This window comes from Bacillus sp. FSL R12-0074 (assembly GCF_038005725.1).
GTDB classification, from domain to species: Bacteria; Bacillota; Bacilli; order Bacillales; family Bacillaceae_G; genus Bacillus_A; species Bacillus_A mycoides.
The window spans coordinates 173,015-230,685 of record NZ_JBBOTR010000002.1 but is presented as its reverse complement, the minus strand read 5'-3'; the positions used below and the strand labels follow the sequence as shown (position 1 = coordinate 230,685).

Annotated in this window: 54 protein-coding genes and 5 pseudogenes (1 of these 59 cut by a window edge); 25 read left to right on the top strand and 34 right to left on the bottom strand. The window is 33.3% G+C overall.

Annotated elements, in window-relative coordinates; genetic code table 11:
* From NSS97_RS28960 to NSS97_RS28935, 6 genes are all read right to left on the bottom strand, one after another.
* On the bottom strand, positions 1-502 hold the 5' portion of the coding sequence (locus tag NSS97_RS28960) for a glycosyltransferase family 2 protein (protein WP_002205033.1). The gene continues 278 nt to the left of window position 1, outside the view; only the first 502 of its 780 coding nucleotides appear in the window; it begins with the start codon at positions 500-502; its stop codon lies off the left edge, out of view.
* Positions 468-1,226 carry a DUF5591 domain-containing protein gene (locus NSS97_RS28955; protein ID WP_341115022.1) on the bottom strand — a complete coding sequence of 253 codons (759 nt, stop codon included), beginning with the start codon at positions 1,224-1,226 and terminating at the stop codon, positions 468-470. The genes NSS97_RS28960 and NSS97_RS28955 overlap by 35 nt, the downstream gene beginning before the upstream one ends.
* 13 nt (positions 1,227-1,239) lie before the next feature.
* Complete coding sequence (locus NSS97_RS28950; protein ID WP_341115020.1) at positions 1,240-2,907, bottom strand: carbamoyltransferase family protein; 1,668 nt, start codon at positions 2,905-2,907, stop codon at positions 1,240-1,242.
* Positions 2,908-2,927: 20 nt separating this feature from the next.
* A complete protein-coding gene (locus tag NSS97_RS28945) occupies positions 2,928-3,962 on the bottom strand; it encodes a bis-aminopropyl spermidine synthase family protein (protein ID WP_341115018.1) in 1,035 nt (344 codons plus the stop codon).
* A gap of 1,229 nt (positions 3,963-5,191) precedes the next feature.
* The gene (locus NSS97_RS28940; protein WP_016127824.1) at positions 5,192-5,899 is read right to left on the bottom strand and encodes an IS6 family transposase; all 708 of its coding nucleotides are present in this window, start codon (positions 5,897-5,899) and stop codon (positions 5,192-5,194) included.
* Positions 5,900-5,954: 55 nt separating this feature from the next.
* Positions 5,955-6,080 (bottom strand): hypothetical protein, encoded by a 126-nt coding sequence (locus tag NSS97_RS28935; protein WP_341115015.1) that lies wholly within the window; start codon positions 6,078-6,080, stop codon positions 5,955-5,957.
* 209 nt (positions 6,081-6,289) lie between these two features.
* Here NSS97_RS28935 and NSS97_RS28930 point away from each other — a divergent pair, with 209 nt between their 5' ends.
* A complete protein-coding gene (locus tag NSS97_RS28930) occupies positions 6,290-6,850 on the top strand; it encodes a recombinase family protein (RefSeq protein ID WP_088004675.1) in 561 nt (186 codons plus the stop codon).
* 348 nt (positions 6,851-7,198) lie between these two features.
* Here the strand turns inward: NSS97_RS28930 and NSS97_RS28925 are convergent, their stop codons facing one another.
* The 4 genes from NSS97_RS28925 to NSS97_RS28910 form a co-directional block, all read right to left on the bottom strand.
* Positions 7,199-9,010 carry an insecticidal delta-endotoxin Cry8Ea1 family protein gene (locus NSS97_RS28925; RefSeq protein WP_341115012.1) on the bottom strand — a complete coding sequence of 604 codons (1,812 nt, stop codon included), beginning with the start codon at positions 9,008-9,010 and terminating at the stop codon, positions 7,199-7,201.
* A 373-nt stretch (positions 9,011-9,383) separates the two neighbouring features.
* Positions 9,384-9,572 carry an RNA chaperone Hfq gene (gene hfq, locus NSS97_RS28920; RefSeq protein ID WP_341115010.1) on the bottom strand — a complete coding sequence of 63 codons (189 nt, stop codon included), beginning with the start codon at positions 9,570-9,572 and terminating at the stop codon, positions 9,384-9,386.
* A 39-nt stretch (positions 9,573-9,611) separates the two neighbouring features.
* Positions 9,612-9,935, bottom strand: a complete 324-nt coding sequence (locus NSS97_RS28915) for a transposase (RefSeq protein ID WP_341115008.1) — start codon at positions 9,933-9,935, stop codon at positions 9,612-9,614.
* A gap of 296 nt (positions 9,936-10,231) precedes the next feature.
* A complete protein-coding gene (locus NSS97_RS28910) occupies positions 10,232-11,665 on the bottom strand; it encodes an IS4 family transposase (RefSeq protein ID WP_340853738.1) in 1,434 nt (477 codons plus the stop codon).
* A gap of 188 nt (positions 11,666-11,853) precedes the next feature.
* Between NSS97_RS28910 and NSS97_RS28905 the strand changes: the two genes are divergently transcribed.
* From NSS97_RS28905 to NSS97_RS28860, 10 genes are all read left to right on the top strand, one after another.
* Positions 11,854-12,252, top strand: coding sequence for a BlaI/MecI/CopY family transcriptional regulator (locus tag NSS97_RS28905; RefSeq protein WP_340853736.1), 399 nt, complete (start codon positions 11,854-11,856; stop codon positions 12,250-12,252).
* 2 nt (positions 12,253-12,254) lie between these two features.
* A complete protein-coding gene (locus tag NSS97_RS28900; protein WP_044438729.1) occupies positions 12,255-14,195 on the top strand; it encodes a M56 family metallopeptidase in 1,941 nt (646 codons plus the stop codon).
* A 527-nt stretch (positions 14,196-14,722) separates the two neighbouring features.
* Complete coding sequence (locus NSS97_RS28895) at positions 14,723-15,712, top strand: beta-ketoacyl-ACP synthase III (RefSeq protein ID WP_044438638.1); 990 nt, start codon at positions 14,723-14,725, stop codon at positions 15,710-15,712.
* On the top strand, positions 15,702-16,865 hold the full coding sequence (locus NSS97_RS28890) for an ATP-grasp domain-containing protein (protein ID WP_044438640.1): 1,164 nt from the start codon (positions 15,702-15,704) through the stop codon (positions 16,863-16,865). The genes NSS97_RS28895 and NSS97_RS28890 overlap by 11 nt, the downstream gene beginning before the upstream one ends.
* Positions 16,862-17,848, top strand: coding sequence for an NAD-dependent epimerase/dehydratase family protein (locus NSS97_RS28885; protein ID WP_341115003.1), 987 nt, complete (start codon positions 16,862-16,864; stop codon positions 17,846-17,848). The genes NSS97_RS28890 and NSS97_RS28885 overlap by 4 nt, the downstream gene beginning before the upstream one ends.
* Positions 17,845-18,696, top strand: coding sequence for an MBL fold metallo-hydrolase (locus NSS97_RS28880; protein WP_044438644.1), 852 nt, complete (start codon positions 17,845-17,847; stop codon positions 18,694-18,696). Before NSS97_RS28885 ends, NSS97_RS28880 begins: the two co-directional genes overlap by 4 nt.
* Positions 18,689-20,026 (top strand): F390 synthetase-related protein, encoded by a 1,338-nt coding sequence (locus tag NSS97_RS28875; protein ID WP_341115000.1) that lies wholly within the window; start codon positions 18,689-18,691, stop codon positions 20,024-20,026. Before NSS97_RS28880 ends, NSS97_RS28875 begins: the two co-directional genes overlap by 8 nt.
* Positions 20,023-21,168, top strand: a complete 1,146-nt coding sequence (locus NSS97_RS28870; RefSeq protein WP_341114998.1) for a hypothetical protein — start codon at positions 20,023-20,025, stop codon at positions 21,166-21,168. The genes NSS97_RS28875 and NSS97_RS28870 overlap by 4 nt, the downstream gene beginning before the upstream one ends.
* A gap of 500 nt (positions 21,169-21,668) precedes the next feature.
* A complete protein-coding gene (locus NSS97_RS28865) occupies positions 21,669-22,493 on the top strand; it encodes a VanW family protein (RefSeq protein ID WP_341114996.1) in 825 nt (274 codons plus the stop codon).
* A gap of 1,466 nt (positions 22,494-23,959) precedes the next feature.
* A complete protein-coding gene (locus tag NSS97_RS28860; RefSeq protein ID WP_107888387.1) occupies positions 23,960-25,357 on the top strand; it encodes a M60 family metallopeptidase in 1,398 nt (465 codons plus the stop codon).
* 1,037 nt (positions 25,358-26,394) lie between these two features.
* On the opposite strand, the gene NSS97_RS28855 is transcribed toward NSS97_RS28860, so the two are convergent.
* Complete coding sequence (locus NSS97_RS28855; RefSeq protein WP_107888052.1) at positions 26,395-27,498, bottom strand: serine hydrolase; 1,104 nt, start codon at positions 27,496-27,498, stop codon at positions 26,395-26,397.
* 285 nt (positions 27,499-27,783) lie between these two features.
* Positions 27,784-27,987 carry a hypothetical protein gene (locus NSS97_RS28850; RefSeq protein WP_000479691.1) on the bottom strand — a complete coding sequence of 68 codons (204 nt, stop codon included), beginning with the start codon at positions 27,985-27,987 and terminating at the stop codon, positions 27,784-27,786.
* Between the two features lie 766 nt (positions 27,988-28,753).
* Between NSS97_RS28850 and NSS97_RS28845 the strand changes: the two genes are divergently transcribed.
* Complete coding sequence (locus tag NSS97_RS28845; protein ID WP_000521113.1) at positions 28,754-28,978, top strand: hypothetical protein; 225 nt, start codon at positions 28,754-28,756, stop codon at positions 28,976-28,978.
* A gap of 804 nt (positions 28,979-29,782) precedes the next feature.
* Positions 29,783-31,219 (top strand): IS4 family transposase, encoded by a 1,437-nt coding sequence (locus NSS97_RS28840; RefSeq protein ID WP_341114992.1) that lies wholly within the window; start codon positions 29,783-29,785, stop codon positions 31,217-31,219.
* 258 nt (positions 31,220-31,477) lie between these two features.
* Here NSS97_RS28840 and NSS97_RS28835 read toward each other — a convergent pair whose 3' ends face one another.
* Positions 31,478-31,864, bottom strand: coding sequence for a PH domain-containing protein (locus NSS97_RS28835; protein WP_107888054.1), 387 nt, complete (start codon positions 31,862-31,864; stop codon positions 31,478-31,480).
* Positions 31,865-32,042: 178 nt separating this feature from the next.
* A complete protein-coding gene (locus NSS97_RS28830; protein WP_107888055.1) occupies positions 32,043-32,270 on the bottom strand; it encodes a hypothetical protein in 228 nt (75 codons plus the stop codon).
* Positions 32,271-32,704: 434 nt separating this feature from the next.
* Between NSS97_RS28830 and NSS97_RS28825 the strand changes: the two genes are divergently transcribed.
* Entirely contained in the window at positions 32,705-33,004 is a 300-nt protein-coding gene (locus NSS97_RS28825) for a hypothetical protein (RefSeq protein WP_033729035.1), read from the top strand.
* Positions 33,005-33,620: 616 nt separating this feature from the next.
* Here the strand turns inward: NSS97_RS28825 and NSS97_RS28820 are convergent.
* The 11 genes and pseudogenes from NSS97_RS28820 to NSS97_RS28770 all read right to left on the bottom strand — a co-directional run.
* Positions 33,621-33,915, bottom strand: a pseudogene (locus NSS97_RS28820) (hypothetical protein).
* A 72-nt stretch (positions 33,916-33,987) separates the two neighbouring features.
* On the bottom strand, positions 33,988-34,203 hold the full coding sequence (locus NSS97_RS28815) for a DUF3955 domain-containing protein (protein WP_165927697.1): 216 nt from the start codon (positions 34,201-34,203) through the stop codon (positions 33,988-33,990).
* A gap of 23 nt (positions 34,204-34,226) precedes the next feature.
* Positions 34,227-34,439 (bottom strand): DUF3955 domain-containing protein, encoded by a 213-nt coding sequence (locus NSS97_RS28810; protein ID WP_107888057.1) that lies wholly within the window; start codon positions 34,437-34,439, stop codon positions 34,227-34,229.
* A gap of 6 nt (positions 34,440-34,445) precedes the next feature.
* Entirely contained in the window at positions 34,446-34,658 is a 213-nt protein-coding gene (locus tag NSS97_RS28805) for a helix-turn-helix domain-containing protein (protein ID WP_341115031.1), read from the bottom strand.
* Positions 34,659-34,668: 10 nt separating this feature from the next.
* Positions 34,669-34,950 carry a DUF2975 domain-containing protein gene (locus NSS97_RS28800; protein ID WP_107888058.1) on the bottom strand — a complete coding sequence of 94 codons (282 nt, stop codon included), beginning with the start codon at positions 34,948-34,950 and terminating at the stop codon, positions 34,669-34,671.
* 5 nt (positions 34,951-34,955) lie between these two features.
* A complete protein-coding gene (locus tag NSS97_RS28795) occupies positions 34,956-35,087 on the bottom strand; it encodes a hypothetical protein (protein WP_341114979.1) in 132 nt (43 codons plus the stop codon).
* Positions 35,088-35,101: 14 nt separating this feature from the next.
* Positions 35,102-35,878, bottom strand: coding sequence for an ABC transporter permease (locus NSS97_RS28790; protein WP_107888059.1), 777 nt, complete (start codon positions 35,876-35,878; stop codon positions 35,102-35,104).
* A complete protein-coding gene (locus NSS97_RS28785) occupies positions 35,875-36,774 on the bottom strand; it encodes an ATP-binding cassette domain-containing protein (protein ID WP_107888060.1) in 900 nt (299 codons plus the stop codon). The genes NSS97_RS28790 and NSS97_RS28785 overlap by 4 nt, the downstream gene beginning before the upstream one ends.
* Before the next feature lie 679 nt (positions 36,775-37,453).
* Positions 37,454-37,846: pseudogene (locus NSS97_RS28780) on the bottom strand (IS4 family transposase); the annotation flags it as partial.
* Positions 37,847-37,992: 146 nt separating this feature from the next.
* Entirely contained in the window at positions 37,993-39,297 is a 1,305-nt protein-coding gene (ltrA, locus tag NSS97_RS28775; protein WP_341114977.1) for a group II intron reverse transcriptase/maturase, read from the bottom strand.
* 513 nt (positions 39,298-39,810) lie between these two features.
* A pseudogene (locus NSS97_RS28770) lies at positions 39,811-40,860 on the bottom strand (IS4 family transposase); the annotation flags it as partial.
* A gap of 210 nt (positions 40,861-41,070) precedes the next feature.
* Here NSS97_RS28770 and NSS97_RS28765 point away from each other — a divergent pair.
* Together NSS97_RS28765 and NSS97_RS28760 are read left to right on the top strand one after the other, a co-directional pair.
* Positions 41,071-41,643, top strand: coding sequence for a histidine phosphatase family protein (locus tag NSS97_RS28765; RefSeq protein ID WP_107888385.1), 573 nt, complete (start codon positions 41,071-41,073; stop codon positions 41,641-41,643).
* A gap of 185 nt (positions 41,644-41,828) precedes the next feature.
* The gene (locus NSS97_RS28760; RefSeq protein WP_131929462.1) at positions 41,829-42,212 is read left to right on the top strand and encodes a hypothetical protein; all 384 of its coding nucleotides are present in this window, start codon (positions 41,829-41,831) and stop codon (positions 42,210-42,212) included.
* 335 nt (positions 42,213-42,547) lie between these two features.
* Here NSS97_RS28760 and NSS97_RS28755 read toward each other — a convergent pair.
* Positions 42,548-42,714: pseudogene (locus NSS97_RS28755) on the bottom strand (IS4 family transposase); the annotation flags it as partial.
* 177 nt (positions 42,715-42,891) lie between these two features.
* Between NSS97_RS28755 and NSS97_RS28750 the strand changes: the two are divergent.
* On the top strand, positions 42,892-43,968 hold the full coding sequence (locus NSS97_RS28750) for a Ger(x)C family spore germination protein (protein WP_107888383.1): 1,077 nt from the start codon (positions 42,892-42,894) through the stop codon (positions 43,966-43,968).
* 183 nt (positions 43,969-44,151) lie between these two features.
* Here the strand turns inward: NSS97_RS28750 and NSS97_RS28745 are convergent.
* Positions 44,152-45,393: pseudogene (locus tag NSS97_RS28745) on the bottom strand (IS4 family transposase); the annotation flags it as partial.
* Positions 45,394-45,672: 279 nt separating this feature from the next.
* Between NSS97_RS28745 and NSS97_RS28740 the strand changes: the two are divergent.
* Complete coding sequence (locus NSS97_RS28740; protein ID WP_107888051.1) at positions 45,673-45,984, top strand: hypothetical protein; 312 nt, start codon at positions 45,673-45,675, stop codon at positions 45,982-45,984.
* A 292-nt stretch (positions 45,985-46,276) separates the two neighbouring features.
* Here the strand turns inward: NSS97_RS28740 and NSS97_RS28735 are convergent, their stop codons facing one another.
* Positions 46,277-46,690 carry a GNAT family N-acetyltransferase gene (locus NSS97_RS28735; RefSeq protein ID WP_341114972.1) on the bottom strand — a complete coding sequence of 138 codons (414 nt, stop codon included), beginning with the start codon at positions 46,688-46,690 and terminating at the stop codon, positions 46,277-46,279.
* Between the two features lie 21 nt (positions 46,691-46,711).
* Positions 46,712-47,749 carry a serine hydrolase domain-containing protein gene (locus NSS97_RS28730; RefSeq protein ID WP_341114969.1) on the bottom strand — a complete coding sequence of 346 codons (1,038 nt, stop codon included), beginning with the start codon at positions 47,747-47,749 and terminating at the stop codon, positions 46,712-46,714.
* A 498-nt stretch (positions 47,750-48,247) separates the two neighbouring features.
* Here NSS97_RS28730 and NSS97_RS28725 point away from each other — a divergent pair, with 498 nt between their 5' ends.
* The 4 genes from NSS97_RS28725 (at position 48,248) to NSS97_RS28710 (ending at position 51,364) form a co-directional block, all read left to right on the top strand.
* Positions 48,248-48,583 carry a transposase gene (locus NSS97_RS28725; RefSeq protein WP_341114967.1) on the top strand — a complete coding sequence of 112 codons (336 nt, stop codon included), beginning with the start codon at positions 48,248-48,250 and terminating at the stop codon, positions 48,581-48,583.
* A 22-nt stretch (positions 48,584-48,605) separates the two neighbouring features.
* Positions 48,606-48,794, top strand: a complete 189-nt coding sequence (gene hfq, locus NSS97_RS28720) for an RNA chaperone Hfq (RefSeq protein WP_341114966.1) — start codon at positions 48,606-48,608, stop codon at positions 48,792-48,794.
* Positions 48,795-49,100: 306 nt separating this feature from the next.
* Positions 49,101-49,727: an SMI1/KNR4 family protein gene (locus NSS97_RS28715; RefSeq protein WP_341114964.1), complete on the top strand. Its 627-nt coding sequence runs from the start codon at positions 49,101-49,103 to the stop codon at positions 49,725-49,727.
* 206 nt (positions 49,728-49,933) lie between these two features.
* A complete protein-coding gene (locus tag NSS97_RS28710) occupies positions 49,934-51,364 on the top strand; it encodes an IS4 family transposase (RefSeq protein ID WP_002184625.1) in 1,431 nt (476 codons plus the stop codon).
* A 299-nt stretch (positions 51,365-51,663) separates the two neighbouring features.
* Here NSS97_RS28710 and NSS97_RS28705 read toward each other — a convergent pair whose 3' ends face one another.
* Both NSS97_RS28705 and NSS97_RS28700 read right to left on the bottom strand, forming a co-directional pair.
* Positions 51,664-52,044, bottom strand: coding sequence for a hypothetical protein (locus NSS97_RS28705; protein ID WP_002188104.1), 381 nt, complete (start codon positions 52,042-52,044; stop codon positions 51,664-51,666).
* A gap of 38 nt (positions 52,045-52,082) precedes the next feature.
* Positions 52,083-52,556 (bottom strand): helix-turn-helix transcriptional regulator, encoded by a 474-nt coding sequence (locus tag NSS97_RS28700; protein WP_002188105.1) that lies wholly within the window; start codon positions 52,554-52,556, stop codon positions 52,083-52,085.
* Positions 52,557-53,058: 502 nt separating this feature from the next.
* Between NSS97_RS28700 and NSS97_RS28695 the strand changes: the two genes are divergently transcribed.
* The 3 genes from NSS97_RS28695 (at position 53,059) to NSS97_RS28685 (ending at position 55,266) form a co-directional block, all read left to right on the top strand.
* On the top strand, positions 53,059-53,631 hold the full coding sequence (locus NSS97_RS28695; protein ID WP_341114961.1) for a recombinase family protein: 573 nt from the start codon (positions 53,059-53,061) through the stop codon (positions 53,629-53,631).
* Between the two features lie 80 nt (positions 53,632-53,711).
* Positions 53,712-54,245, top strand: coding sequence for a sigma-70 family RNA polymerase sigma factor (locus NSS97_RS28690; protein WP_341114959.1), 534 nt, complete (start codon positions 53,712-53,714; stop codon positions 54,243-54,245).
* Positions 54,238-55,266, top strand: a complete 1,029-nt coding sequence (locus NSS97_RS28685; protein ID WP_341114957.1) for a DUF4179 domain-containing protein — start codon at positions 54,238-54,240, stop codon at positions 55,264-55,266. Before NSS97_RS28690 ends, NSS97_RS28685 begins: the two co-directional genes overlap by 8 nt.
* A 530-nt stretch (positions 55,267-55,796) precedes the next feature.
* Here NSS97_RS28685 and NSS97_RS28680 read toward each other — a convergent pair.
* The 3 genes from NSS97_RS28680 to NSS97_RS28670 form a co-directional block, all read right to left on the bottom strand.
* On the bottom strand, positions 55,797-56,264 hold the full coding sequence (locus NSS97_RS28680; RefSeq protein ID WP_071745893.1) for a hypothetical protein: 468 nt from the start codon (positions 56,262-56,264) through the stop codon (positions 55,797-55,799).
* A gap of 458 nt (positions 56,265-56,722) precedes the next feature.
* On the bottom strand, positions 56,723-56,923 hold the full coding sequence (locus NSS97_RS28675) for a helix-turn-helix transcriptional regulator (RefSeq protein WP_001128818.1): 201 nt from the start codon (positions 56,921-56,923) through the stop codon (positions 56,723-56,725).
* A complete protein-coding gene (locus NSS97_RS28670) occupies positions 56,913-57,272 on the bottom strand; it encodes a DUF3796 domain-containing protein (protein WP_000791545.1) in 360 nt (119 codons plus the stop codon). Before NSS97_RS28670 ends, NSS97_RS28675 begins: the two co-directional genes overlap by 11 nt.
* Between the last annotated feature and the right edge of the window lie 399 nt (positions 57,273-57,671).

The following is a 57,671-nucleotide window of genomic DNA, read 5'->3' as shown; positions in this document are numbered from 1 at the left end:
GAACTCTAATATCAAAATCATAATCCTCTGTCCAAGATAAATTCTCATCAAAATAATATCCATTTACCTTCGCTAAGATTCCTTTATTAAATGCCAATGGAGGTGAATATGCATTTTTTTTGCAAGTATGTATATGTCTTGCACGTGCAATGATTTTTCCAATTTTGCTGTTAAAGGAAAACATCACCCTTCCTTTAGCCAAAGATCCTGCATCTAATAATTTGAATAATTTATTGATGGTACCTGGCATAAAAACACAATCTGAATCCATAATTAACACATTATCTTTACTAGAAATTTCAATTCCATAATTATAAGCTTTTGCTAAATTAGGTGTAGGTAATTCCCCAATTACTGCATTGCTAGAATAGGCGATTTTTTTTACTTCTTCTGTTGCACCATTTAAGACAACGACAACCTCTACATTTTCATCAATACTTTTTAAACACTTTCCCAATCTGATATCGTTATAAGCTGGTATTACAATTGATAGATTCAACATATCTACTCACCTTATTTAAAGAATTATCCATACTACTCAAAACTTCATCTAAACAATAAAATTCTCCTGAATCCTTTAACTCGACTAATTTACCTTTATTATTTCTATATGTTTCTATATCTGGGGTTAAAAGAAAAGCAATTCCTAGATCCTTACAAATATCTTTAATTGCAGGAGCCATTGAATATTTTTTTACCGGTATACCATATTGTACTACTACATCGTATGAATTTGATTCTAGGTATCTCCTAATTCTTTGTATCAATTTAGCCCTATATTCTTTCATTAATTCTTCATAAATTACTGAATCCTCAATATCTTCCATCCAATCGTACGCACAAAAAGTAGGATTCATTTGGTATTCATATGGTATAATTCCCGCATTTGATAGAATAATTGGATGAACCATTGGGTATTTATTTGTAACTTCTCTAATTTTTTTACCAATATATGAAAAGTCATATGGTTTAGCCCAAGAACAAACTTGTAAAAAAGCAATTCTTTTCCCCTGAGGCTTTTCGTAATAATCCCCACAAAAATAGTCCTGCCATGTATTGAACTCTTCATGATGAATATACTTTGAGCAAGCTCCTCGTTTAAAAACTGTTTCCTCTTTTATTAAATCTAATAGTATATATTCTGGGTAGTAAGGATAACTTTTTTTATTAAGTACCAAATCCTTTATCCTTTCATCCTGTAGATTAGAATAATTTCTATTTCTCAAAATCTCTCCTCCTTTATTTAAGAATCAAAAATGAACCTAATAAAAGGGCATCCATCTCTGATCCATAAAATGACCTAATAGCATCACTTGGGTTACATATAATTGGTTCTTTTCCTACATTAAACGATGTATTCATAACTGCAGGAATTCCTGTTTTCTGGTAAAAGTTATAGATTGTTTCATAATAATCAGAATTCATATCCCTCGTAACTACTTGAGCCCTTGTTGATCCATCAACATGAACTATTGCTGGAACTAAATGATGTACCTCTTTTTTAACAGTAGAATTTAACAGCATATAAGGGTTATTTATTTTTTCTTCTAATACTACAGAAGCGTTTTCATCTATGATGCTAGGAGCCAATGGTCTCCATTGCTCTCTTTTCTTAATGGTATTTACTTTATTTAACATATCCCTACTCTGAGGGTTAGCTATTATGCTTCTATTTCCTAAAGCTCTAGGACCGAATTCCATCTTTCCAGAAAATCTTCCTATTATCTTATTCTGAATTAATAACTCGGAGCATTTATCATATTTATTAGAACCTAATTCTATATATGATAGATTATATTTTTTTAATATATTTAAGATACTAGAATCAGGAAATTCCGGACCAGAATATACATGATCTTCAGTGAACATAGGCGTTATACCATTTTCGGCAAGAAACCATGTAGCTGCTCCAATACTTACCCCACTATCTGAAGCACCTGGTTGAATGTACAAACTATCCACTTCTGGTAAATCAGCTATAATTCTATTCGCTATACAATTTAATGCTACTCCTCCCGAAAGACACAAATTATCTATTCCAGTTAGATTAATAGCTTTTTTTACAAGCTTAACAATTGCTCTTTCCAAGGCTGCCTGACCTGAGGCTGCAATATTTTTATATTCCATTACTGATGAATTCATTAATAGTATTGAATCTATTGGATTATATTCATATTTAATATAATTAGGAGCTATCTTTGTTATACTATTAATAACTTTTATCCAATCTTTTAATACCGAAAAATATTTACCATTCATACTAACTGTATTTTCATTTGGTTTCAAAGGGTTTTCCAGTATATCAGGAAATTCAAATATTTCTTCCCCATATGAAGATAGGCCCATTAACTTCCCTTCATTATGCCTCCCTAAACCTGAAAATACAGTTAATGCTTCATAAAAAATACCTAAAGAATGTTCCAACGGGTATTTTTCTAGTACTTCTATTATATTACCTTTTCCTTTTGCTATCGTTATTGACTCTTCTTCTCCACTTCCATCAATAACTATTATGGTAGCTTCGTTAAATCCCGAACTAAAGAACGCACCAGAAGCATGTGCCAAATGATGAGAACACATATGAATTTGAGGATCTTTATCTCTCTTAAAAATTCTCTTCGGAAAAATCTTTTCAAGACATTCATCTTTGTTAAGCTTCTTTGAATACTTCTCAAAATATAATTGTTCTACATCCCAGCCCATAACAATATGATCTACTTCATTTGGAGTAATTTCAGCTTCCTTTAAACAATAAGCTATTGAATTATATGGAATTTTATCTAATGCCTTTTTTTGACGAATAAATCTTTCTTCTTCAGCTGCAGCTATTAATTTACCATTATAAAATAAACACGCACTTGCATCATGAACATCAAAGTCCCACCCATTGACTCCTAAAACATACATTATTTTACCTCGCAGTTATTTTATATTTTTCTTCTAATCTCATAATATTCTTGCGGAAAAAGGGTTGGTTTATCTATTAATCGTACAAAAACTAACATATCTGTTTGAATATACAAATCATTAAATGTATCTTTAGAAAAACCAATGCCATCTAAGTCCTTTTTTATTAATTCTTCATCAATGTAAGGCTCTTCCGCCACTTTATAAGAACTTAAATCGTGAATAATTTCTTTTAAATAAAAACCTAAAGATGTCAAGAAATTCTGCAAATAAACCGCCCTATTACCTAATCTTTTAACACTTATATTTAAAAAAATTAAATCACCCTTTTGACCTTTTAATAATTCATTAGCTCTATTTAACCACAAATCTAACCCTCTACCATCATCTATAGGGTCACAATGTATTGCATCATACTTATTCCTTAAATCTTCCATAACTTCATTTCTAACATCAAAATTATAAAACTCAATATCATTGTTTGCATGTTTAAAATATTCAATCAGTTCTTCGTCAATATCTCCTACACCTATTTCTCTGTTTTTATATTGTTTAAGGGCCAAACTTGTATAATCATCATCTCCGCAAAAAAAGATATTTTTATTAGATGATAACTCTTGATTTATTATTTCAGCTCTCCTCAACGAACTATCCCAAGTAGCTTTAAATTGAGCATATTTTTTTTTGTTTATTTTATTCTCATATCCTGTATTAGGAAAAGGGGTTGGTTCATATAAAATACCACTTGTTAACTCTTGTGAAAACCTTATTTTATTTTCTATAATTTCAACTAAATTTCTTTCTCTTAATACTTTTAATAATCTTAAAGCCAAACTTAAAGTCCCAGTTATTTTGACTAGATCATCTAAAGTATCTACAGTATTAATGGACTTCCAAATTATAAATTCGAATTGTTTCTCACTAATTTCATACCATTTTTTCCAAAAATTCAAAAGTACCCCTCTGTTTTTTAATTTTGGTACTTTATCTAACTCTTCTTCATAGTCTAATTCAATAAATCTTTCATATAATAAAATAATCTTATTTTCTTTCATACTGTATACCCTACCTTAAAAAAAGTTACATATACAGTTAAACTGCATATGTAACCTCCTTATTTTAAAACTTAACCTAATGTCTTGCCTGCACGAATTAGTAAATCCTCTTCATCTAATTCAAGATCTTCAAGCTCTAGCATTTCTTCATGAATATATTCCTTTTCCATTTCACATTCCCCCTTATATAGATAATTGTGTAATTCAAATATTTGCAACAGAGCTGCACCACCAATATTAGCATAAAAGTAGAATTTTCTGATTAATAAATAAATTATATTTGTAGATAAAATTTATTCAGAAAATTAAGTAAATTTTTCCTAATAAAACAATACTAGGAATAATTATGGGTATTTATATTATTTTAATTTTTATATTAGGATTTTCAAAAAACCTAGTATAGAGCCTTTTTTTAGAAATTTTTGTCGATTTTCCTTTTTATAAATTTTTCAAAAAATGTTTATTTTCGGGGTTTATTAAGGGATGTCTAATTTGTGGGGGCACGGCATTTTTAGGAGAAAAGAAGGCGGAATAATGTAGTTAGTGTTTTAAATGTGTTTTCTCCAAACTGTCCTAGGGGTAGGGCGGCTTTTTATTTTGTTTTGATTCCTTTTCCCCAGCATTTATAGATAGGGATAATTGGCATTAATTCGATGATGTCAACATTCCATTCTGGCGGTTCATCTTAAAAACGACTATCCACTTCATAATGTTCAAATCTACATAAGTACTTGTTTCCTTCTAAATCATTGCAATATGTTGGTTCGAGACATGGAAACATCTCAATTCCCCTTTCTTGATGCTTTCGAGCATCGGAATATCCAGGAACCCATTTGCTAGGTGGGGGATATTATCGGATCGCTGAATATTCCGAAAAGAAAAAGTTTATCTTTGTTCACATATTCGTAACATCCTTATATAAAGTTTTTTAAAATTATATGTTAAACTTACTATAGTCCAAGAAATTCTTATACACTCGACAACTCGATGATCTTAGTACTGCCCTGCATCCCCTGCAGGGCTTCCCTCATTTAGCTATAGTTATATACTTGTATGGGTTCTGGTGCAAAAACTTCAAGATAATTGCAATTAATCTCTAAATCTTGGACATACTGATACTATTACTCTAAAAAAGGTGCGTGATCAGTATGGAAAAGCGAAATTTATTGGTTCTGGTGCAAAAATATTAGTTAGAAACCTAGAGTAGCAATTTCCTCTACATTTCTAGCCTATGAAGCTAAACCAAACAGTTTATGAATAAATTGTTTTTGATTTTGGACAGACTTGTCCAGTAAAACAAGTTGTCCTTTTTTCATCATATGCATGGCTTCAACACCACTCAATATAGAAATTGCTGTTTTAAACGACTTTAACCCTAACATAGAACGAACTCGCCTTTTAATAAACCGGTGGTCTTGTTCCACTATATTATTGAGATATTTAGCTTGCCTTAGTTGCATGCCTTCAGGCATATGTTTCTCTTCTTTCAACTCTTGAATCGCTACAGGATAAGCAGGGTTCTTATCTACTGTTATCACGCGAGGTTTAGAAACATACGAAAAAGCCAAGGCTTTCTTGAAAAAACGCTTGGCTGCTTGTTTATCTCTTGATTTACTTAGATAAAAATCAATTGTATAACCCTCTGAATCAACTGCACGATATAAATACATCCATTGACCTTTTACTTGAATATAGGTTTCATCGACTCTCCACGAGTCATTTGTTGATTTAAGATGATGTCGTACTTTCTCTTCTAATTGAGGTCCATATTGATGAACCCAGCGCATAATTGTTGTGTGAGCAATTGATAATCCTCTTTCCTCCATCATTTCCACCAGGTTACGGAAGCTCAAATTGTACCGTAGGTACCACCTTACTGTTAATAAGATGAGTTCAGGCTGATAATGCTTCCATTTAAATAAATTTTCTTTTTCCATACTGATCACGCACCTTTTTTAGAGTCATACTATCAGTATGTCCAAGTTTAGGAGATTACTTGCAAGAGTCTTGCGATTTTTGCACCAGAACCTTTAAAACTTCGGCTGCTTCTGTAAACGTTGGTGCATAGGTAGAAAATAATAAAAATAATGTTACTATAAGTCCTATGATTTTCTTCATACTCGCATCTCCTTATAAATTCTTTAAAACCTCTTAATTATATATTTACATTTATTGCTATTAAAGTAATAAATGTAAATATGTATAATTGTATATTCGAATTCTCAATAGAGTGTACCCTATTGATAAGAAATCCTTTTCTTGATATTATTAGTCTCATAGACTCTCAATAACACTTATCAAAAATACATACAAAAAGAGGGGTAAAAATGGTCTATGGATACGCTCGTGTAAGTGCACAAGATCAAAATCTAGATACACAGATTGAACAGCTCATGAAATATGGAGTAGATGAAATTATTAAAGAGAAAATAAGTGGAGTAACAAAACAAAAGCCAGAGTTAGACACTATACTGTCAAAACTAATTACTGGGGATACTTTGGTCGTAACTAGAATGGATCGTTTAGGTCGAAATACCATTCAGCTATTACAGTTAGTAGAACAACTTCGAGAAAAGGATGTTCACTTTGCGATTTTAAATTTAGGAATAGATACGAGAACGCCAACAGGAAAATTCTTTTTAACTGTCATGGCTGCCTTTAGTGAACTTGATCGAGAAATGATTAAAGAAAAGCAACGTGCGGGAATAAAGCTAGCGAAACAAAAAGGAGTATATAGAGGAAGATTGAAGAAATATACGGATAAACACCCAGGTATGAATCATGCGATTGAATTACGGGAGCACACCACTAAAACAGTGAAAGAAATATGCCAAATTACAGGTGTGAGTCAGGCCGCCCTGTATCGTAGATTAAAAGAACTTGATTAAAGTTCTTTTTTAATTTGTAATTAAATCCCAGAGTGGCCCCTCATACCCAGAATCGTTTCCGTACCCCTACATGATACAACTGATTTTTATTAGTTTTCTTTTTTCTTAGTTTTGTAAAACTCATTTTATCGTCTTCATATATATTACTTTCTAAAAATCCTAAAATAAAAATAAAACGAATACCCACATAATTTATTTCAGCCAATTTTTAAGCATTCGCAAAAGTATACCTTTGCGAACATAATAAAAAGAAGAAACCATAAAGGATTCTTCTTGTATAATGATTTAAATAGAGAATTTTCAGGTGTGGCGTGCTATTCTTTGAATGGCTTTTTTCTCAATATTTTTTTATGGAATTAAAATTTTATATTCCGATTCTGGAATTATCATAATTTGTGAAATTCTCATATCAGAATCATTCTTTTTTCTAAGTACTAACCATGTAGGATTTGAATCAAGACTTCCATCGAGCTCAAAAGTAAATCCATTGCTCACATGGTCTGTCCAACCATAAAAATTAGGATTATAAAAATCACCTATGATTTTGTAAGGATTTGGTGGGAGAAACCCCGCTCTATTTATTTCTACATTGATGGTCCCATGTCCAAAAGTCCTCAATAACAATACATATTTTTTGTTGAAATCCACTCCTTCCATACTTATTTGATATCTAATACTATTTGAGCCAGCCGCCCCGAAAATTTGTAATCCGCCATCTGTTCCTTGGTCCAACAATTCCTCTAAATAGACCGGGGATTCATCATTCATAGAATTATACTGTAAAGCTGGTATTGTATAAGATCCTTTTGCTGGAAGTACATGTAGAGCTGTTTTGAAAAATTCTTTTGTATTGTCTGGTGCAAAACCTAAAATCAAATTGCCGCTATATTCCTGGAGATTAGGTTGCATGTCCAACTCGAGTTTACTGCCTAAATTTAAATTTAAATTTGCTGGAAAACCTGCGTTTGGAATAGCTGATATAGTTCGAATATAGTATCCATCATGCGAGATAAAATTGTTTGGAGGTGGAATCACACCTGGTGGTATTACTTCTGTATCTCCAATTTTAATTCTCCAAGTGCTAGAAAGTGGGCTGTAATTGATATTTGCACTCTTAGGTGGATCTAGATCTGGATCAGGGCTATGGTAAGTTCTAAAATCAGAATAACCGTTTATTGGCGTTTTAGAATATCCCATCCATCCCGTTTGGGTTTCCGATTTGATATATTTGGGTAAAACACCGTATAGTGGAGTATATGGTCTCGTGCCAGAGCGCACATAAGAATGAAACGTAACACTCTTTAATAAACCACCGACAATACCATTCATCAATTTATATTGTTCTCTCCATTCATGTGAAGATACTTGAGTCGTGCCTCCCACGAAATGCCATAAGGATCTCGATACAGATGGAGTAATTCCTTCATAACGCATTAAAGACCATAAATAAACTAAATCCATTGCATACTGATTCATTGTATTTTTATATTCAATACGGTTTTTAATGTCTCCTCTATTGCCTACAGTAGCAAATCCCCTGCTGTACAGTGTACCTGCTCTGGTCGTATAATCTGAAGTGAGCCTATAAAATTCATTACGATAATATTTGACATCATCGCTAGTTAATCCCCAACGAGCCCCCATTAATATGCCATCTTTTAATAGAGTTAAATGTAAAGTACATATTTGTGCAAACAAAGGTAATGAAACTCCTTCATAGCCCTCGATTTCAAATTGTGGTAGTCTTTGAATCAACGACAGGTTGAAGTGTACAAAGATATCTCGTGCAGTTGCTCTAGCTTCTTCGATCTCTATAGATTCATTTTTTTCATGTGATGCAATTGTTTTTGTTGCTGCCGAAAGTTGGTCAGCAAGTTGAATAAATCCTACGTATTCTTTTTCTAATATCTTCCTTCTTTCTTCAGTAAGTCTTTTATTTAACAATTTTTCAACTTCTGCAAGTATCTGTTCCATAGTATAAGGTTGTGACCCCGGGAAAATTAAACCTTTTAGAGCATTTAATCCTTCACCTAAAATCCATCCACCAATAGCAGAACCTACCCATGATACAATTGGAGCCACTATAGGTACTCTTGGAGTTGGTGATGATACTTGATTATTAGGATTCATGTTAGGACTTTCGTTCTTATTTGAAGTCATATGTGTCAAACACTCCTTTTCCTTTTGAGTATAATCTCAACACAGGCGCCTCTTAATCTGTAAGTCGTTCACATACTCTATAAGGGATTTGTATTTTTGGAAGTTATTTCTAACACCACTTCATATTTTACTCTTTTTTTCTAAAACGCTTATTGAGAAAATATTAAATTCACTGTTAGCGCTTGTTACTTTGTGTTTACTCCTATGCCCGCCGATCTTATCTTTTTTATTTGTGGATTTTTAATAAAAAAAAGGAATCCTTATAACAAGGATTCTGCAACAGGAAATAACAAAAATATATATAATAAAAAGAAATACTTATATTATAGTAATAATGAAATATTGAGAAATATTTACATAAATCCAGTATATATTACGTAGCAAGTGTAGAGATTGCTTGTTTGTAGATTAGTTGTTGTTTACCATAAACCATCATTAGAACAGTAAATTTATCTGTTGCAAGAATCTGCCCACGTACTGGAACGCCATTCTTTAAAAATACAGTAACTTCCCCTTTTTTCTCTTTCAATTGTTCATACATATCTTCTTGTAAATTAAACATGAAATGCGCCCCCTGGTTTGTTTGTATTTACTTTTCTTCTCATACCTGCTGCTTTTCATTGTTGGATATTTCTGATTCCCATTCACTTTCTATTTTTCTAAACCATTTTCCTATTTTGCTTAGATAATATCTTTTTACTTCACCATAAGGAATCCAAATTTCCCGTTCCTGTATTTGATTCATCACTTCATGAAGAATTTCGTCATGTTCATACTTTCTAGGTCTTCTATAATATGTTTTTACAAACTGTGTATATTCTCTACGTAACCAATTAGAAATATGTTCTTTTTGTTTTTGCTTGAGATGTGACCATCTTTTATTTGTTTGAAGGATTATTCCATTTACTTTTATGTGGTTTTTCATCGACACTCATCTCCTTTTATTAGCAAAACGAATATATAACTATCGTATCACATTTAAATTGAAATACTGCTTTAGGGACATATTTCGCAAGAAATCTATTCAAAATATAGATGAAGAGACCATTCTTGGGGTACGGAAACGATTCATGGAATGAGGGGTCACTCTACATGCCCATCAAGCTAAGGTTGGGTATTCGATGAACTTCCGTTCTTGTTGCCTACATGCTTGATATTTTGTTTATTTGTTTTTAAAAATACGCATTCCAAATACACCTTGATAAGGTGTATTTTTAAAGATTATGCAGTTTTCTGCTTTAGATTAGATACAGTGTACTGATAAATGACGCCTAAAATATCAAAGACTGTCTTTTTCTCATATCGATGGGATTTCCGTCCGTTTTTCTGTAAGAGGGCAAACAGACGAAGGAAAATTTTTGATACTTCTTGGGTGTCTTTTTGTATAGCTTCATATACTAAGTACAGATGATCTTGAATCATATAAATTGCTTTATATTCACTTAATTCTTTTTGTTTTTTCTGTAGTAACAGCTGTCGCATTTTGAACATAGTGGAAGAACAAAGAAAAATAGCGATTAACTGTCCATAAAGATGACATTCTAGACGCTCTCGCTTAATATTGTGACAATGATTGATACCAAAAAGAGATTTCCATGTTTTAAATACAATCTCTATTTGCCAACGTAGTGAGTAGATATCATGAACCTGTTCCATCGGAACAATTTCCCATGGTATGTTGGTAATATAAACGTTGATTTCTGTTAATCGTTTACTTTTTTCAGAGTATGTAACTCCTTTTTTCTTTTCAACATAGGTTTGCTGTTTCCTACGTTTATGAGTTTGAGTCGATGTCAGTCTGTATATCACAACTCGTGAGGGTAATTTTTGTTGCCCAATATAGGCATTCCGAATTTCATAAGTATCTCCTGGTTTTATCTGATGCATAATATCTTCAAGGTTAAGTAAAACATATAGGGATTGCTTTTTTACTGTCCCATCCCGAAAGAATTCTGGAGAATCATTTTTTACATATACTCTATTATTTAATTTCAACCGTGAAACATAGAATACACCTCGTTGATCCATCTGGTCTAAATCTTTTAGAGAAAAGTATCCTAAATCTCGAATACATAAATCTCCTGGGCGTAAGGAATCTAAACAATCTGTACCAAAGGTTTTATCATTATTTTTACCTGGTTCCATTTGAAAATTGAGGAATTTTCCACTATGTAAATCATACTCTAGCTGAATTTTAATACCGGCTGTTTGTGCACATCCTCCTGAACCAGGATAAATAGTAGCCAAATGATTAGGGACTTGAAAAATAGTAGCATCTAAAATACGTATACGTTGAAAATAAGAAGTATATTGGTTTTGGATTTGAGACGAATCGTTTAGTTGGCTTTTGACTAAAAGAGAAAATATACGCTGTAGAAATAAAATAGCGCATCGGTTAAAACGTTGATTAAGTCCTTCTGGACTCATGAGTGTAGCTGTATTTGCATAAAGTTGACTACATAATCGAGTGAGGGAATCACTTGCTACATGTTGACTAATCCAGATACATAAAGCAGCCAAATCTCGTGCGCCATACTTACTTTTACGTTTTACAAAACCTGTCTCTTGTGCAAGTTGTTGAAGAATATGTGGAGATAGATATCGCTGTAGTTCTTCAGCGAACAAATGAAACTCTTCTTGAATCGAAAGACTCATAAAAAACGCCATCCTTTCTATATATTTCTACAAAAAGAATAGCGTATTTTCATTATTTTTTTGGGTAAAATTCTAAAGTTTTATGGAAATGTATTTAAAAAACCAAAATATGGTTGACAATCAAGGATTACATTTGTAATATTTAATTATAGATTACAAATGTAATACAAGGAGTGGAATTTTATACAATGAAAGAATTACCTAAAATATCGGAAGCTGAATTGGAAATCATGAAGGTTCTTTGGTCAAAATTTCCCCAAACAGCGAATGAAGTGATTGAAGCGTTAGAGGCAACAATGGACTGGAAACCGAAAACGATTCGAACGCTTATTAATCGATTAGTCCAAAAAGAAGCTGTTTCTTACCAGCAAGATAAAGGGCGTATGTATGCATATTATCCTTTAGTGTCGCAAGATAGATATCTACAAGTAGAAACAAAATCCCTCCTCAAACGTTTCTATGGTGCGGCATTTAAACCTTTACTTGTGAATTTCTTAAAGGAAGAAAAACTATCTTCAGAAGACATTAACGAACTCAAACGTATTCTGGATGAGAAGTCTGAGGAAAATCAGAGGAAGGATAGATAATGATGATAGATATGTTTGTAAACGTCTATCTACCTCGATTTTTTGATTGGGTGATAGAAACATCCATTATGGCAAGTATATTAGTCGGCTTAATCTTATGTGTCAAAATCTTGCTTAGAAATAAGATAACTCCGCGATGGCAGTACATGTTATGGATGATTTTAATTGTAAGACTTCTATTACCATGGTCACCAGATAGTTCCTACAGTATTTATTCTCTTCTTTCATATAGCTCTGGCGTGTCTGAGATTTTTCAAAAGGATACTACTCCAGCTATACAACAAAAAAGCGTGTTAGAAGATAAAACGAATCATTCAGTAACTACAAAAGGAGATAGTCACAAATCTAACTCCGTAAATGTAATGAAAGAGAGTGACCAAATAGATAGTAATAAAAAGAAAGAAGATACTACACTTTCCGTTTATAAAGTTACGTTATATATTTGGCTTTTTGGAGTTGCTATTCTAGCAACGATAACTTGTATTACGAATAGACGATTATATTCTTACATAAAAAAGCAACCCAATATTACGGATGAAAAAATTGTTGGGATTTTTGAAAACTGTAAACAATCTATGGGAATTAAGAAGCAAATTCCATTACGGTTGGCTGGGAAAATCTCAAGTCCGACTGTTTTTGGGCTTTTTCGCCCGAGAGTATTATTATCAAGCAGACATATGAAAATATTGAATGAGCAACAACTGCAATATATTTTTTACCATGAGCTATCTCATATGAAACGAAGAGATATAGCTGTAAATTGGGTTATGTATAGTTTAATCATTTTAAATTGGTTTAATCCGATTCTTTGGTATGCCTATTCATGTATGCGAGAAGATCAAGAACTTGCATGTGATGCATTTGCGCTCACTTTTATAGAATCAGAGGAACAAATTGCATATGGACATACAATTATTACTCTTTTAGAACAGTATTCAAGTTATTATCAAGCACCGAATCTAGCCAATTTAAGTAGAAATAAACGTATGCTAAAAAGGAGAATTCTTATGATTAAGAAATTCCAGAAAAAATCCTATCGCTGGTCCGCGCTTGGAATTATTGCTATAGTTGCTGTTGCATCTATTTCCTTATTCAATGCACGTGCAGTAGAAGGAGATGAAAGGCAGAAGGGACAAGTGGTAGAAAAAAAGCAGAAATCTAAAGATGCTTTTCAAAATGCTGTAGATATGCTGTTTGGTACAGAAGAAAATGCGAGAAAAGAATATCATTATTCAGCAAGAGTATATGAACAAAAGACGGATTATTTATATTTAGCTGAAAAGGCTTTAACAAAAGATGAGTTCGAACAGTACATAAAATTATACAAAGAAATTATTAATATACAGAAAAAAGGTGCTCCTAGAGATTCTGACCCCGAGTCAATATTTTTTAGAGGGGAACGTTTAACAAAAGCTGATCTTGAAACATTATATGCACTTTATGATCAGTCAAAACCACTTGATGACAAAGTATTCGAATCTTTAAATTACACGGTAAAGGAAGCGCAGCAACATGTTGATTTTCAAATTAAGAAGCCAACTTATACAATTGAAGGGTACAATCTTAAGGATGAAAAGGTAAATTATTTTATTAAGAGAAGGCCTGAATTAATTATTGAATTAGAATATACGAACGGAAAAGGGAACTATACAACTTATCAATCACAAATATTTGGAGAAAGTAAAGATCCGTTCCATGCTTTGTTTGTTGTAGAAGAAAATATTGAACAGTACGAATTAGAAGGAAATCAAATATTCTACGCTACTCATAACTCGGATAGTAATTTACAAGGTATGAAGATGATTGTTCCTGCAAAAGGAAAGAACAGTGCATATCAGATAGTCATCATAAATCATAGTTTAGACAATCCGGGGGAAGCAGTGTTCGATAGTAATGTGAATAAAGCGGAACTGGAAAAAATAATGCTTTCAATGCTGAAATAATAAAGAAGTGTTTTGAAGATTTATATCCTTAGAACATCTTTTAGTTATATTAAACAAATACAAGGAGAAAAAGATATGAATCCGAATAAATATAACACCCTAGCATTACTTTGTATGATGTTGTAATAGTTTATATGTTAGTAACTGAGTCAATACATTGGAAGTTTTTTTATGTAATTATTAAACAGGAATTGCTGGTGAAAGATAAGTTCATTACTTGCATGTCCATTCTATGATTGTGCATATTTTAATTATTTTATGAAAAACTAATAAAAATTTCCATATAATTGTTATAATATGACTAGATTGATATAAAAGTTTTTTCTATATTATATATTTGAAGGGTCCTCATGCAAAAAGAGCAAATTCTCTACTTGAGAACTTGCTCTTTTTTTTACAGAGAAACATTACTAGAGGGCTCTAAGGGAGTACTTGAATTTCATGAGAGAATTTCTGTATGTATCCATAATAATATGCAGGTATAACAGAATTTTAAAATTTATAAAAAGATTAAGAGGCGATAGAGAATGAAAAGATATATTAGAATAAAAGGAATTGGCACATATCTTCCAAAACGCAAAGTAGATTCTTTTGAAATAGATCGTATGCTAGATGTGCCAGAAGGCTGGACATTAAAAAAAGCTGGGGTAAAAACACGATACTATGTTGATGGTGAAACATCTTCTTATATGGGTGCTGAAGCTGCAAAAAAAGCTGTAGAAGATGCTCAGCTAACGTGGGATGATATCGATTGTATCATCTGCGGAAGCGGAACGATTCAACAGGCAATTCCTTCTACTGCATCACTTATTCAAGAACAGCTTGAACTACAGCACTCTGGTATTCCATGTTTTGATATCAACTCAACATGCCTAAGTTTCATAACAGCATTTGATACAATTTCTTACGCAATTGAATGCGGGAGATACAAAAATGTTGTTATCATTTCTTCTGAAATTTCTTCTGTGGGATTAAATTGGGGACAAAATGAAAGCAGCATTTTATTCGGTGACGGTGCGGCAGCTGTTGTCATAACAAAAGGCGATCATACATCTTCTATTATTGCTTCCCATATGGAAACATATAGCTCTGGTGCACATTTATCAGAAATTCGTGGCGGTGGAACGATGATTCATCCTAGGGAGTATAGCGAAGAACGAAAAGAAGACTTCTTGTTCGATATGAATGGAAGAGCTATTTTTAAACTATCTTCTAAGTATCTGTTGAAGTTTATCGAAAAATTACTTATGGATACTGGTTATTCTCTAGCCGATATTGATTTAATTATTCCTCACCAAGCAAGTGGACCAGCTATGAGACTAATTCGTAAAAAATTAGGGGTTGATGAAGAGCGCTTTATGACCATTTTTGAAGACTACGGTAATATGATTTCCGCATCTATTCCAGTTGCCCTTTTCGAAGCGATTAAGCAAAAGAAAGTGCAACGCGGAAGTAAAATATTATTACTAGGTACTTCTGCGGGACTTTCTATCGGGGGCATCCTTCTTGAATACTAAGAAAACAGTATTAATTACAGGGGCACGTGCACCAGCAACTCTGCATTTATGTAGACTGTTTCATAACGCCGGACATACCGTTATTATTGCAGATAGTATTCCTTATCCATTAAGCAAAGTTTCAATAAGTACGGATTATTTTTATGAAATTCCTTCTCCAAAGTTGAAAACAAATGAAAGTATCCGTGCGCTACTATCAATTATTCAACGTCACAATGTGGATTTGCTTATTCCTACTTGTGAAGAAATATTTTATATATCTAAATATAGAGAAGAGTTAAGCTCATTTTGTCATGTATTAGTAGATGATTTTCAAAAACTTTCATTACTCCATAATAAGTGGGAATTTATTCAGTTAGTAGCGAATTTAAGGTGGCAAGTACCTGCGACATATAGAATAAATAATGAAGAAGCGATAAGGTCAATGATGCACAAAACACCAGCTAATACTCCTTTTGTATTAAAGCCGATTTTCTCCCGTTTTTCTGATAAAGTGGAATTTATTACTAAAGAGGCTACTATAAAAGAAGTCCTGGTAGATAAGTCGAATTATATTATGCAAGAGTTTATACAAGGAACGCAGCATTGTTCCTACAGTATCGCACAATCTGGGGAAGTGTTAGCTCACTCTACTTATAAAACGGAATTCACGGCAGGCTTAGGCGCTACCATTGCGTTTAAACATATTAATCATCCTAAAATTGACCAGTTTGTTAGACATATTGTAAAAGAGCTAGATTTCTCAGGACAAATTGCCTTTGATTTTATTGTTACAGAGAATGGAGATGCTATTCCAATTGAATGTAATCCACGTACTACAAGTGGATTACATTTATTTGATGAGGAAATATTGCCCGCTTTTTTTAATGAAAAAGTAAACAATACACGAATTCCAAAACTAAATTCTGAGTGTGCAATTCGGTTAGCAATGCTTTTATATGGGTTTCCTTACTTAAAAAGTAAACAAAAACGTAAGCGATGGTTAAAAGTTTTATGCTCCTATCCAGATATCATTTATCGTCACAATGATAGGAAACCATTTTTTTATCAGTTTTTTAGCATGTATAAATTATGGCGTGAAAGTTATAAACATGAACGGACTATTTTAGAGCAAACAACATATGACATATCGTGGGATGGTGAAGATTTATGAAAATGCTAGTAACTGGTGGAACGGGTTTTCTAGGACAAAAACTCGCCTTTCGATTGAAGAATATGGGCTATGAAGTAACGGCAACGGGGAGAAATAAAACAATCGGTAAGTTATTAGAACAAAATGGAATCGAGTTTGTCCATTGTCCTCTTGAAGACAGGGATCGTGCGCTACAAGTTTGTAAAGATAAAGATTATATCTTTCATAGCGGCGCACTTTCTTCTCCTTGGGGCAAATATGAAGATTTTTATAATGCGAATGTGTTAGGAACGAAACATATTATCGAGGCAAGTCAAAAGTACGGTATAAAACGCCTTATCCACGTATCAACACCAAGTATTTATTTCTATTATGATGAGCGACAAAATGTAGTAGAAAACGCGAAACTTCCTGGTACATTTGTAAATCATTATGCGACAACGAAGTACATGGCTGAACAAGCTATTGATCAAGCTTTCACGAATGGTTTACCTGTTATCACAATACGCCCGCGCGCTTTATTCGGACCAGGAGATAACGCTATTCTTCCGCGTCTTATTAAAGTATGTGAAAAAGGTGCCTTACCGAGAATTGGTACAGAAAATGTTCTTGTTGATATTACATATGTTGAGAATGTTGTAGATGCTTTACTTCTTTGTATGCATTCCCAAAAACATACATTAGGACAAAAGTACAATATAACAAATGACGAACGTGTAAATTTATATGAGGTCATAGAAAATGTAATGAAGCGTCTTGATAAGGAAGTAAAATATAAAAAAATTCCCTACAAAACTGCTTTTACACTAGCTGCTATACTAGAAGGAATCTCAAAAACTATTTTATTCGGAAAAGAACCTATTCTCACAAAATATACTGTTAGTGTCCTTTCAAAAAGCCAGACATTAAATATTGATAAAGCTAAAGAAGAACTAGGATATGCTCCAAAAATCAGTATAGAAGAAGGAATTACAAAATTTGTAGACTGGTGGAAAATACAATGAAAATCAAATCTTTAAAGCTATATGATACAGGATATTGCACACATCCAGAAAAAATTGCATACTCCAAGGGCAGTTGGAAACAAATATGTTTTCCTGCTACAGTAGGGTTACTCCAGCATCCAGTATTAGGATATATTTTATTTGATACTGGATATGCGGGACATTTTAAGGAGGCGACAAAAAAATTCCCTTACTCTGTATATGCAAAACTTACGCCTGTTCATTTCACGGAAGAGCAATCTATTAAACAGCAACTTCTTCTTGATGGTATTCAGCCAGAAGAAATTAAATATATTATTCTTTCTCATTTTCATGGCGATCATACAGCTGGTTTACCTGACTTTCCAAAAGCGAAAATACTAACCTTCGCAAAAGCTTATGAGGATATTAAAAAGAGAAGTAAATTTGGTGCTCTATTAAAAGGGTGTCTAAAAGATACACTGCCGATGGATTTAGAAAAAAGGATGTCATTCATTGATCAAACTCCATCCCTTAACTTACCTTCTACATATGGAAAGTTTGAAGAGGGGTATGATGTATTTGATGATGGCTCATTATTTGCTGTTGACTTAACAGGACATGCAACGGGACAATTCGGTTTATTCGTCCATTTACAGAGTGAAAAAATTGTCTTTCTTTGTGCAGACGCAGTGTGGCTAAGTAAAACTTATCAAAACCTTGTATTTCCTAGTAAGATTGCGAACCTTTTAACTAGCGATCCAAAGTCTTACCGAAAGAATATTGAGAAGTTACACCATTTATCACAAACATCACCTGAGATTGAAATTGTACCAACTCATTGTGAACATACATGGGATAAAATTAAAGCAGGGGTGTACTATGAATAAACTACGGATTCTCAAGCGATACTTGAAAACAAAATATGGCTTGAGATTTTCAAATCGCAAACAGTTGGAACAGTTTCATAAACAACAAATAGAAAAACAACTTTTGTTCACGATAGAGGCGTCTCCTTTTTATCGCCAGTTATATACGCCGTTTTTAAATGAAATTCAAAAGGGGAATTTGTCTGCACTCCCCATTATTGATAAAGAAGTAATGATGGAACATTTTGATACATTAAATACAGTCCATATTTCAAAGGAAGAAGCGTTTCATGTAGCATTTGAAGCAGAAAAGACCCGGAATTTCTCGCCAACCATTCGTAATATAACTATCGGTTTATCCTCAGGAACTAGTGGGAATCGTGGAGTTTTTCTCGTTTCCGAGGAAGAACAAACGTTGTGGGCTGGCTCGATTATTGGAAAGGTGCTTCCTTCTAGCATTCTACATAAACACACGATTGCTTTTTTCTTACGTGCAAATAGCAATTTATACGAAGCGACAAAAAATAAGCGAATCTCATTTCATTTTTTTGATTTACTAGACTCGTTTCAGCAGCATATCACGCGATTAAATGAAATACAGCCATCTATTTTAATTGCACCTCCGTCTATGTTACGGAAAATCGCTTACTGGCAGCAAGAAGGACTGATTACGATTTGTCCCCAAAAAATTATCTCTGTAGCAGAAGTGCTTGAAGATATTGATAGAGACTTTATTCGTGCAACTTTTAAGCAAACAGTACACCAAGTTTACCAATGTACAGAAGGTTTTCTTGCTACCACCTGCAAGCAGGGGACAATACACATTAATGAAGATCTCATTCATATTGAAAAAGAATACTTAGATCAAGAGAAAGGGATATTCGTTCCCATTATTACTGATTTCATGAGGAAAACACAGCCTATTATACGCTATCGTCTCAATGACATATTAATTGAGAAAAAAACGCCGTGCAGCTGTGGTTCACCTTTCTTAGCATTAGAACGAATTGATGGTCGATGTGACGATATATTTATTGGAATAAGTGAATTGGATAATAAAGAAATATCTATTTTTCCAGATTTCATTAGAAGAGCAATTTTGTTTGCATCTAGTGACATTCAAGAATTTAAAGTAATACAGCATAGCGTAGACAAAATTGAAATTAAACTTAAAGCACTACCTGAAAATCTCGAATTATGTCAATCAAAGGTAATGCAAGAATTACATACACTGTGGGCTACTAAAAAGTGTGCGATACCACAGTTCTTCTTTTCACATTACGATATTCAAGTATATGATAAAAAATTAAAAAGAATAGAAAGTCTTGTAAGGCGTGGTGAACATAAATGATTCAGTTACATGATGTTCATTCCTTGCATAGTATTGATTGGGAATCAAAAAAAGATGGGGCATATGTGCGAGATAGTTTCCTGCCTCTTTTTCAAAAGGGCGTTACAGCATTTATTGAAAATGTTAACACGGAGCTCTTTCTATTAGAAATCGATGATCTCATCTTGCCAGTTACTCTTAATAATGCAGAGTTCGAAAATTCATATGTATGTTCTCCTTATACACATTACATATCTTATGCATTAGAAGAGCTATGGGAGTTGAAAAAACCATGGCTAGAGAAGCTATTAACCTATCCGATTCATCTTATGGGAAGTTGGCTACGACGAACGAATATTAATAAAGTAATTGTCGTAAATAATTGGATGCTTTCAACAAATCTTTATCACTCTATCAACGAACAACAAATCGAACAAATTACGAATTTATTTGTTGAGAAATTTCCAGAGCATACAATTCTATTTCGCTCTTTAAATACCCAATTATATCCCGTAACGACAGAAGCACTATCTACGCTAGGTTACAATAAAATCATGTCTCGTTCTATATACTTATTTGATCCGAAACAATATAAAAAAATGAATCGAAAAAAACGAAAAGACTTATTAAATGATAAAAGTTTATTAGAGAAAAGCAATTATGAAATCATTACGAATGAAGAATTAACAAAAGATGATATTTTACAAATTTCCCAGTTATACAATCAACTATATATCGAAAAATATTCCGTCCATAACCCAATGTTTACACCCGCTTATTTATGGAATGCTCTTCAGCATCGTTTATTTGAGATAAAGGTCATAAAAAAAGGGGATACAATTGATGGTGTCATTGCTTATTTTATTAGGGATGGAGTTATGACAACTCCAATCATTGGCTATAATACAAACTCTGACCAGCAACAAGGCTTATACCGTATACTTTCTCTCCTTATTACAATGGATTCTATCGAAAAGGATTTAATTTGTCATTGTAGTGCTGGTGCTGGAGAGTTCAAACGAAATCGTGGTGCAACACAGCAGATTGAATACAGTTATGTGTATAACGCTCATTTACCACCTAGCCAACAAAAGGTATGGAAAGTATTAACGTGGATATTAAATACATATATAGAACCGATGGCAAAAAAACATCAATTTTAAATAAAAAAGAGATAAGACTTGTAATGTGTAGGAGCTATAAGTAGTAAGTATATTATTAAATTTTACATATGAAAAAGTTTTTTCGGGCTAGAGGATACACTTGATTCGATTGGAAATGATTATTCCCGCAAAAGGAAAGAATAGTGCATATCAAATAGTCATTATCAATCGCGGCTTAGACTATCGAGCAGAAACAGTGCTTGATAGGAATGTAAACAAAGCAGAAATGGAAAAAATAATGCTATTAATGTTGAAATAATAAAAAGGTGTTTTGAAGAAGTATATCTTTAGAACACCTTTTATGGTTCTGATGCAAAGATCATTTGATAGCTTTTCTATTTGAATGGATTTTCCTTTTTCACTCCATTCATACACTCTTTTTAGAGTAATAGTATCGGTATGTTCAAGATTTATAGATTCATTGCAATTATCTTGAAGGTTTTGCACCAAAATCATTTGCTTAGTGATGATGAATGATATATAAAGGAGCTCAACTCCCAATGGCAAGAAAATTATTAACACAGAGGTTTCCCTTTTTAATTCCTATTAGAATTGGACAACGTAGGCTATTTAAAAAAATAAGTGACCGTCTTAAAGGCTATAAATTTTCAAAAACATTTGAACGAAATCCATTACCTTACAGGATTTACAAACATAAATCTTTACTTATCAGAAAATTAGGTGATACAGATATACAGCTACAATATAACAAAATCATTAATCTAAAGCTAGCTATCTGCAAAATAAACCAGATTGTAATTAAACCGGGAGAAACATTTTCATTTTGGTATCTTGTTGGTAATTCCAGTGAAAAGGCTGGATATAAAGAAGGAATTATTCTAATGAATGGGGAAGCGATTAAGGGAATAGGTGGTGGTCTCTGTCAGTTAGGGAATCTTCTTTACTGGATGTTTCTGCATACAGAATTAGAAACAGTGGAAAGATATCGTCATAGTTTCGATCCATTCCCTGACTATGGACGTGTGATTCCATTTGGAACAGGTGCCACCTTGATGAATGGTATTATTGATCTCAAATTCATAAATAATTCCAATATTACTTATCAAGTCAATCTGAATATTGATGAAGAATACATATACGGAGAAATTAGAGCATCCCAGTACCCCCCATATACGTATTCTATCGTGGAAGAAGATCATTGTTTTGTAAAAAAAACAGATGGGCAAGTATACAGACAAAATAAAGTTTATAAAAAAATAGTTAATCGTGTCACAGGTAACTTAGTTGAAAAAAAACTAATCATGGAAAATGATTGCTTAGTAAAATATGAAGTAGATAATGAGAAAATTGAGGGTTCGTTATAGATAAGGATTTTCAATCATCTAAAGATATTTGAAAAAACAGCATAGATAATTTTAAATTTAAAATCTTCCAAGGTAAAAAAATATGGTTGAAATGGATTTTTTTATAAAAATACTAAGTCGAATGTAAACAGTAAGTATTATTTCACAAATTACAATAGAAAGGGCCCTAGGATAGAATTGTGAAGTCATCTATCCTAGGGCTTTGCTTATTGTTCTTTTGATTTTGGAAAGAAACAAGTAGTTGGTAAATCAGAGGAGCCCAAGGAAGTAGTTTGTAATAGTACGCCATCATGCGGCACTTGTTCAAGCATGGTACTTCAAGTATTCATATAGTATCAGCCCGTTTTCATTAAAAGAAAAAGAGGGTGACCTGGGATATGTACTAATTAAAATATAGACGCTCAGTTATCAACAAAGAAAAAAAGATTATATAATGGTGTAATTATAAGGTTGGATAATGATTTGAATGCATGTATTCCGTTTCGCTCACTTTAATTTCATTGATGTGATGCTATAATCATCAATTTAAATATATTACTCTCTATAATCATGGGCTGAATTTTTTGTACAAGAATTTTATTTTGGGGGTAACCAGTTTCGTTAGCTTGATGGGCATGGGGTACCGTCAGAAAAATGAGCTTAACGTTGTAGATCCGCATTTTCCTGACGGTACCCCTTAAAGAAGTTTTGCATTTCTGGATTGTTTGGGAAAGTTTGATCAGCCGAGCAACATAAAGATATACAAGAAATAAAAAATTGGAGTTAAACCGATGATGATATGTCCTATGAGGTTAATTCTCCAATGAATGTTTCTGATTTTGTTCTTTCCTAAAAGAAAAGTTATAACTAACACTGAAATAAGTGGGCAGAAAAAAGAAATACTGTCCCAAGGGCTGATTCTTTCAAAAATAATACGATTCAATAATGGCATTAACAAAATGAAATTAATGATTAGTAGAAGATATCTTAGTGAAATTATCATTTTTTACCAACCTTTACACTTTTTATCTTAACTTTAACATTTGTCTGACAATAAAAAAAGGAGCTTCTTCTTGTCAGGGATATGAGCTTAACGTTGTAAATCCGCATTTTCCTGACCGTACCCCAATGAGAAAATGTGATATTTCGTTGACCTTAATTAGATATGCAATATTACATATAAAAATGTATTGATATAAATTATATGCACTTACTATAATAAAAGGATAAAGATTTACCACATCTTAATACGAAAAAGAGGAGGAAATAATATGGAAATCGCAATGGCAGTTTTAAAATTTGTAGGTGGATTACTTCCGTTAGTTCAAGAACTTTTAAAAACATTTATGTAAGTTCATTATTTAGCAATTATTTATAAAAATTATCACACAAATGATAAAAAGACTTAATCTCCTCATAAGGATTAAGTCTTTTTTATTAGTTTCGTATGAAAGGTAGAATGGATTTGAATGAAGGGACTGACTTATATGAATAGAAGAAAGAATTGTAAATTACAAAAACCAATGAAAGTATTTATGGCATCTGCTGTTTTGACAACGACATTATTTACGTCTATGACTGTAAATAGTTTGAACATTCATGCTGAAACTACGCAAACTCAGGCGCAATATGAAGAGAGAAAGTTTGAACTTCCAAGTACAGGACATTATATGGGGGAAGCAGAAAGAGAAAGAAGAAGTGAGCAACGAAACTATGTGCCAACAGGAATCTATGTACAACCGAATGAACAAGTCACAATTGAAGTATCGGGACTATCGGGATTAGACAAGCTTGGAGCAACTATTGGGACAAATGAATATGATAAAGCAGGGGGAAAAGCATTTCGTCTTTCTCCGGGTTCTAACACCATCTCCTCTCCAAACGGTGGTTTATTAGGGTTTGATAACTGTGAAGGGAAAGGAACTGTTAGGGTGAAAGTAACACAAGGGGGGAGCCCTGTTCCATTCTTTGAATTAGGGAAGCATACGAAAGAAGACTGGATTGCTATGATGGACAAGTATCCAGATGCACATGCCGTTCAATTAAAGTCAAAGAAAGCAGTACTTACTGTTACTCGTGATAGTGCCAAGAAATATATTGTGGGTCAAGATCCGGTTCCTCTATTAAAAAAATATGATGAAATGATTCTAGCGCAAGATAAAATATCGGGACTATCTGAAACAAGTTCTAATCCGTTACATCGTCCAACTCGCCGTCTTTGGTCTTTTGTGGAAAATCCTAACAACCCAGATTGGGGTATGTATGCAGGGGGGAATGGAGTTGTATTTACTACTGCTGGTAATGCAATCGAAAGTGCTTTAAATGTAAATGAATTTGGATGGGGACAACTGCATGAAGCAGGACACACAAGGCAACAATACCCTTGGAAATGGAATGACCTTAGAGGAATGACTGAAGTCACTGTTAATATATATTCTTTAGCTGCACAAAAGCAATTATTCCCGAATCAACCAACACGGTTAGAAAAAGAAGGGGATTACGATAGAGCCTTTGCATACTTAAAACAAACAGATAAAGAGTATAAAAATATTGATGACTTGTTTGTGAAACTTGTTATGCTTTGGCAACTTCATTTAGCATATGGAGAAGATTTTTATCCGAATCTTCACAAACTATATCGAGAGTTACCAAAGGATAAACTTCCAGGAACTGATGAAGATGCAATACAAGCATTTATTTACAATACATCGAAAGTAGCGAAACAAAATTTACTTCCATTCTTTGATCAATGGGGACTGAAAGCATCACAAGAAACGAGAAAAAAAGTAGAAGCTTTGAGATATCCAACATTAACTTCCCCTATATGGGAAGCGACGGATGCGAAACCTGTTAAACCAGTAGCTGCGTATGATTCAAGAAAATAATGAAAGCAAGTGTGTGATCTAGCTAGTAATGCAATCGATGACAATCCAAATACAATTTGTCATAGCTAATAGAGCACATCATATAATTCCTTATAAACAAGGGGGATTACGTAAGTACATAGAGAAATATGGTATAGATGGAAATTTAGCCAGTATTTTTCTAAATCATTGACAGTTATACATGATGCGCGTGTACCCATTGGCCGGATTGTGCAGAATAGAAGATCTGTGAATCAGTAATACCTATATATATCTTTTTTATAAACGGTACGACTTTATTTCAAAGCTACATCTACAGAAAGAATAGCGTATTTTTTCATTTTAGGGGTATTTTGTTTTATTAGGTTGATAGCGATGGGGTACAGACCGCAAAACGGAAAAAAACCACGCTGAGGATTTTCGAGCCCTTTTAACGCTAATTTAAATTGTGTTGTATTCGAAATTAGATCATTTCGATAAATTGTGTTGAGTTAACACCTATTTACATTAGTCTTTTTTAGTTCTAATGCAACACAAATGACGTTGTGTTGTATTTAACAACCTTAACGTTGTTAAAATCACTTGTTTTTATGTCGAAATTTGCTTAACGTGGTTTATTTCCAAAATGCTGGCGGGACCCCTAGTAGAAGTTACTTTGTCAAAGGGCTTCAACCTTAGGATTTCTCCACCAGCTGCCTGTCAGCTACTAGGCGACTTGGCTCTTGTTGATTTGAAATAAAGTTTAATCAAAAAAGCTCCACAAACACATATTATATGGTAAATAAGAAGACTCCATTTTGAAAAAAGATTAATCAAAATGGAGTCTTTTGTTAGAAATCTGCATTTAGTTTTTATAAAAAAGATTGATCAAAACTCATGAACATATCTATTATAACCGTTTATATATAGCATATAGTCCATTCTTTTCTTTAAACACTATAGAAACTTTATTGTCACTTTAAAATATGGGCTCATTATTTTTAGATTCTCGGACAAGAGAAGTCAGGTGCTTACTATTCTAAACGGCTATAGCACATAGAATGCAAATTTCTCTTTTATCATGACAATTCCATCTTTATCTTTCCCCTAAATTCTTCATTTTTTAATGTTTTTAAATTAAATTCATTTAGATTCTTACGTAACTTTAAAGCATCAATTCTATTTAACTCGTTTGCCATAAATACAATTTCAAATGAATCGCCTTTTTTATTTGTTGCATATAAGCCATTAGTTAAAACAAATGCAGTAGAACCACCCTTTTGTCCTGCATGTAAAAACAATTTTTTATTATGTTCATTTTCTATTACAGTCTCTAGAATGTTGTCCAATTTTTGATGCACTAATTCATCATAATAATTTTTGGAATTAATTTTTTCTAGCAAAGAGATATAGTCAGAAGCTGCTGCTGATGTCAAACGATTTGACCAATTCCTTTGCAAGTCTAGTGAAAACATATTCAAATTCGGCAGCTGATGTTCATTTTTCATTAATTCATTTATTTTGAACGCATACTTCTTGTATTCTTCTTGAGAGAGATTATTTAGATGTTTTACTAATTCCTTCTTACTTAAATTAAATTTCTCCTGCAAGAATCCTGGAATATATAAAGCTGACACAAATGGATATACTTCTTCATGTTGTTGAAGGTCTAATTCCTTTATATTTTGATTAATAGTTTCAATTCCGAGTATATTTATTAAATATTCTGTATTCGCATTCGAACTATATTGTAACATTCCCTTTGCTATATTCTGTAAAGTTACACAATCATTTTTAATCTGATTATTTTGTATCATATCCTGTTCCCATTTTGGATGTGCGCCACCATCTGTGTTTTTGATATAATATTTCTTTAATTCGCTTAAAGAAATATATTCGTTTTCATTAATGATCCCGTTAGCACTTTGTTTAGCAAATTCAATAGCAATTATTAATTTAACCATACTTGCTAACGGTAACCTCTTATCTTCATTAATAGAACATAGAATTTCACCATTTTTTTTTATAATTAATGCACATGTATTCTTCTGTGCGTTTTCTTTAATATACGACAAAATATATTGTGGATCCGTTTTATTCATATCCTTCCTCGCTAGCATAAATACAATAACAAAAACCACTATACAAATAACTACAATACCTAACAAAACATTAATAAACATTATAAATTTCTCCTTATTTAATTTTGACTTATATTTTTTGAGTTGATATAAATACCGGATTTATGTAGTTTTAAAATAAAGTTTGATTAAAAATATCTACTCCCGCCCTTACCCTAAGGAATATAAAAAGAATCTAATTTGAAAAAATATTAATCAAAATAGATTCTTTTTCAGTAGATTTAAGATTGGTTTTTATAAAAATTTTTGATTAAAATTACACATATTAACCTTACTATATGATTCTCTGATTAATAAAACGTATAAAAAATTTTGGAATAGTAACACCTATACGTTATTATTCTCCTTTTTTTTATAGAAATGGTTCGAATTACAGGCAATAACCCATCCTATAATTATTAATGTTACAGAAAACAACTTAAGACACGCCCTATATATATAATCTAAATCTTTAAGATAAACCCAGGATATTACCCCTATAACAGCACCAACTATTCCTAGAATCAAACCCTTATATTTTTGTAAAAACATCAAGTTACCCCTTTCGTACAAACAAAATATTCCATATATAAATAATACTAAATTATGGAACATTTTTAAAGAATCAAAATGTTTTTATATTCAATTCATATATTTTATTTCTTTTCTTAATAAAAATATCCCCATAGATAAGTAAATTCAAAGGGATAAAACGGTGCATATTTTTTATAAACAGTTAATCTTTTTTCAAAACGGTTAAACTTTATTTCAAATCCACATGTGTATGGTGACTCCTATCTTATAAGATGTAATAAAAAGAAGAATCCAAAATTGGACTCTTCTTTTTTTATAGGAAATGTGTAGGTATGTTAGAGCATTCTGTAGATTCTTCTGCAAGTAAACACCAGAGTGACACCTTATTCTTTGAATCTTTTCCCTCTCCTTAATATTAGTAAAATCAATACGATGAAAGTAAACCTTTGGGTAAAAGTTTACATTGGAGTTTTGAATCATTTATAACTAATTTTGTAATAAATTTCTCAATATAGATATACTTGTTAATTCTGGTTCTAATATTCAAAATTAACAAGAAATAAACTATGATATAAATATGATGGTTATCCTTTTGTTTACTCCTTGTGCTGAAGATAAGATCGTGTTCGCCGATCTTATCTTTTTTTATTTGTGATTTTTCATATAAAAAAAGAATCCTTATCATAAGGATTCTGTAACAGGAAACAACAAATATATAATAAAGAGAATTACTTATATTATAATTTAATAATCACAAATTAAATATTTTGGAGTGTGGTGGGGTATGGGGAAAGTAAAGGAATTGGAATCAATAATAAAAGAATTAGAAGAAGAGATACAATGGCGGGATAATCATATTATAGAAATTAATTCTGATAATACAAGGGTATTAGAACAGTCAATGGAAGTAGCAAGACTTATTGAGTTGTATGATAAATTCATTAGGAAAATGAATTTAGAAGATGAATTAAAGGTATTCTTGAAAGAAGAGATAAACAGTTACAATTAAAGAACAACACGCAATATTAACGGTTCTGGTGCAAAAATTTTAATATACATGTAGGCCATATACTTACCTCCTAAGGTTTAACCCATCTTTTATCAACATGTTAATTAATATAGAAGATTTGAATTAACTATGAACCAGAGAATACCGATTAAATTACATGTAGCTTGCTTTCTCAAATTATGGGCAAAAACACCTGTAAAATAAATAACCAGTTCCTTAACGTACAAGGAACTGGTTAAAATCTGTACAATTTGTGTCTAAACGTACAATTTTCTTTTTTTGATATGGTGAGCCCATGCCCATCAACTTAAGAAAACAAGTTACACCAAAAAACAAAAAATCCCTCAGAAAAGCCAAGAGACCACTTATTTACACAAAAATATTGACGGTACAGATTTAATTTTTGATAAATATATATATTATTATTATGGTTATAATTATTCCTATAAAAAACATATTAGTTGGAAGGAATTTCAATAACCAAAAAGCAGTCATAATTGTTGCTACTAAAAGAAACGGTAGCCATTCTTCATGTGTGAATTCTTTTTTGTTAGATAAAACAATTATATACCCTATTAATGGTAGTATTAAACATATTGTATATAAAAATTTATCTTGTAAATACCACGGTCTATTTTCCATATCTTTCTCCAATATACTTTTAATTACATTGTATGTTTATAATAAATTTTAATCAAGGGGTACCGCCCATTGTCATCAAGCTAAAGCGAAATTGTATCTATAAAACGAAAAAAACGTTATTCTTTCTAAAAAATGCTAGATTAGAAAGGATGACGTTTTCTTATGAATCTCTCGATTCAAGATGAACTACAACCATTTGCGGAAGAATTACAACGATATGTTACACCTGTATTTTTAGAAGAACTTGCAAGAAATCTTGGGTTTGTAAAGCGAAAACGCAAGTTTTCTGGCTCAGACTTAGCTACTATTTGTATTTGGATGAGTCAACGGATTGCAAGTGACCCCTTAGTCCGATTATGTAGTAGGCTTCATGCTACGACAGGTACTTTACTCAGCCCTGAGGGCTTAAATAAACGCTTAAATACAAAAGCAGTTTTGTTTTTACAACATATTTTTTCTTTACTGTTACAACAAAAGGTATGTGAACAAACGCAAATTTCTAACCATCTCTTCTCTTATTTCCAGCGAATTCGTATCCTAGATGCTACCGTATTTCAAGTGCCAAATGCTTTAGAGAATGTATATCCAGGCTCTGGAGGATGTGCCCAAACAGCTGGAATCAAAATTCAATTAGAATATGATCTGCACAGTGGGGAATTTCTTAACTTTCAAGTTGGACCTGGAAAAAATAATGACAAAACATTTGGGACGGAGTGCTTAGATACCTTACGGCCAGGAGATTTATGTATTCGTGATTTGGGTTATTTTTCATTGGAAGACTTAGATCAAATGGATCAACGAGGTACATACTATATTTCTCGTTTAAAATTAAATACGAATGTATATGTGAAAAATCCAAACCCAGAACACTTTAAAAATGGTGTAATTAAGAAACAATCGGAATACATACAAATCGATGTGAAACAGATTTTGGAACAACTACAGCCCGGGGAAACATTTGAATTAAAAAATGCTTATATTGGTGATAAACAACAACTGTTTGCACGTGTTATTTTTAATCGATTAACAGAAAAACAACTTAAAAAACGACGAGCGAAGATCGCAGAAAAAGAAAAAGCAAAGAATAGAACGTACTCAGAGAAAAGTAAAATGGTAGCTGGATTAAACGTGTACGTGACAAATATACCTTGGGAATGGGTTCCGATGGAACAGGTACATGAGTTATATACTTTGCGTTGGCAAATAGAAATTGTCTTTAAAACGTGGAAATCACTCTTCAAAATAGACCATTATCGTAATGTAAAACAGGAACGATTAGAGTGCCAATTATATGGAAAGTTAATCGCTATTTTCCTGTGCTCTTCTACTATGTTTAAAATGCGCCAACTTCTTTTGCAAAAGAAGAATAGAGAATTAAGCGAATATAAAGCAATGGGGATGATCCAAGATTATGTATATCTTTTGTATCAAGCTATACAGAAAGACACTCAAGAAATAACAAAGATTCTAATCCGCCTATTCCACCTACTACAGAAAAATGGGCGGAAATCTCATCGATATGAGAAGAAAACAGTCTTTGATATTATGGGTGTTGTCTATGAGTATAGTGGATTTAGAAGACAAAAGAAATCTGCATAATCTTTAAAAATGATACCTACCTAGGTTTATTTGGCATGCTCATTTTTAAGAATAAAAAGTGTTTTAAGAGTGTTGCAGTTTATTTGAACGAAAGTTCATTTTGTTTCCGTTCTTAAGTTGATGGGCATGTATGGTGAGCCCTAATGGGGTATCGTCAGCATTTCGGAAAAAAACTACGCTAAGAAAAAAATATAATAAGCTGCCCATATGGACAGCTTATTTACATAATTATCGTTCTCGGAAGTAAATATATTTGGTTTATCCGTGATTCGTAGTAATTTCATCAAAAAAACATTTTAATTCAGAAAACTTTTCTAAATCTCCCATTGTTGAAAAAACTTCTTCCCCTTTTTCATGACAAATAACAATTGAAGGAATCTTCTTAAATAAACCAACAGTTTGCTTCTGTTCTTTAAATTCTATGATTTCTTCATGTTTAATTTCAAAAAGAATTTTATTCATTTTCATTGTTTCTGTATAAAAAATTATTCTCTTATTTGTTGATAACAATAATCCAAATACATCAGGAGAATTAGAAATTATACCGCTTAACATTGAAAGAGAAGTCAAATTGCTATATTTATAATAAGCTTTAATTTGATTTCTCACTTTTTCATTCTCTTCTAATAAAATTTGTTTTAACATATTAAGTCTCTCCTTATATAAAAATAAAATATTGATAATATTTTCTGAAATCTCTATATATCTATATTATCATAAGAAGAAAACGTAACAACTTATTGTTTTACATAATTTTGATTAATAACAAGATTCTTAATGTATTTTTTAAAGAAACAATGACTTTCATAGTAATCTACACTCACTAATTATTCTCACCTGAATATACCTTTAAATCTTCCATTGCTATGGCTATAGCATGTTTTTCTGTATCAATTAACGATATTCCTTGTTTAATAGGAGCCCAATGCTTATATCCATAATCCTCAAACCACGCAAAAACTTCTATAGTGAAAAGGCCATTATTTCGTTTGATAACTTGAACCTTGTATCTTTTGTTTTGGGAAACAATCTCTTTAATGATTTCTGTCATTGTCTATCTCCTTCTACCTTTTATCCAGATTGTACCACATCAAGAATATAGATAATAAAAGGTATTTTGATTGCATATTCTATTCATGTCAGGTTAACATAACGTCCTATTATCGGTAGCAAAGAAAAAGGCGTCCCCTTACTCTCATAAGGGATTCGCCTTTTTTTCTTTTTATCAATCTATGCATTTTTTTATACATTCCTATCATGGTGTGGGTTTTCGGGTTCTCGTTTGTTACTGGATTAGCCGAAAAACTGTAAAAAATCTTGTATGCTCTTAGCGTGGATTTTTTCCAAAATCCTGGCGGTACCCCCTATATAATTTCAAAAGGATTATTTTGTTAAAGAAATTCATTTTAATTTATAACCACTGTCTTTTTCTTATATTTTCCATTAAAATTTAATAGAAATATTTCGATAACAAAGGAGCAACCTATGAAGCATAATATAAATCTATGGTCCTTTATTTTTTCATTCGTTTGCATTGCTTTTTTTCTTTTATATCTTGAAGTATGCACACCTGAAATGAATGCATCTTTTATAAACGTCGTTTATTTTCACCCTTTATTTTTTGTACTCATTTTTTCAATAGGAACTTTTTTTGCTGGTATGAAAGGATTCTCTAAAGTAGATAATTGGATTTCAATGCTTAGAAGCATAGTAACAGTTCTACTAACACTTTTATTATCAGTGTTTTTAACACTAACTTTGATTGTGGGCTATGCATTAAGTTAAACGTATTTCTTCACGAATAAAACTCGATATTCCGTCAATACTGTAGATAACCTAGTTGGAACAAGACCTCCATTAGGTGAGCAGTTAGCTTTTGCTAGCTGCTCTTGTTGTCTGCAATTGGTTACATTTACCTGCTGTTTTTAACGTAATATTACGTTAAAATATAAAAGAATAAAATATATTGAGCTGTTATACCATTACCCTAGGAAACTAGGGTTTTTATTTCTACAAAATGAAATTTTTATTAAAACGATAATTCTTTATTTCTCAATATAAAGAGTCTAGAATTTTCACTAAAAATCATGTAATATATGAGTAAAGAGTAAGGTAAGAGTTACTCTTTGCCATTTTAGGAGAGGATTTGCTATACATAGCAGGTCCTCTTTTGTTTTTCTTAGCTTGATGGGCATGTATGGTGACCCCTTAGAGTAGAAAATCCGGCACATTTTATGTCGAAATTTGCTTAGAGTATATTTTCGTTAAAATGTGGGTGGGACGCCCTTATGAAAAAGATAAAAACCTATCCGCAGATAGGTTTCTTGTTTATATTTATAGTAGGGTGTTTTTGCCCATCCCCTCGAAAAGGGGGAACAAGACAAAATATACTATTTATATACTAAATAGAGTGTTGTAAACTAGATTCATATTCTTTGACTCTTCTATAAAATGTATTACTTTTCATTCCTACTTTTTTCATCGCTTCTACTGCAGTAATTTTAATATGATTTGTTAGAATAGACCAATTTTTATCAGGAAATGGATGTATTTGAGTGGTATCAGCAATACCACTCAGTTCAATTAAAAAATAAAGGGTTTCCCATATCAAAAAGTAACCATCTAACTTTAATAACACATCAATGATAATCAGAATATAGTTTAAATGCTTCATCAGAAGATATTTTTTTACAAATCTACACAAACTTAGCGCTTGTACGAATAAAAAATAGACAAGCGCGATGAAAAACCAGCCTGTCTATTAGCGTTTATTTTTTTGTGATGCTTTGTTTGGCGTATGAAATAATCGTGATAATTAATGCCGCGACACCGACGAAAATAAGTAGCCCACCTACTGGCGTTAAGAAGAAGTACGGCTCGTCTAACACACCGTTTTCCTGTACAGTGACAGGCGCAAACTTTGATGCGATTAATAAAATAATCCCTAATACGAGTGGTACGGCAGCAAAAAACATTTTTTTCATAAATAATCTCTCCTCGACTATTGTCATTTTTTTGTGATTTTCTTAGTGGTTGTAATAGCGGTAATCATCAATGCAATGACACCGATAAAGATGAATAGCACACTCACTGGTACTAGGAAGAAGTACGGATCATACAGCATGCCATCCTCCTGTACAGTGGAAGGTGCGAACGCTGACGCAATCATTAATATAACGCCTAGTATTAGCGGAACAGATGCGACTATTATTTTTTTCATATAACATCACTCCTCCTCTTTTTCATAAGCTAAAATATCAACAGGCTGACAGTCCAACACTTCACAAACTTTATTTAACGTTGAAAATTTTACTGCTTTTGCTTTTCCAGTTTTTAAAATCGAAACATTAGCCATCGTAATGTCAAGTGATTCCGATAATGCTGTCACCGACATTTTTCGTTTGGCTAACATCACATCGAGATTGACGATGATTGCTATAACCCCCACCTCAAATCGTTAATTTTGCTTCTTCCTCTAGCTGTATAGCCTCTTGAAATACATTCGCTAATACACGTAAAAATAAGGTTAATGTTACTGCCATGCCGAAAAATAATAAACAAAATGCGAGGAAAATCATCGGCGCTTGCTCACTAATGATGATGTAAACAATACCAATCGCATACAGCACAACCTCACTCGTTGCTAAGTAACTCATGTTTTTAAGATGTTTAATATGCTGTTCGCTAAAGAGCTGTACGGTAATGCCTGTGCAAATTTTCCAAGCAAACAATAATGCTACATAAAAAGGGTAATCGGCTTTCCTTCAATTGTAGCTGCCATTTGAGGCACAACTAAGAAACAAAATAATATACCCGAAAGTGCAACCATTATAATCAGAAACTTTAACCACATTGCTAACCTCGCCATATTGCCAACTCCTTTTACAGTATGTCGCGCTTCTTAAACACCCCACTTGCTATGACTAACATTACAAGCAGATGTACAACTACATAAAGAAATGACGCAGTTAACGTAAAGTGTTCCGATAGCAGATTCATACCGTCTCCAATTAGCGGATTTGCATCTGAATTTCTTAAACTTAAATGCTTAAACACAACAACATCCGAATATTTCTTCAACATACTTGTCGCAATGTTAACGATAGTGTTCTGTAATAAAAATATGAACAATGTAATTGTGACAGGTAATATCGCTGTTGTAATTATACTCGCAAGCATAAGCGCTAACGTAATATAAAAGACGATGGGCACAAACTCATACATGACAATTTTGAGTAATATGGCGAGTGTAAAATCATCTGCCGTCCAACCGAAGCGAATGCCCCCGGCAAGCATCGAAACAAGTAGTGCCGCAACAATAAACAGTACAACGGTAATCAGCATTGCAAAATACTTGGATAGCAAAATAGCTACACGCGTCTTGGGACGAATTAATAATTGCTTTATCGTACCTTGCTGAAATTCATCAGCAATCGACTTTACCATGAGTGAAATGCTAAATATCGTGACAAGCATCGCTATAATCGTAAAGTTGAACTGTGTAAAAGTCACATAGCTTGAAAACCTCTCCGCTGCTGGTAGCCAAGACTTAATAATAAAGGCGGTCGCCACCTGCAGCGTAAGTAGTACCGTTAAAAAAACATACACATTCTTTTTTACGAAAATTTTCATTAACTCATTTTTGATTAAATTTATCATGAAGTTGCCCCCTTCGTAATTGCTAAAAATTCATCTTCTAGCGTTTTCCGCTTGGGAATAACCTCATAAATCGCAATATTATGCACTACGAGTTTCGCAATAATGGCGGCAATTTCCGCCTCATCTGCCGTCACCTCAAATAAAATATCATTTATAATGCGGCAGTCTATTAGCTCGTCAATGCCCTCCGTTTGCTTCGTTTTAATTTGCACACGATGTTCGCCCGCCTGCTTTTCGTGTAGGTTGTGCTCTTTAATAAAGGTCCCCTTATTAATAATGAGCACACGGTCACACATTAGCTCAATCTCACTTAGTAGGTGGCTTGATACAATGACCGCAATTTTTTCCTTCTGTGCAAGTTCGCGTAAATACTCCCGAATTTTGCGAATACCAGCGGGATCTAAGCCATTCGTTGGCTCATCTAAAATTAATACTTTCGGTTGATGTAACAAGGCTTGTGCAATCCCTAAGCGCTGCTTCATCCCCAGCGAGTAGGTTTTCACAGGCGCATGAATAGATTCTGCTAAATCGACGAGCTGAACTATTTCATCAATGCGCGCCTTTGAAACTTTGTGATTCGCCATATTGGCAAAGTGCACTAGGTTTTGTCTGCCTGTCATATATTCATATAATTCAGGGTTCTCTACAATTGCACCAATATTCATGAGCGCTTTTTCTCGCTCTGTAGCAATGCTATGCCCGCAAATTTGAATATCTCCTTGCGTCATACTAATCAACCCTGTAATCATTCGGATTGTTGTTGTTTTACCGCTACCATTCGGTCCTAAGAAGCCATAAATTTCGCCCTCTTTTACCTCGAAAGTTAAGCCATGTACAATTTTTTTATCGCCGATGCTTTTTTGCACGTCGGTTAATTTCAATACGGTTTTTTCCATCTGTCATTCACTCCTTTTGACGTTTTTATCATAATACAAAGAAAATTATATTGCAACAAAAATATATCGCAAAACAATAAATTTATATTCTGTTGCAACAAAAAAGAAGATATGAAAATATCATTATTTTGTTTGATGGCATCAAAGAGGTGCTACTGCAGGCACGTGAAGCTAAGTTATAAGTGACCTCAAGCAAAATCTCGGCAGTACTGCTGTACAATTTGCAAGCCTTACAAAATTGCGACGTACTTTCACAACGATTATTGGCGCAAAACCTATTAAAGGGGTACAGCCGAGATACATGTAATTTTGAGTATTAGTCATACATTTATTTCCAAACGTACTTGTAATCACGGATTTCCTTACTATCTTTCAACTTATTAACATACATCCTAATCATACAGTTGGAACAAAGTGTTTTCAGTAGCTAATAGATGGATGATTAGGGTGTACCCATAATAGACAAAATGATATTTATAAGCCCTATAAATGGCATATGGAAATAAAAGTAAGCCTATGACCTATTTTTACACGTAACTCGGCTGCACCCCATGCCCATCAACTTAAGATTATAAACAAACTGAACTTTCGTTTAGCTGGATTAAAACATTCTTAAAATAGAAGTATATTCTTAAAAATGCGCATACCAAATAAGCCCTAACGGGTTTCACTTTTTTAATTATGCAATTTTCATTTGTTTTCTCAATCCATTATACTCATAGACAACTCCCATAATATCAAATACAGTCTTCTTCTCATATCTGTGAGATTTTCGTCCATTCTTTTGTAGAAGATGAAACAGGCGGATTAAAATCTTTGTTATTTCTTGGGTGTTTTGCTGTGTGGCTTGATAAAGAATGTATAGATGGTCTTGAATCATTCCAATGGCTTTATATTCGCTTAATTCTCTTTTCTTCTTTTGTAAAATTAATTGTCGCATCTTAAACATAGTAGAAGAACATAGAAAAATAGCGATAAGTTTTCCGTAAATGTGGCATTCTAATCGCTCTCGTTTGATATTGTGCCAATCATGGATTTGAAATAAGGATTTCCAAGTTTTAAAGATAATTTGTCGGGTAAAGAACTGGCGCGGTATCAGTTATGACCCGTCTCCAGCCCCTCCCCATAAGAACTGCTCGTGAAGTTTTCCCTCAAGCAGCTCACCCCATAAACTTCATCAAAAGGGTTATGAGACCTATCAGATGGCAGACACTTTTATCAATATCTTCCTGAGCTTTCGAGAGGACGAACTTTCCAGTCCCAATAGAGCCCTAGTACACCATAGAGATATTCATTACTCCATCTCTGCCATCCAATGCTACGCTTTTGTCGCCGTTTCCTTCTCGTCAATAACGTACGGACTTTCATCTCTGTATAGTCCCGTATTTTACTAAAAGCTCGACTAGAATTCCCAACCCGGAAGTAATTCACCCATCCAATCAGTACAGTATTGATTTGTTTTACTAAATCTTGTGCAGGTTTGGCGCCTGCGTTTCTGATTAATTCTCGGATTTTTGCTTTCACTTTCGTACAGGCTTTCTTCTTCGGGGTAATAAGAACAAAGTATCTACTCTTATTTCGATTAAGTACTCGCCTCAAATCAAATCCTAGGAATCCGAAGGATTCTCCTTTTAAAACATTAACCACTCGGGTTTTCTCCAGATTCAGTTCAACTCCCAAAGGCTTTAATTGTTCCCACAGTCGTCGCAATGCCAATTCAGCCCATCCACGTTTACTAGAGTGTCCGCTTACAGTGATAACTATATCATCAGCAAAACGGTGATAATTTACAGCCTCGTAATGGTTTTCTGCTGTCTTACGTCGAATGGCATCAAATGTCCAATCTACTTCATTGAGGTAGATGTTTGCGGCTAGGGGAGAAAATGGTCCCCCTTGCGGGACACCAATCTTTCCTGTCACATTGATTACCTGTTTTACAAGATGCATAACTTGTGAATCTTGGACACGCTTTGCAATTTTCTCCAAAAGTATGTGGTGTCGAATTGTATCAAAGTAGCGTGACAAGTCAACATCGATTACTACAGTCATCCGACGCAATATGCTACGTCGCACTTCTGCCAGTGCTTGATGTGGGGAGCGTTTTGGTCGGAATCCGTAGGAATTTGGGCAGAAATCAGCTTCAAAGATGGCTTCCAATATGAGTTTTAGCGCTCCTTGGACCACGCGGTCCCGTATACACGGGATTTGTAGTGTCCGCATTTTTCCGTTTGCTTTTGGGATTTCTACTTTACGATTAGCTTGTGGTTGATATGTTCCAGCCTGTAGTTCTGCTTGGATATTCTTTAAAAACGGCATAACTCCCTCTAGCTCTATATCAGCGAAACTTTTCCCGTCGATGCCTGGGGCACCGTTGTTTTTCCTCGCTTGCTGATATGCTTCATGAAGGGTTGTTAGTTTGGTAATGTGGGAAAATAGTCCCCAAAACCGATGCGTAGGTTCAGACTTCGCCTTTTGATAGATTCGTCGCCTTAGTTCCTGCAAAGTGATGGGTGTTTTTGTCATGGCACCCTTGCCTCCTTTAGTCATACGAAATGTTTACAGGTTCGGACCCTTTCCTCCCCGCGCGTTTTGCTGCACGCAGATCTCTGGTACTACGATCCGTTCCGCCACCCTGACACCTACCGTTCTCACTTCCCGATCGCGGTTATAGAGACGGTCTCCTCGATGAGGTTTCTTCATCGGGTGTCGAGGGCTTCTCCAGTTTCCACATTATCTTTCTCTCCATGTCGCCGCTGATACCCCGCCGGTGAGAACTGCCGTTCCAGACTCGTTTCGGTCAGTTCTTGTTGCTTTCGCACGTTATCGACCGTCTCAGCCACCGGAATTGCGTGTAACGAGGCTACATCTACGTTCACTGTACGTTACAACCTGGAGATTTGCCCACATGCCTTTTGCATGTGATGTCAGAGGGCTTCGCCATTTCGCTTTCACTTCATGGCGCCTCTCAGGCTACGGGAGTGGAGTCTATTCTCCCGATTGGACTTTCACCAACTAGATAATGTGTCCTTATCTGGACACGCCAATCTGCCAGCGAAGGGAATAAAAATCATGTATTTGTTCCATCGGAACCCATTCCAAAGGTGTATTGGTAACATAAATGTTCATACCAGCTAATCGTTTGCTTTTCTCTGAGTACGTAATACCCTTTTTATTTTCCGTATACACTTGTTTTTTCTTACGTTCTCGAAGTTGTTTTTCAGTTAAACGATATATAATAACTCGTGTAAATAGTTTTTTATCCTTTCCAATATAAGCATCTGTTATTTCATAGACCTGTCCTGGTTTTAAGGTATTCATAATGTGTTCTAAATCAACTTTGATGTACTGAGACTGTTTTTTTACTGTCCCATTTCGAAAGTATTCAGGAAACTCATTTTTGATATATACCATATTATTTAGTTTAAGCCGCGATATATAATACACGCCACGTTGGTCTATTTGATCTAAATCGTCCAGTGAATAATAGCCTAAATCCCGAATACATAGATCGCCAGGTCGTAAGGTCGCTAAACATTCTGTTCCAAAGGTCTTATCATTATTCTTCGCCGGTCCAACTTGAAAATTTAAAAACTGTCCGCTATGTAAATCATATTCTAATTGAATCTTTATACCCGCTGTTTGTGCACAACCCCCTGACCCAGGATACACACTAGTTAAATGTTTTGGCACTTGAAAAATCGTTGCATCTAAAATACGAATCCGTTGAAAATAGGTAATTGAAGAGCTTGGAATCACTGATGTTTCACAAATTCTATTTTTTAATAATATGGAGAAAATATGTTTTAAAAAGCAAACAGCCTTCTTATTGAAACGTTTATTTAGTCCTTCTGGACTCATAAGAGTTCCTGTAACAGCATGAAGTTGACTACACAATCGCACTAAAGAATCACTCGCTACCCGTTGACTTATCCAGACACAGATAGTAGCTAAATCACGACCTGAAAACTTACGTTTTCGTTGTACAAAGTCTAGTTCTCTAGCAAGCTTCTCTAAAAATGAAGGACTAAGATGTTGATGTAATTCTTCAGCAAATAATTGTAGTTCACTTTGAATCGGGAGATTCATAAAAAACGTCATCCTTTCTAATCTAGCTTGTTTAGAAAGAATAACGTTTTTTTATACCTTAGGATAGTGAAAACTTCGAGTTTTTCTTACAAATATCGTGAATTCATTTCAAATTAGCGCATTTTTCTGTTAATTAAAAGGGACAAACTTGGATATATATGCTAATATCAGGGAGGAATTGTAAAGGAAACTGAAAAAATGGAGGCAATTATGAAAACTTTCATATATATGGTGAGACACGGGGATTCACCGAAATTTGGAAAAGAAGAGACAAGAGAATTAACTGAAAAAGGAAAATTAGATGTTCAACGAATAACAGATGCATTACAAGGTGAGGAAATCGACGTTGTTATCTCGAGTCCATACAAACGCTCAATTCTAACTGTTCAGCAGTTAGCGAAGCAAATAGGACAAGAAGTTATAGTATTTGAGGACTTAAAAGAGAGAATTTTTATTGCTGAAGAGGAACGAATGTCGGATAAAGAATTATTCCCTTTGATAGAAAAGTCATTCATAGATCCCAACTTCGCTTTAATGGGAGGAGAGTCGAATGTCGACTGTCAGAAACGTGCTATAAGAGTTTTAAAAGAATTATTAAACACCTATCGAGGACAGAAAGTAGTATTAGGCACTCATGGAGCTGTAATGACTTTGATGATGGGATATTATGAAAGTAAGTATGATTTTAATTTTTTATTACAGACATCAAAACCAGATATATATAGAATGGAATTCAATGGGCAGGAATTGGTGGAAGTTAAAAGATTGTGGGAAATTTCATAGATTGACTTTATTCATCCATAGCTTACCTAAATGACGTGTATTATAAGAAAAAGGGTTACTGCGGTAACCCTTTTTCTTATGACATTGACGGGGATTGAGTTCAACAATATAAAAATTCGGTTTCTTAGCGTACAAAACTCACGTTTTGTTCTTGCTATCTCGAGGTGAAATGGGAGGGAATGTTTTTGGGCAGGATATTTTTAAAGTTATTTTTTAAATCAATCCTATTTGTTTTCTTATGCGGTATTGTTGTTTTTTCTATATTTCAGATTATTTTTGTCTGGAGTGTTTCGACAGGATTAGGAAGAGATGATATAGTCGGGTTTTCTGATAATAAATATGTAATTGGTCGTCCACCTGTTAGCTATAATTTATATAAAAAAGATAGTGGGGAAACTATATTAGATAATGTTATTGGTTATAAAAAAGGAAAAACTAAAAGCTATATTCGGAATGAAATTGAGTTTGTAGTGATAAATGAGACAAAGGGTAGCTATGAATTGTATGAAATAGAAAAGGCTTCAAAAAAGGATATAGAACGGCTGAAAGAAATGAAGAAATTAGAATAAAAGAGACTATCTGAAAGATAAAAATGTCCACTAGTTATTGTTAGATCTAAAAAATGTTTTAGACTGATAACTGGGATTTATTTTATGAAAAGAATTATTATTAAAATAAAGCATTAGGGGTTCAGTCCCATGCTCTCAAGCTAATATTTTGAAGTGTCCTCAAAACGAAAATTTTCTTCGTTTTGGGGAACTATCAATTTCTTAAGTTGATGGGCATGCGGCTGCACCCCAATATATCAATAAAAAAGAAACGCAAAGTTTTTTACTGTTGCGTTTCTTCTGTAGGTTTAGAATAAAGTTTGATTAAAAATCACTCTAAGCTATATAAAAAGCTATCGATTAGTCATTCCTACATAAGCGTTGGACATTTCACATGTTTGTCCTAGTTGAAGAGAGTTCATTAAAATCTCCATATCTATCTGTATATACTCTGTACCTTTTTTGATTCTTCCATCTTGAAAATAATCAAGGTTAGGATTTTTTGATAAATACGTGTATTCGTTTACTTTTTACATAATTGCCATTATCGGTAGTTCTAATAAAAACATACATATAATGGTGATTATTATGGAAAAATATCACAAATAATCAAAGTCTATAATTTAACAATTCACACGTTCTAAACCAAAACTTACAACGAGTTATTTTTCAATTTGGTTTGTGACTGGATGGAGAGAATATGAAAAAAATTACACAAAAACAAATTTTCCTATTTGGTATTTCATTAATATTTATGACAGGATGCTTGCAAAAGTCTCTTATTGATGATGTTCAATTAATTCAAGGCGTTGTATACGATACAACAAAAGATAAAATAAAAGCAACAATTGTCTGTCCTGTTCAACAAAAAGGGCATAAAGTTCAAGTATTTGAGAATATTGCAAACACAATAAAACAAGGAAGAGAAAATGCCTCCTTCGAATCTGCACAGCCGTTTGCCAGTGGCCAATTACGTGTTGCTCTTTTTACAGAAAAATTAGCTAAAAAAGATATAGCGGTAGCGTATGATGCACTTCTACGAGATAGTAGTATAGGACACACAATATATCTAGGGATACTGGAAGGTAATGGATATGATCTATTCTCTGGAAAATATCAAAATAACTTTAATGTTGCAATTTATATAAAAAATCTGTTGGAACACAATATGGAAACAGGTTCATTACCGTATGATAATTTACATCATAACTCTAATCGCTATTACAAAGTAGGACAAGATAATTTTATGCCAATATTAAAAAAACAGAAAGATAAAATAAAAATTCAAGGTTTAGCTCTTTTCAATGAAGAAAGATATGTAGGGAAATTGGCACCAAAAGAGATGTTTGTTTTTAGAGGATTGCTTGAAAAACATAGATTGAACTCTCAAGAGTTTAAAAGCCACGGCGGTTATGTATTAATTAACAACATCCGTTCCACTCCTTCCTATCATGTTCAGATTAAAAATGGAAAACCATCTTTTTATATTCAAGTTAAAGTGGATGCTCGTGTGCAAGAAGTCTCAAAAAGAATAAGTCTAGAAAATAAAAAGAATTACGAGATAATAACAAAGAACATAGAAAAACAACTTAATACAGATAGTAAAAAGCTACTAAAAAAACTACAAAATCTAAATGTAGATCCACTTGGTTTAGGCTCTAAATTTAAACAGCATTATAAATCATTTGAGTTAAAAGAATGGAACAAAATATATAAAACAGTACCAGTAAAAGTGAAATACATCGTAAATATTGAAAATTCAGGAGTCGTTGAGTAAGAAAATTGAAATGGTTTACCATGAGTTTTATGAAAACCATCTATATGTTTGCCGAGGCTTGTAATACTTTCAAATATTAAAACAAATTAGACTTTCAAAAATTTACACGCTAAACAAATCTAAGTTTTCCTTTATGTCTAATTATGCTATTATCTATTCAAAGCAATTTTCATTGCTTATAGGAATCATTCCAATGGCTTTATATTCACTTAATTCTCTTTTCTTCTTTTGTAAAATTAATTGTCGCATCTTAAACATAGTAGAAGAACATAGAAAAATAGCGATGAGTTTTCCATAAATGTGGCATTCTAATCGCTCTCGTTTGATATTGTGCCAATCATGAATTTGAAATAAGGATTTCCAAGTTTTAAAGATAATTTCAATCTGCCAGCGGAGGGAATAAAAATCATGTATTTGTTCCATCGGAACCCATTCCAAGGGTGTATTGGTAACATAAATGTTCATACCAGCTAATCGTTTACTTTTCTCTGAGTACGTAATACCCTTTTTACTTTCCGTATACACTTGTTTTTTCTTACGTTCTCGAAGTTGTTTTTCAGTTAATCGATATATAATAACTCGTGTAAATAGTTTTTTATCCTTTCCAATATAAGCTTCTGTTATTTCATAGGCCTGTCCTGGTTTTAAGGTATTCATAATGTGTTCTAAATCAACTTTGATGTACTGAGACTGTTTTTTTACTGTCCCATTTCGAAAGTATTCAGGAAACTCATTTTTGATATACACCATATTATTTAGTTTAAGCCGCGATATATAATACACGCCACGTTGGTCCATTTGATCTAAATCATCCAGTGAATAATAGCCTAAATCCCGAATACATAGATCGCCAGGGCGTAATGTCGCTAAACATTCTGTTCCAAAGGTCTTATCATTATTCTTCCCCGGTTCAACTTGAAAATTTAAAAACTGTCCGCTATGTAAATCATATTCTAATTGAATCTTTATACCCGCTGTTTGTGCACAACTACCTGACCCAGGATACACACTAGCTAAATGGTTTGGTACTTGAAAAATCGTTGCATCTAAAATACGAATCCGTTGAAAATAGGTGATTGAAGAGCTTGGAATCAATGATGTTTCACAAATTTTACTTTTTAATAATGTGGAGAAAATATGTTTTAAAAAGCAAACAGCTTTTTTATTGAAGCGTTTATTTAGTCCTTCTGGACTAATAAGAGTTCCTGTAGCTGCATGTAGTTGACTACACAGTCTAACTAAAGAATCACTCGCTATTCGTTGACTCACCCAAACACAGATAGTGGCTAAGTCATGCCCTGAAAACTTACGCTTTCTTTGAACAAAATCTAATTCTCTAGCAAGCTCCTCTAAGAATGAAGGAGTAAAATATTGATATAATTCCTCAGCAAATAATTGGAGTTCATCTTGAATCGAAAGATTCATAAAAAATGCCATCCTTTCTGTATATTTCTACAAAAAGAATAACGTCTTTTTTACATAATGGATAGTGTAAAACTTTAGCTTTATGGCGATGCGTCAGCACCCCATAATCATCTATTCAACAGATAGATGGTTACTTTATTTCTACGCTCGAAATTATATGATTTTATTATCTCTACACATCAACACATATTACTTTTTGTGTTTATCTTGCCAAATGAATTAATTTGTTATATTTTTCTATAATGATATTTAGTACAATATCAATAGGAGTGATAAATTGTGAAATTTAAAAAAACAAAGATAATTTTTGGGGGCTTATTACTACTGATTATCTCTACATTCTTAATGACGAAAGAGTCGAAAATTAAAGATTTTCCTGTGTTTATTTTTTCTAACCATGTTGAAGATGATAAGCCAGCAGATTATCAATATACTTTTGGTTATTTACCTTTAATGTCTATAAGAGCTAAAGGGTGGAAAAAAACGCATGAAGAAGGAGCTACTACTGTATTTGAAAAAGAAAATAGAAAAGTTATTATTATAAAGTTTCCTGAAGAAGACGATTTTTACTTATATGAACCGAAAGATTAATGTTTAGTAGGGGTAACACAGCATGGCCATCAAGCTAATATTTTGAAGTGTCCCCAGAACGAAATTTTCTTCGTTTTGGGGAACTACCGATTTCTTAAGTTGATGGGCATGGGTAGCACCAACTAAACGCGAATTTCGTACGCTAAGCGATTTTTCACATAGAGAAAGCCGATTTCCTGTACGCTAGGAACCGACTTTTTTAGAGTAGCTTGTTCAACTAAAGCTCCTCGATAAGACATAACCCCTCTGTCCCATAGTAGATAAAATCCTAATAACAAGAATTCCCCTATGTTTAGTCATTAAAAACCCACACTTTAAACTTTTTATTTTGTTCTAGTAGTTTCCAACCTGTCTTGTAAAAATATTGATTAAATTCGCAATCAGTTGGACATAGTGCAACGATAGGTAAATCATTTATAGTTTTTAACATCTTTTTTAACAAGCCTTGGCCACGATAGATCTCGCTTATAGCAAATTGATATAGAGAAATGGTGTTTGATGTTTTTTTTCGGTAAAATCGAAATGCTCCTACTACTTGACCATTAACTGTCGCCACTATCATTTGTTTTCTTCTAATAGCTGCTTTAATCCCAAGAGGACATAAAAACTCTTCAGAATAAACTTCACTATTGTTACCATCTAAATTTTCTTTGAAGAAAGACACAACTTTAGAAATATGGGTTATATCAACTAATGCTATCTGCATACTTCGCCCCTTTAAGGTTTCTTAGGACATAAGAGATTTATATATTTCCCCTATAATCCCTTCCATTTGATGAACACCTAATTCTGCATTTGTCATGATCACTGCACCTTTTTCTAAATACGGAAACGCCACCATCATACATTGAAAACCTACTCCCCAACCGAGTGATGTAATTTCTAATTCTTTTTTAGAACCTTCTAGAAACATACTTAATCCAGTCCAATTCTTACCTCTTTGTGGGGTTATCATTTCTTTTGCTATATTTGCCGATATACCAACCTTACTTTCTCCTTTTACAGCATTTATCAATTCAAGGACTAATTTGGCTAGATCTAAAGAGGTTGTCCATAGCCCAGAAGCTGCTAGATATGGATATATAGGATATTTTCCATTCACCAATTCACCGTTTCTGTTATGACCACAAGAAAAATCATTTCTATCCATTTCTAAAGGTGTTGTGTTTAATTTGCTATTTTTCATTTTTAATGGTTCAAATATAAGTTCGTTCATAACTCGATGAAACGGTCTTTCAGTTACATCTTCTATTAGTTGCTGGATAATACAAAAACCTGCATCTGAATAGTGGAATTCACTTTCAGGTTCATATTTCACTTCAATAGGATTTTTACAATAAAGAGTTTTCCCCTCTAATAATTCAACCATCGAAGGGACCTCCGTAACTAAATTAAGCTCAATGAAACTATTTTCAGGATCAATAATCCCAGATTGATGGCTAAGCAAATTTCGTAATGTAACTCTTTTATTTTTAGTTAAATCATTTTCAGGCACCTTCCACGATACAAGTTTTTTGTTTATATCCTCATCTAAATCAAGAATTCCTTGCTCAGTTAGTTTCATAACAAGCATTCCTGTTAGAAATTTACTAATTGAACACGCACTAAAAATAGAATCTTTATTTACATTCTTATCGCTTCCTACCTCCAGTATGCCGTAATTTTCTGTACTACTGATTTGACCATGATCAATTAATGTAATACTTAAACCTGGCACATTATAATGTTTCATTCGTTCCTTAATGGTTATATTTTTTAATTTCATAGTTATCCCCCTCGTATATTAGTACCACTAATAGAAGTTTAACACGAATGTACGTTCTATTGTATGTATTTGGAAAATAAATTTATGTCCAATTAATCTGTACCGTTAGCTTATGTATATTTCTCCACAATTTATTTTTTATTCTAACGTTTTTATCCAATTTAGGTTCTGCAATAAGTACCGAAAACGCCCGTTTAAGGAACTCTATTTAGTTCTAACAAAACTGAAAGAAATACGGTCAAAAACCAGTTCCAAAACTCATTACCAAAAACAAAGTACCATAACAAACGTTTAATGTCGTTTATGGTACTTTGTTAACGTATGGTAAAACTAAGTTTTTCAACTTAGAAATTCCTTAGCGTACGAAATTCGCGTTTAGTTGGCGAGACCCCATTTTGGATAGATTTCTTGCGAAATATGTACCTAGAGCAGTATTTCGATTTAAATGTGATACGATAGTGATATATTCGTTTTGCTAGTAAAAGGGGATGAGTGTCGATGAAAAACCACATAAAAGTAAATGGAAAAATCCTTCAAACAAATAAAAAATGGTCACATCTCAAGCAAAGACAAAGACAACATATTTCTAATTGGTTACGTAGAGAATATACACAGTTTGTAAAAACAAATTATAGAAAACCTAAAAAGTATGAACATGATGAGATTATTCATGAAGTGATGAATCAAATACAGGAACGTGAAATTTGGATTCCGTATGGTGAAGTGAAAAAATACTATGTAAGTAAAATAGGAAAATGGTTTAGAAAAATAGAAGGTGAATGGGAAAGACAAATAGACAACAATGAGCGGCTGAAAGTATTAAAAGAAAAGTAGATACAAATAGGGGGCGTATTTCATGTATAACTTACAAGAAGATATGTATGAGCAATTGAAAGAGAAAAAAGGGGAAGTTACTGTATTTTTACAGAATGGCGTTCCAATACGTGGGCAGATCCTTGCAACAGATAAATTTACCGTCCTAATGATGGTTCATGGTAAACAACAACTAATCTACAAACAAGCAATCTCTACACTTGCTATTTAATGGGTACCGCCAGCATTTCGGAAAAAACCCACACTAAGAATATGCAAAAGTTTATGCAGCTTTTCAGCTAATTCAGTAACAAACGAGAACCCTAAATCCGCGCCAGGACAGGAATGTATAAAAAAATGAATAGAGTGAAAAGGCGGATTCCTTGTGAAAGTAGGGATCTGCCTTTTTCCTTGCTACCGATAATGGGACGTTATGTTAACCGCACATGAATAGAGTATTCATTAAAAAAACTTTAATACAAAGAAGCTTTACCATGATAATCTAATCTTATAAATACATAAAAAGAGAGGACTGGCTATGTTGAACAGTCAAAATTGGATTAATAACTGGAACGAAACGTTTCATCAAATAGAAAAAATTAAAGGGGATATTGAATCTTTCGTTGTTGAAAAATCAGCAACAGAAGAAGAAATTAAATTAACAGAACAACAATTAGGCTATCCTCTCCCTATTAGCTTCAAAGAAGTTTTAGTGAAATTTTCAAAGCAAGTAGAGCTTAGATGGTTCTTTCCAGATGAACTTTCTATACCAGCTGAATTTGATGATATCTTTGCAGGTGAACTATGTTGGAATTTAGATTCGATTGAGGACTTAACAGAAGTTGCAGATAGCTTAAAGGATGTAGGAGATAATTATGGTGAAAACTTACGACAAAAATTAGCATTCTATACCGTTCCCAACGGTGATTATCTTGCTTTAGATTTGAATTCTAATAACGAAGATGCAGCTGTTGTTTACTGGGATCATGAAGAAGATTCAGTCACTTATGTAGCAGATAATTTTATTGAGTTTATTGAAAAGTTTACTGATTTGCATTTAATTGGGGCTGAGATCTGGCAATGGGAAACCTTCATAGATTCAAAGGGTATAAATACAGATAGTGAAATAGCACAAAAATGGAAAAAACTCTTCACAGAACTTTAAAACATAGGCACTTTTAACTTCCAATAACGAATTTTATGTAAATAAGCTGTCCATATGGGCGGCTTATTTACTTTTTTGCTTAGCATGGTTTTTTCCAAAATGCTGGCGGTACCCCATCGCTATCAAGCTAATAAAAAGAAATGCCCCCTAGAATGAAAAAATACGCTATTCTTTCTGTAGAATCATAGGAAAGGATGGCGTTTTTTATGTCTGTTTCTGTGTCTGACGAATTACAACTATTTGCTCAAGAGATTCAAAGTTTTTTATCTCCAAATACCTTACGGGATCTTGCTAGAGATGTTGGTTTTGTACAACGAACCAGTAAGTACCAAGCAAAAGATTTAGTCGCTTTATGTGTATGGGTGAGCCAAAATGTAGCTATGACTTCTTTAACTCAGTTATCTAGCTGTTTAGAAGCATCAACAGCAGTGCTTATCAGTCCTGAAGGACTGAATCAACGATTTAATAAGGCGGCCGTCCAACTTTTACAACACATACTAGCTGAACTACTAAACCAAAAACTGATCTCATCTATGCCGATTTCTTCTCCATATACTTCTGTTTTCAAGCGTATTCGTATTTTAGATTCAACTGCATTTCAACTCCCGGATGTATTTTCATCGGTTTATCCAGGTGCAGGAGGATGCAGCCATACAGCTGGGATAAAAATTCAACTTGAGTATGATTTGTTAAGTGGACAGTTCCTACATATTCATACAGGTCCAGGTAAACAACATGATCGCACTTACGGCTCTCTGTGTGCCCCAACTGTGACAGCGAATGATTTATGTATCCGAGATTTAGGTTATTTTCATTTAAAAGACCTTCAATATATACAAGATAACGAGGCCTACTATATCTCTCGTATCAAGTCAAATACACGTATTTATCAAAAAAATCCTAACCCTGATTATTTTCAAGATGGAAGAATTAAGAAAGGTACAGAGTATATACAGATAGATATGGAGACGTTAATGAACTCCCTTCAACCAGGACAAACATGTGAAATAGCTGATGCTTATGTAGGAATGATTGATAAAGTGCCAGCTCGTGTAATTGTTCATCGATTAACAAAACAACAGCAACAAAAACGATTACAAGATCAAGCTGTAAGAGAAAAAAAGAAAGGAATGAAGTATTCTCCTCGTAGTAAACGACTCAGTGGTATCAATGTATATATGACAAACACCCCTACAGATATTGTCCCGATGGGACAGGTACATGACTGGTATTCTTTGCGTTGGCAAATCGAAATTTTATTTAAAACGTGGAAGTCATTCTTTCAAATTCATCATTGTAAAAAGATAAAACCAGAACGATTGGAGTGCCATTTATATGGTCAGTTGATTGCCATTCTACTCTGTTCTTCTATCATGTTTCAAATGCGCCAATTGCTCCTCATGAAGAAAAAACGAGAGCTTAGTGAGTATAAAGCCATATATATGATTAAAGACTATTTTCTTCTTCTATTCCAAACTATACAAAAAAACACTCAAGAGCTATCAAAGGTGTTACTTCGCCTGTTCAATCTCCTACAGCAAAACGGGCGGAAATCTCATCGATATGAGAAAAAAACGGTCTTTGATATATTAGGTGTCGTTTACAATTGTACCATGCCTGATAATCAAGCCGCTTAATTCAAAAAAGTGAAACCCGTTAGGGTTTATTTCGTATGCAAATCTTTCAATCACCCACACTTGCCCTTTAGAAAAAAGAAACAATCTCGCCTAAAATTGACTTTGCATAAGCTTAGCTTGATAGCGATGTGGCGGTACCCCATGCCCATCAACTTAAGAATTTAAAATCCTCTCCTCAAAAATAAGTTTTTTGTTAGAAGTTAGCACAAAATTTCGTTCTGGGGATACTATAAAATTTTAACTTGATAGTCATGTGGAGGTACCCCATATAGTAGTAGATGCGTTGAGTTTAGTAAAAACTATCTGATATACATTGAATCAGGTACAGACATTAAATAATAGAAAAGGTCGCCTACTATTCCACTAGTAAAAATAATAAATCCCATATTGCGTATGCCTTTAAGTTTTGACCGTAATCCAATGAATGCCGCTAGTAGCCCAGTTAAAGAAAATAGAATCCAGTATAGTTCGGTTGGAATGGGAAGATATTTATCTCCATCAACCCCAATACCCCAAAAAACATAAGGCAGTACGACAAAGAAAACGCTGAGTAATCCCATTACACTGGCTAGTAATTTGTGATATTTAACACCAGTAATAATTAGATAAATCCCACCGACAAAACCGCACAATACAAGATAAGGTACATAGAGAATCCAAAGAAGACTCAAGATGATCATATGTAATTTCCTCCTATTTATTTTCGCTCATTGTAGTTTTAAGGGGTTATTTGATTTTCTGAATCTGTTGCTAATTTATTAAGTTGATCTAGTGCTTCTTCTTGATCAAACGAATTAAACCAACGGTAATCATGTTTGTCTAAAATACGATAATGCTGACTAATCAGATTTTGTTGTAAACGAAAGTTCCCTTTTTCTTGAATCTGTTTCCACCAGACTTTTCCTCCCAATGTTTTTTCTTTGAAGTTGCTAGTTCTATTGTGGGCCATTGTTTCGATTACTACTAATGGATCATCCCCAAGAGAAGACTGTAAAACCTCACTATCCCTAAACAATGCACAAATAGCAACGGTGTTGGTCCAACCTGCATTCGTTCTCCCTTTCTCAATTTGAACAAGCGTTTTTTTTGAAATGCCGAGAACTTCAGCCATTTTATCCTGTGTATATCCTTTTTCAGTACGTATTAACTTTATTTTCGTTGAAATGAGTTCAATTGTAAGCTCCTTATTCACTTTCTCCCCTCCGAAAGTAACAAATGTTTTATTTAGTGTAATTTTACACTAAAATCAATCCGTTTTCAACTCGCCCCCTAAATCTTGTAAGAAATAATTGAATAAGCCATAAAAATGGTCATTGCACAGTTATCCATGAGAAGTTAGCTCGTTTTGAGGATATTTGTATTTCTTAGCTTGATAGGGGCACGGCAACGATTCGTTCTTTTTCGGGCCACTCGCCATTTTAAGTTAACAGAACTAGAATTCCGTTAACTTTTCGAAATAAATTTAATAAGATTAGTTTACAGAACATCTGTAAATATTCGTGGAAAATAAGTTTACGGAACATATTTAAAGAAAACGTTCTTGAAGACTTCAAATCTAATTACCTGAAAGTCAATGCTTTATCATACATTTCAAAGTTTTCTACAAATGGCCCCAAATAGCAGTAATCGTTGCCGTGCCCCTAATAGACTCTCAATAACACTTATCAAAATTATAGATTAAAAGAGGGATAAAAATGATTTATGGATATGCTCGAGTAAGTACACAAGATCAAAATCTAGATAGCCAGATTGATCAACTTACAAAATACGGAGTAGATGAACTTGTGGAGGAGAAAATAAGTGGCGTTTCTAAACAAAAGCCACTTTTAGATGAACTTCTTTCAAAGGTAGCTCCTAATGATACATTAGTTGTGACACGAATGGATCGTCTTAGTCGAAACACTATTCAGTTAATGCAATTAGTTGAACAACTTAGAGAAAGAGATATACACCTTGTTATTTTAAACTTAGGAATAGATACCAGAACACCAACTGGTAAATTCTTTTTAACGGTAATGACAGCCTTTAGTGAACTAGATCGAGAAATGATTAAAGAGAAGCAACGTTCAGGAATTAAATTGGCCAAACAAAAGGGGAAATATCGAGGAAGAGTTAAAAAATATACAGATAAGCATCAAGGTATGAATCATGCCATTGAATTACGTAAAACTACCAATAAAACTGTAAAGGAGATATGTGCAATTACAGGAATCAGTCAGGCGGCATTTTATCGTAGGCTAAAGGAAATGGAAAAAGATAATGGATAACAATTTTAATATATTTAATTATTTTGCAACCAATTTACTTCCTCATTCGACTTTATTGTGTAACGGAGAGGAGAACCAAAATGGATATAGCAAAATTAGTGAAAAAAGCAAAAAAGGGTGATGATGAAGCATTTGAACAACTGATTGATTCTGTTCGACAAAAGTTGTATCGAACAGCCTATGCATATGTTAGAAATGAACAAGATACTCTTGATGTCTATCAAGAAACAATTTATACAGCCTATATTTCAATAAAGACATTAAAAAAGCCTGAACATTTTTCGAGTTGGATTACAAAAATTCTAGTTTTTAAATCAATTGATTTTATTCGGAAAGAGTCTCGCCATTTTACTACAGATAATGAGGAAATCTTTACTGAATTAATCGCTTCTGAAAATGTTGATTTTATCATGCATTCGATGGATTTATCAGAAGCATTTAAATTCTTAAATCCTACTGTTAAGACCATGATTTTGTTAAGGTATTATCACGATTTGTCCATTAAGGAAATTGCCACCATCATGAATTACCCGGAAGGAACCGTGAAATCACACTTAAATAGGGCGAAAAAAGAGTTAAGACCCATTTTAAAGGAGGGCTATCTTTATGAATAAAGACAAATTCAATCGGTCCATCGACAACATAAATGTACCTGTTGAAAAGCTAATGGCTAGGGAGAAGGCGGCTATCTTTCAAGCCAAGAAAAAAAGAAAAGCCGAAAGAACCACAAAACGGTCAATCTTGGTTGCATGTGGGTTATGTCTATCTTTGCTTGGTTCTGGATTTGTTTCAACAGGCATGGCGGAAGCCTTATCAAATGTTCCCCTAATTGGTCCAATTTATAAAGATTTTAGAGACATTGCCTCAGATAAAATTGAACACGATCAACTTACGACAGTAATTGATAAACAAGATAGTAAAAACGGCTTAACAATGACTGTAAAAGAAGCAGCTTATGATGGAAACCGGTTAATCGTAACAGTTGTTTACACAGGTCAAAAAGAACTTTCGATGAAAGAAGAAAAGGCCGGCTTTAGCTATATAACAATTAATGGACAACAAGAAATTAAACCAGCGATTGGTTCAACAGGTCAGGACGACTTAAACTCGAAAACAATAATTGAACATCATCAATTTACCTTCTCTAAATTTAATGAATTTGGCGATAACATTGAGATTGAGGTCCATGGAGAAAACTTATTTGGCTATGAGGGTAAGTTGAAGGTGGCTTTCCCACTTAAAAAAATAAAAGGCGATGTGTTTGAGTTTTATCCAAAGGTTACAACTAAAACGGTAGATGAAGTTTATAAGTTAACAGCGGATAAAGTAACCTTTTCACCGCTATCAACTAGAATAGACCTAACGATTGATTACCCTGCTAAAATGGATAAAAACGATACTTGGCCATGGTTTGATTTCTCCGTAGTCGATGATAATGGTCAGGTATATGATAAACTGAAACTAGAATCAGGCATGGCAGTTGGGAACTATGGTCATCATATGGTACTGACACTGCCTCCAATGGATATGATACCAAAATCATTTACACTCAAGCCAAGTCGACAAAATAGTGAAGGATTTAGTGAAGAAATAAAGGAATTAGAATTAGTCGTTCCTTTAAATAAAAGTAAATAATGACCTCGTTTACTCATATCGCAGAAGTACCTTAAGCTAACGAACACGCGATAGTTGAATAACGAGTTTTATTAAAAGCCGTCATGAAAGCCGGATTCCATAGCTATTGGAATCCGGCTTTTTCACATTAAATTTCCTTAACGTTGTAAATCCGCATTTTCCTGACGGTACCCCAGATAAACATCCTGGCATGAACCATGTAATTGAATTACGAAAACATACCAATAAAACAGTAAAGGAAATATGTCAGATTACAGGAGTGAGTCAGGCCGCTCTATATCGTAGATTAAAAGAACTTGAATAAAGTTCTTTTTTATATTTGTAATTAAATTCCAGAGTGGCCCCTCATACCCAGAATTGTTTCCGTACCCCTTTATGAACAGAGGATAAAACTCAATAATAGAATATTAATATTCAATTTTTATATAAAAAAAATAAGCTCCGAAGAGCTTATTTTAATAATAATATCAACGCAATTATCAATGATATTATCGAAAATACAATCATAAATAATAAAGCTCAGTCATGAGTTATCGCCCTGTTACCGTCATTCCTGCTGTATAAATCGTATCTACAGAACCATCAGCACTTACAACTTCAACTTTGTAGCGGTATGTCCCAGTGTCGTAAATGTTTTCGCCATATCCTGTGAAAGTTGAAATTTCATCATTTGAGCCAGCTGGAACCCATTGATTTTGCCAATGGAAACTAGTTTCAAATTCTCCCCAGCTATCTCCATATTTTTTCTCAAGGCTAACATTGTAATGAATATCTTCAGCTCGGTTGTTTGTAATTCTTGCAATTGTACTGTTGCCAAAAGTAACTTGTGTAGAATGTACTTGAACTGTAACACCGTTCACCGTTTCGCTAGGACCACAAATATAATGACAGCCCTCATTAAATTCATCAGCATGTGCCTTTGGTGTATCTAAATTCATAACCGTTAAACCGCCTAAAGCTAACGCACCAGTCAACGCAATTGTAGCTAATTTTTTCATGATAATTCCTCCTATTAACCGCTATAAGTGAATGTTTTTGTTTTTACGTATTCATTGCCAGCATAAAAAGATTTCTATGACTCATTTTTATCACCCTTCAGCTTATATAATTCGACAAATGGTGATAATTTCCTGCAAATAAAATGAATAAGCACTCCCGCAGGAATGCTTATTCAAATTCAATTTCTGTTTTATTGTCTGATGTGAAGTATCTTGGGGTAGCACCACATCACCATCAAGCTAAGATTTTCAGAACCCCCCCATAATTGTTGATTTGAAATAAAGTTTAATCAAAAACACTCCACAAACCCATATTATATGGTAAATAAGAAGACTCCATTTTGAAAAAAGATTAATCAAAATGGAGTCTTTTGTTAAAAATCTGAATCTAGTTTTTATAAAAAAGATTGATCAAAACTCATAGACATATCTATTACAACAATTTACTTATACCTAACCTATTCTTCAAACCAAAACAGAACTTCAATAGGTGCTTTCAAAACCTTCGCAATATCATAAGTAAGTTTGAATGAAGGATTATATTTTCCATTTTCGAGATTGCCAATTGTTTCCCTTCTGACACCAACCTCATTGGCTAAATCTTCTTGAGACATACTTAGCTTTACCCTATATTCTTTCATTCGAGTCTTAAGTGGCATCTTGCATCCCTTTCTTTTCTCTACGCTCAAATATTTCTAAATTAATTATGAATGTACCTAAAGGTATGAAAAACGAAAATATAACAAAGAACCGAATTACATGTAAATTTTCAAAAATAAAAACACTTAAGAGTAGTATACTACCTAATACTAGTGCTATGAAAAAGGCTCTTGTAGCTGCGAGGCGAACATGTAGCATAAAAAGCTCATCTGGTACTACTTTTGCATATGCGAAGAAGAAAAAGAAACCGAAAAAATAAGATGCCCATGAAATATTACCTAAAAATGAGAACGGACCTAAAAAACCCAAAAAACCGAGAAATCCTAAATAAGCTAATTTATTTTTCATATAACCCTCCTGTGTGATATATTTCGCTCTTTATGCTATAAATATATCACATCGACTTGGAAATAAAAAGGATTGAAAACGGTGCGACTTTTTTTAGAGCAGTTGATCTTTTTTCAAAACGGTTAAACTTTATTTCAAACCTACAAATTCAACATACAGCTAAATGTAGACTATTGAAGTAGTGTTTTATCTTTTATTAATTATTACAGTACGTGAAATTATTATATACTGTAATGAAAAAGCTCTCATAGATCTTACATCTATGAGAGCTACCTAAGGGTATTTAGACTTTCGACTTAATTCTATTGTAGCAAGCTTTCACCAAATAGCAAAAACATAACGATCCAAAACCAAATAATCAAACGAAATGCACTCTTAAATCCTCCCCAGAGAGAAAAT

Bases quoted from the DNA above. Each gene is read 5' to 3' on its own strand.
- NSS97_RS28950 (WP_341115020.1), bottom strand. From the start codon at position 2,907: ATGTATGTTTTAGGAGTCAATGGGTGGGACTTTGATGTTCATGATGCA.
- NSS97_RS28945 (WP_341115018.1), bottom strand. From the start codon at position 3,962: ATGAAAGAAAATAAGATTATTTTATTATATGAAAGATTTATTGAATTA.
- NSS97_RS28940 (WP_016127824.1), bottom strand. From the start codon at position 5,899: ATGGAAAAAGAAAATTTATTTAAATGGAAGCATTATCAGCCTGAACTC.
- NSS97_RS28935 (WP_341115015.1), bottom strand. From the start codon at position 6,080: ATGAAGAAAATCATAGGACTTATAGTAACATTATTTTTATTATTTTCT.
- NSS97_RS28930 (WP_088004675.1), top strand. From the start codon at position 6,290: ATGGTCTATGGATACGCTCGTGTAAGTGCACAAGATCAAAATCTAGAT.
- NSS97_RS28925 (WP_341115012.1), bottom strand. From the start codon at position 9,010: ATGACTTCAAATAAGAACGAAAGTCCTAACATGAATCCTAATAATCAA.
- hfq (WP_341115010.1), bottom strand. From the start codon at position 9,572: ATGTTTAATTTACAAGAAGATATGTATGAACAATTGAAAGAGAAAAAA.
- NSS97_RS28915 (WP_341115008.1), bottom strand. From the start codon at position 9,935: ATGAAAAACCACATAAAAGTAAATGGAATAATCCTTCAAACAAATAAA.
- NSS97_RS28910 (WP_340853738.1), bottom strand. From the start codon at position 11,665: ATGAGTCTTTCGATTCAAGAAGAGTTTCATTTGTTCGCTGAAGAACTA.
- NSS97_RS28905 (WP_340853736.1), top strand. From the start codon at position 11,854: ATGAAAGAATTACCTAAAATATCGGAAGCTGAATTGGAAATCATGAAG.
- NSS97_RS28900 (WP_044438729.1), top strand. From the start codon at position 12,255: ATGATAGATATGTTTGTAAACGTCTATCTACCTCGATTTTTTGATTGG.
- NSS97_RS28895 (WP_044438638.1), top strand. From the start codon at position 14,723: ATGAAAAGATATATTAGAATAAAAGGAATTGGCACATATCTTCCAAAA.
- NSS97_RS28885 (WP_341115003.1), top strand. From the start codon at position 16,862: ATGAAAATGCTAGTAACTGGTGGAACGGGTTTTCTAGGACAAAAACTC.
- NSS97_RS28880 (WP_044438644.1), top strand. From the start codon at position 17,845: ATGAAAATCAAATCTTTAAAGCTATATGATACAGGATATTGCACACAT.
- NSS97_RS28875 (WP_341115000.1), top strand. From the start codon at position 18,689: ATGAATAAACTACGGATTCTCAAGCGATACTTGAAAACAAAATATGGC.
- NSS97_RS28870 (WP_341114998.1), top strand. From the start codon at position 20,023: ATGATTCAGTTACATGATGTTCATTCCTTGCATAGTATTGATTGGGAA.
- NSS97_RS28865 (WP_341114996.1), top strand. From the start codon at position 21,669: ATGGCAAGAAAATTATTAACACAGAGGTTTCCCTTTTTAATTCCTATT.
- NSS97_RS28860 (WP_107888387.1), top strand. From the start codon at position 23,960: ATGAATAGAAGAAAGAATTGTAAATTACAAAAACCAATGAAAGTATTT.
- NSS97_RS28855 (WP_107888052.1), bottom strand. From the start codon at position 27,498: ATGTTTATTAATGTTTTGTTAGGTATTGTAGTTATTTGTATAGTGGTT.
- NSS97_RS28850 (WP_000479691.1), bottom strand. From the start codon at position 27,987: ATGTTTTTACAAAAATATAAGGGTTTGATTCTAGGAATAGTTGGTGCT.
- NSS97_RS28845 (WP_000521113.1), top strand. From the start codon at position 28,754: ATGGGGAAAGTAAAGGAATTGGAATCAATAATAAAAGAATTAGAAGAA.
- NSS97_RS28840 (WP_341114992.1), top strand. From the start codon at position 29,783: ATGAATCTCTCGATTCAAGATGAACTACAACCATTTGCGGAAGAATTA.
- NSS97_RS28835 (WP_107888054.1), bottom strand. From the start codon at position 31,864: ATGTTAAAACAAATTTTATTAGAAGAGAATGAAAAAGTGAGAAATCAA.
- NSS97_RS28830 (WP_107888055.1), bottom strand. From the start codon at position 32,270: ATGACAGAAATCATTAAAGAGATTGTTTCCCAAAACAAAAGATACAAG.
- NSS97_RS28825 (WP_033729035.1), top strand. From the start codon at position 32,705: ATGAAGCATAATATAAATCTATGGTCCTTTATTTTTTCATTCGTTTGC.
- NSS97_RS28815 (WP_165927697.1), bottom strand. From the start codon at position 34,203: ATGAAAAAAATGTTTTTTGCTGCCGTACCACTCGTATTAGGGATTATT.
- NSS97_RS28810 (WP_107888057.1), bottom strand. From the start codon at position 34,439: ATGAAAAAAATAATAGTCGCATCTGTTCCGCTAATACTAGGCGTTATA.
- NSS97_RS28795 (WP_341114979.1), bottom strand. From the start codon at position 35,087: ATGGCGAGGTTAGCAATGTGGTTAAAGTTTCTGATTATAATGGTTGCA.
- NSS97_RS28790 (WP_107888059.1), bottom strand. From the start codon at position 35,878: ATGATAAATTTAATCAAAAATGAGTTAATGAAAATTTTCGTAAAAAAG.
- NSS97_RS28785 (WP_107888060.1), bottom strand. From the start codon at position 36,774: ATGGAAAAAACCGTATTGAAATTAACCGACGTGCAAAAAAGCATCGGC.
- ltrA (WP_341114977.1), bottom strand. From the start codon at position 39,297: ATGACAAAAACACCCATCACTTTGCAGGAACTAAGGCGACGAATCTAT.
- NSS97_RS28765 (WP_107888385.1), top strand. From the start codon at position 41,071: ATGAAAACTTTCATATATATGGTGAGACACGGGGATTCACCGAAATTT.
- NSS97_RS28750 (WP_107888383.1), top strand. From the start codon at position 42,892: ATGAAAAAAATTACACAAAAACAAATTTTCCTATTTGGTATTTCATTA.
- NSS97_RS28735 (WP_341114972.1), bottom strand. From the start codon at position 46,690: ATGCAGATAGCATTAGTTGATATAACCCATATTTCTAAAGTTGTGTCT.
- NSS97_RS28730 (WP_341114969.1), bottom strand. From the start codon at position 47,749: ATGAAATTAAAAAATATAACCATTAAGGAACGAATGAAACATTATAAT.
- NSS97_RS28725 (WP_341114967.1), top strand. From the start codon at position 48,248: ATGAAAAACCACATAAAAGTAAATGGAAAAATCCTTCAAACAAATAAA.
- hfq (WP_341114966.1), top strand. From the start codon at position 48,606: ATGTATAACTTACAAGAAGATATGTATGAGCAATTGAAAGAGAAAAAA.
- NSS97_RS28715 (WP_341114964.1), top strand. From the start codon at position 49,101: ATGTTGAACAGTCAAAATTGGATTAATAACTGGAACGAAACGTTTCAT.
- NSS97_RS28710 (WP_002184625.1), top strand. From the start codon at position 49,934: ATGTCTGTTTCTGTGTCTGACGAATTACAACTATTTGCTCAAGAGATT.
- NSS97_RS28705 (WP_002188104.1), bottom strand. From the start codon at position 52,044: ATGATCATCTTGAGTCTTCTTTGGATTCTCTATGTACCTTATCTTGTA.
- NSS97_RS28695 (WP_341114961.1), top strand. From the start codon at position 53,059: ATGATTTATGGATATGCTCGAGTAAGTACACAAGATCAAAATCTAGAT.
- NSS97_RS28690 (WP_341114959.1), top strand. From the start codon at position 53,712: ATGGATATAGCAAAATTAGTGAAAAAAGCAAAAAAGGGTGATGATGAA.
- NSS97_RS28685 (WP_341114957.1), top strand. From the start codon at position 54,238: ATGAATAAAGACAAATTCAATCGGTCCATCGACAACATAAATGTACCT.
- NSS97_RS28680 (WP_071745893.1), bottom strand. From the start codon at position 56,264: ATGAAAAAATTAGCTACAATTGCGTTGACTGGTGCGTTAGCTTTAGGC.
- NSS97_RS28675 (WP_001128818.1), bottom strand. From the start codon at position 56,923: ATGCCACTTAAGACTCGAATGAAAGAATATAGGGTAAAGCTAAGTATG.
- NSS97_RS28670 (WP_000791545.1), bottom strand. From the start codon at position 57,272: ATGAAAAATAAATTAGCTTATTTAGGATTTCTCGGTTTTTTGGGTTTT.